The sequence below is a fragment of the Pseudomonas sp. R3-56 genome, from assembly GCF_051132075.1.
GTDB lineage: Bacteria > Pseudomonadota > Gammaproteobacteria > Pseudomonadales > Pseudomonadaceae > Aquipseudomonas.
In genome coordinates this window covers 5,228,668-5,286,338 of sequence record NZ_CP071657.1, presented here as the reverse complement: position 1 = coordinate 5,286,338, position 57,671 = coordinate 5,228,668, and the positions used below count along the sequence as shown (strand labels likewise).

The 57,671-nt window shown below is 61.2% G+C and carries 46 protein-coding genes and 1 pseudogene (2 of these 47 only partly in view); 24 read left to right on the top strand and 23 right to left on the bottom strand.

Translation table 11 applies throughout. The features are described 5' to 3' along the window. On the bottom strand, positions 1 to 454 hold the 5' portion of the coding sequence (locus J3P96_RS24070; RefSeq protein WP_434658321.1) for a hypothetical protein. Its footprint begins 92 nt before the window's first position; 454 of the gene's 546 nt are visible here — the first part of the coding sequence; the start codon lies at positions 452 to 454; its stop codon lies beyond the left edge, outside the window. A 299-nt stretch (positions 455 to 753) separates the two neighbouring features. Between J3P96_RS24070 and J3P96_RS24065 the strand changes: the two genes are divergently transcribed. After that, positions 754 to 1,059: a DUF6388 family protein gene (locus J3P96_RS24065; protein ID WP_434602788.1), complete on the top strand. Its 306-nt coding sequence runs from the start codon at positions 754 to 756 to the stop codon at positions 1,057 to 1,059. Between the two features lie 39 nt (positions 1,060 to 1,098). Here the strand turns inward: J3P96_RS24065 and nadC are convergent, their stop codons facing one another. Further along, a complete protein-coding gene (gene nadC / locus J3P96_RS24060) occupies positions 1,099 to 1,947 on the bottom strand; it encodes a carboxylating nicotinate-nucleotide diphosphorylase (protein ID WP_434602789.1) in 849 nt (282 codons plus the stop codon). Positions 1,948 to 2,214: 267 nt separating this feature from the next. Here nadC and J3P96_RS24055 point away from each other — a divergent pair, with 267 nt between their 5' ends. From J3P96_RS24055 to J3P96_RS24030, 6 genes and pseudogenes are all read left to right on the top strand, one after another. After that, a complete protein-coding gene (locus J3P96_RS24055) occupies positions 2,215 to 4,425 on the top strand; it encodes a DUF1631 domain-containing protein (RefSeq protein WP_434653706.1) in 2,211 nt (736 codons plus the stop codon). Positions 4,426 to 4,489: 64 nt separating this feature from the next. Beyond that, positions 4,490 to 5,050 (top strand): 1,6-anhydro-N-acetylmuramyl-L-alanine amidase AmpD, encoded by a 561-nt coding sequence (ampD, locus tag J3P96_RS24050; RefSeq protein ID WP_434653705.1) that lies wholly within the window; start codon positions 4,490 to 4,492, stop codon positions 5,048 to 5,050. Beyond that, the gene (ampE, locus tag J3P96_RS24045) at positions 5,047 to 5,883 is read left to right on the top strand and encodes a regulatory signaling modulator protein AmpE (RefSeq protein ID WP_434653704.1); all 837 of its coding nucleotides are present in this window, start codon (positions 5,047 to 5,049) and stop codon (positions 5,881 to 5,883) included. Before ampD ends, ampE begins: the two co-directional genes overlap by 4 nt. Before the next feature lie 293 nt (positions 5,884 to 6,176). Continuing rightward, complete coding sequence (locus J3P96_RS24040; RefSeq protein WP_434653703.1) at positions 6,177 to 6,545, top strand: hypothetical protein; 369 nt, start codon at positions 6,177 to 6,179, stop codon at positions 6,543 to 6,545. Continuing rightward, positions 6,502 to 7,299, top strand: a pseudogene (locus J3P96_RS24035) (methyl-accepting chemotaxis protein); the annotation flags it as partial. The gene J3P96_RS24040 and the pseudogene J3P96_RS24035, both read left to right, overlap by 44 nt. Then, positions 7,276 to 8,205, top strand: coding sequence for a methyl-accepting chemotaxis protein (locus J3P96_RS24030; protein ID WP_434631500.1), 930 nt, complete (start codon positions 7,276 to 7,278; stop codon positions 8,203 to 8,205). The pseudogene J3P96_RS24035 and the gene J3P96_RS24030, both read left to right, overlap by 24 nt. A 114-nt stretch (positions 8,206 to 8,319) precedes the next feature. Here the strand turns inward: J3P96_RS24030 and J3P96_RS24025 are convergent, their stop codons facing one another. Both J3P96_RS24025 and cra read right to left on the bottom strand, forming a co-directional pair. Next, positions 8,320 to 9,096, bottom strand: coding sequence for a TatD family hydrolase (locus J3P96_RS24025; RefSeq protein WP_434653702.1), 777 nt, complete (start codon positions 9,094 to 9,096; stop codon positions 8,320 to 8,322). A gap of 20 nt (positions 9,097 to 9,116) precedes the next feature. Continuing rightward, on the bottom strand, positions 9,117 to 10,112 hold the full coding sequence (cra, locus tag J3P96_RS24020; protein ID WP_434653701.1) for a catabolite repressor/activator: 996 nt from the start codon (positions 10,110 to 10,112) through the stop codon (positions 9,117 to 9,119). Positions 10,113 to 10,400: 288 nt separating this feature from the next. Between cra and ptsP the strand changes: the two genes are divergently transcribed. The 4 genes from ptsP (at position 10,401) to J3P96_RS24000 (ending at position 17,698) form a co-directional block, all read left to right on the top strand. Continuing rightward, complete coding sequence (gene ptsP, locus J3P96_RS24015) at positions 10,401 to 13,265, top strand: phosphoenolpyruvate--protein phosphotransferase (RefSeq protein WP_434653700.1); 2,865 nt, start codon at positions 10,401 to 10,403, stop codon at positions 13,263 to 13,265. After that, entirely contained in the window at positions 13,265 to 14,206 is a 942-nt protein-coding gene (gene pfkB, locus J3P96_RS24010) for a 1-phosphofructokinase (RefSeq protein ID WP_305496880.1), read from the top strand. Before ptsP ends, pfkB begins: the two co-directional genes overlap by 1 nt. Positions 14,207 to 14,219: 13 nt before the next feature. After that, positions 14,220 to 15,965 (top strand): PTS fructose-like transporter subunit IIB, encoded by a 1,746-nt coding sequence (locus J3P96_RS24005; protein ID WP_434653699.1) that lies wholly within the window; start codon positions 14,220 to 14,222, stop codon positions 15,963 to 15,965. Positions 15,966 to 16,156: 191 nt separating this feature from the next. Further along, positions 16,157 to 17,698: an alkaline phosphatase D family protein gene (locus J3P96_RS24000; protein WP_434653698.1), complete on the top strand. Its 1,542-nt coding sequence runs from the start codon at positions 16,157 to 16,159 to the stop codon at positions 17,696 to 17,698. A 145-nt stretch (positions 17,699 to 17,843) separates the two neighbouring features. Here J3P96_RS24000 and J3P96_RS23995 read toward each other — a convergent pair whose 3' ends face one another. Together J3P96_RS23995 and J3P96_RS23990 are read right to left on the bottom strand one after the other, a co-directional pair. Beyond that, positions 17,844 to 20,369, bottom strand: a complete 2,526-nt coding sequence (locus tag J3P96_RS23995; RefSeq protein WP_434658318.1) for a PepSY domain-containing protein — start codon at positions 20,367 to 20,369, stop codon at positions 17,844 to 17,846. Positions 20,370 to 20,653: 284 nt separating this feature from the next. Further along, complete coding sequence (locus J3P96_RS23990; protein ID WP_434653697.1) at positions 20,654 to 22,972, bottom strand: TonB-dependent receptor; 2,319 nt, start codon at positions 22,970 to 22,972, stop codon at positions 20,654 to 20,656. A 209-nt stretch (positions 22,973 to 23,181) separates the two neighbouring features. Here J3P96_RS23990 and J3P96_RS23985 point away from each other — a divergent pair, with 209 nt between their 5' ends. From J3P96_RS23985 to J3P96_RS23970, 4 genes are all read left to right on the top strand, one after another. Then, complete coding sequence (locus J3P96_RS23985; protein WP_434653696.1) at positions 23,182 to 23,862, top strand: Fe2+-dependent dioxygenase; 681 nt, start codon at positions 23,182 to 23,184, stop codon at positions 23,860 to 23,862. Positions 23,863 to 23,919: 57 nt separating this feature from the next. Next, positions 23,920 to 24,630: a tetratricopeptide repeat protein gene (locus J3P96_RS23980; protein WP_434658314.1), complete on the top strand. Its 711-nt coding sequence runs from the start codon at positions 23,920 to 23,922 to the stop codon at positions 24,628 to 24,630. Positions 24,631 to 24,831: 201 nt separating this feature from the next. Next, positions 24,832 to 26,064, top strand: coding sequence for an alpha-xenorhabdolysin family binary toxin subunit A (locus tag J3P96_RS23975; RefSeq protein ID WP_434653695.1), 1,233 nt, complete (start codon positions 24,832 to 24,834; stop codon positions 26,062 to 26,064). Further along, positions 26,064 to 27,074: an alpha-xenorhabdolysin family binary toxin subunit B gene (locus J3P96_RS23970; RefSeq protein ID WP_434653694.1), complete on the top strand. Its 1,011-nt coding sequence runs from the start codon at positions 26,064 to 26,066 to the stop codon at positions 27,072 to 27,074. The genes J3P96_RS23975 and J3P96_RS23970 overlap by 1 nt, the downstream gene beginning before the upstream one ends. Positions 27,075 to 27,153: 79 nt before the next feature. Here the strand turns inward: J3P96_RS23970 and J3P96_RS23965 are convergent, their stop codons facing one another. The 5 genes from J3P96_RS23965 to J3P96_RS23945 all read right to left on the bottom strand — a co-directional run bounded on the left by J3P96_RS23965 (position 27,154) and on the right by J3P96_RS23945 (position 32,282). After that, positions 27,154 to 28,317: a type III PLP-dependent enzyme gene (locus J3P96_RS23965; RefSeq protein ID WP_305496871.1), complete on the bottom strand. Its 1,164-nt coding sequence runs from the start codon at positions 28,315 to 28,317 to the stop codon at positions 27,154 to 27,156. Between the two features lie 498 nt (positions 28,318 to 28,815). Next, a complete protein-coding gene (locus J3P96_RS23960; RefSeq protein WP_434569839.1) occupies positions 28,816 to 29,973 on the bottom strand; it encodes an osmoprotectant ABC transporter ATP-binding protein OsmV in 1,158 nt (385 codons plus the stop codon). Then, on the bottom strand, positions 29,970 to 30,623 hold the full coding sequence (locus J3P96_RS23955) for an ABC transporter permease (RefSeq protein WP_305496867.1): 654 nt from the start codon (positions 30,621 to 30,623) through the stop codon (positions 29,970 to 29,972). Before J3P96_RS23955 ends, J3P96_RS23960 begins: the two co-directional genes overlap by 4 nt. Positions 30,624 to 30,638: 15 nt before the next feature. Next, positions 30,639 to 31,541, bottom strand: a complete 903-nt coding sequence (locus J3P96_RS23950; RefSeq protein WP_434653693.1) for a glycine betaine ABC transporter substrate-binding protein — start codon at positions 31,539 to 31,541, stop codon at positions 30,639 to 30,641. 24 nt (positions 31,542 to 31,565) lie between these two features. Beyond that, positions 31,566 to 32,282 carry an ABC transporter permease gene (locus J3P96_RS23945; protein WP_186612146.1) on the bottom strand — a complete coding sequence of 239 codons (717 nt, stop codon included), beginning with the start codon at positions 32,280 to 32,282 and terminating at the stop codon, positions 31,566 to 31,568. A 334-nt stretch (positions 32,283 to 32,616) separates the two neighbouring features. Between J3P96_RS23945 and J3P96_RS23940 the strand changes: the two genes are divergently transcribed. Together J3P96_RS23940 and J3P96_RS23935 are read left to right on the top strand one after the other, a co-directional pair. Further along, positions 32,617 to 34,200, top strand: coding sequence for a peptide chain release factor 3 (locus J3P96_RS23940; protein ID WP_434626148.1), 1,584 nt, complete (start codon positions 32,617 to 32,619; stop codon positions 34,198 to 34,200). 555 nt (positions 34,201 to 34,755) lie between these two features. Beyond that, complete coding sequence (locus J3P96_RS23935; protein ID WP_434653692.1) at positions 34,756 to 35,007, top strand: hypothetical protein; 252 nt, start codon at positions 34,756 to 34,758, stop codon at positions 35,005 to 35,007. Positions 35,008 to 35,134: 127 nt separating this feature from the next. Here the strand turns inward: J3P96_RS23935 and J3P96_RS23930 are convergent, their stop codons facing one another. The 9 genes from J3P96_RS23930 to J3P96_RS23890 form a co-directional block, all read right to left on the bottom strand. Further along, positions 35,135 to 36,115: a peptide ABC transporter ATP-binding protein gene (locus J3P96_RS23930; protein ID WP_305496858.1), complete on the bottom strand. Its 981-nt coding sequence runs from the start codon at positions 36,113 to 36,115 to the stop codon at positions 35,135 to 35,137. Continuing rightward, complete coding sequence (locus J3P96_RS23925; RefSeq protein ID WP_434653691.1) at positions 36,115 to 37,083, bottom strand: ABC transporter ATP-binding protein; 969 nt, start codon at positions 37,081 to 37,083, stop codon at positions 36,115 to 36,117. Before J3P96_RS23925 ends, J3P96_RS23930 begins: the two co-directional genes overlap by 1 nt. A gap of 10 nt (positions 37,084 to 37,093) precedes the next feature. After that, positions 37,094 to 38,005, bottom strand: coding sequence for an ABC transporter permease subunit (locus J3P96_RS23920; protein ID WP_186639586.1), 912 nt, complete (start codon positions 38,003 to 38,005; stop codon positions 37,094 to 37,096). Between the two features lie 10 nt (positions 38,006 to 38,015). Then, positions 38,016 to 39,026: an ABC transporter permease subunit gene (locus J3P96_RS23915; protein ID WP_305496852.1), complete on the bottom strand. Its 1,011-nt coding sequence runs from the start codon at positions 39,024 to 39,026 to the stop codon at positions 38,016 to 38,018. A gap of 76 nt (positions 39,027 to 39,102) precedes the next feature. Next, complete coding sequence (locus J3P96_RS23910; protein WP_434653690.1) at positions 39,103 to 40,698, bottom strand: ABC transporter substrate-binding protein; 1,596 nt, start codon at positions 40,696 to 40,698, stop codon at positions 39,103 to 39,105. Positions 40,699 to 40,773: 75 nt separating this feature from the next. Continuing rightward, entirely contained in the window at positions 40,774 to 42,195 is a 1,422-nt protein-coding gene (locus J3P96_RS23905) for an OprD family porin (RefSeq protein ID WP_434653689.1), read from the bottom strand. Between the two features lie 171 nt (positions 42,196 to 42,366). Beyond that, a complete protein-coding gene (locus J3P96_RS23900; protein WP_434626141.1) occupies positions 42,367 to 43,968 on the bottom strand; it encodes an ABC transporter substrate-binding protein in 1,602 nt (533 codons plus the stop codon). A gap of 306 nt (positions 43,969 to 44,274) precedes the next feature. Further along, complete coding sequence (locus tag J3P96_RS23895; protein ID WP_434653688.1) at positions 44,275 to 45,900, bottom strand: ABC transporter substrate-binding protein; 1,626 nt, start codon at positions 45,898 to 45,900, stop codon at positions 44,275 to 44,277. 255 nt (positions 45,901 to 46,155) lie between these two features. Next, positions 46,156 to 47,757, bottom strand: coding sequence for an ABC transporter substrate-binding protein (locus J3P96_RS23890; RefSeq protein WP_434653687.1), 1,602 nt, complete (start codon positions 47,755 to 47,757; stop codon positions 46,156 to 46,158). 742 nt (positions 47,758 to 48,499) lie between these two features. Here J3P96_RS23890 and J3P96_RS23885 point away from each other — a divergent pair. Next, positions 48,500 to 48,883, top strand: coding sequence for a DUF6124 family protein (locus J3P96_RS23885; RefSeq protein ID WP_434653686.1), 384 nt, complete (start codon positions 48,500 to 48,502; stop codon positions 48,881 to 48,883). 184 nt (positions 48,884 to 49,067) lie between these two features. Here the strand turns inward: J3P96_RS23885 and J3P96_RS23880 are convergent, their stop codons facing one another. After that, positions 49,068 to 49,784, bottom strand: a complete 717-nt coding sequence (locus tag J3P96_RS23880) for an SIMPL domain-containing protein (protein ID WP_434653685.1) — start codon at positions 49,782 to 49,784, stop codon at positions 49,068 to 49,070. Positions 49,785 to 50,148: 364 nt separating this feature from the next. On the opposite strand from J3P96_RS23880, the gene J3P96_RS23875 reads away from it, so the two are divergent. The 4 genes from J3P96_RS23875 to J3P96_RS23860 all read left to right on the top strand — a co-directional run bounded on the left by J3P96_RS23875 (position 50,149) and on the right by J3P96_RS23860 (position 54,788). Then, positions 50,149 to 51,411, top strand: a complete 1,263-nt coding sequence (locus J3P96_RS23875) for an ATP-binding protein (protein ID WP_434602815.1) — start codon at positions 50,149 to 50,151, stop codon at positions 51,409 to 51,411. Continuing rightward, positions 51,404 to 51,964, top strand: a complete 561-nt coding sequence (locus J3P96_RS23870) for a response regulator transcription factor (protein ID WP_003177957.1) — start codon at positions 51,404 to 51,406, stop codon at positions 51,962 to 51,964. The genes J3P96_RS23875 and J3P96_RS23870 overlap by 8 nt, the downstream gene beginning before the upstream one ends. 91 nt (positions 51,965 to 52,055) lie before the next feature. Continuing rightward, positions 52,056 to 53,783 (top strand): ABC transporter ATP-binding protein/permease, encoded by a 1,728-nt coding sequence (locus tag J3P96_RS23865; RefSeq protein WP_305496838.1) that lies wholly within the window; start codon positions 52,056 to 52,058, stop codon positions 53,781 to 53,783. A gap of 258 nt (positions 53,784 to 54,041) precedes the next feature. Continuing rightward, positions 54,042 to 54,788, top strand: a complete 747-nt coding sequence (locus tag J3P96_RS23860) for a FadR/GntR family transcriptional regulator (protein WP_434626136.1) — start codon at positions 54,042 to 54,044, stop codon at positions 54,786 to 54,788. A 163-nt stretch (positions 54,789 to 54,951) separates the two neighbouring features. Here the strand turns inward: J3P96_RS23860 and J3P96_RS23855 are convergent, their stop codons facing one another. Both J3P96_RS23855 and J3P96_RS23850 read right to left on the bottom strand, forming a co-directional pair. After that, positions 54,952 to 55,293, bottom strand: a complete 342-nt coding sequence (locus J3P96_RS23855) for a hypothetical protein (protein WP_434653684.1) — start codon at positions 55,291 to 55,293, stop codon at positions 54,952 to 54,954. An 83-nt stretch (positions 55,294 to 55,376) separates the two neighbouring features. Then, positions 55,377 to 55,700 (bottom strand): hypothetical protein, encoded by a 324-nt coding sequence (locus J3P96_RS23850; RefSeq protein WP_434653683.1) that lies wholly within the window; start codon positions 55,698 to 55,700, stop codon positions 55,377 to 55,379. 280 nt (positions 55,701 to 55,980) lie between these two features. On the opposite strand from J3P96_RS23850, the gene kdgD reads away from it, so the two are divergent. Then, complete coding sequence (kdgD, locus tag J3P96_RS23845) at positions 55,981 to 56,892, top strand: 5-dehydro-4-deoxyglucarate dehydratase (protein WP_186613371.1); 912 nt, start codon at positions 55,981 to 55,983, stop codon at positions 56,890 to 56,892. A 91-nt stretch (positions 56,893 to 56,983) separates the two neighbouring features. After that, positions 56,984 to 57,671, top strand: the beginning of a protein-coding gene (locus tag J3P96_RS23840) for an aldehyde dehydrogenase family protein (protein ID WP_434653682.1). Its footprint extends 758 nt past the window's final position; only the first 688 of its 1,446 coding nucleotides appear in the window; the start codon lies at positions 56,984 to 56,986; its stop codon lies beyond the right edge, outside the window.

Here is a 57,671-nt window from a genome sequence, read left to right as displayed (position 1 = left end):
TTTCGCTGCTGCTCGAACTTGAGCTGGAACCGCTGTTGCGCTTGAGTTCTTCCACTTGCTTGCCAAGGTCGTTCAGATCGCGTTCCTGTTCCTTGATGATGCGCTTGAGATCGTCTATCTCCTTGCTGCTGGAGGTGGAGCTGGAGCCACTGTTGCGTTTGAGTTCTTCGATTTGTCGGGCCTGCTCGCCAAGGGTGCGCTTCTGACTGTCCAGCTCGGCGGTGTTGTCCTTGACTGCTTCTGGTAATTTTTCCAGGTCACCCACGTTGATATTGGTCTTGATCAGAACATCCTTGTCGAATGAGTTGCGAAGCAGCGGGATCGTGTCAGACGGCAGAGGGGGGCCGGAGGAAACTTCGACAGCCGCTTGAACGGCACCGATCAAGCTCAGGCTGCCGAGCAGGAGGGACGTGGTAGCAAACCGGGTCGACGAGCGTTTCGCAAGACTGCGCATCATTGGGTTCCTGAAGAAGTGCCGATATGGCACATCGCTACGACTGGTTGCCATGACAAATGTTCCTGGGCACCTTGCCGTCAGGCATGAGATTTTTTCTGCGGTGGATGTAAAGAGCCGTGTAAATCGTTGCCAAAACATCCTATATTCGTCACCTGCATGAGCATCGCCCAGCAGTTTTCAGATGATCCACGAATGGTTCTGAAGGCCAGGAAAACCGAGCTTCCAACGGCTTCCTGCGTCAGAGAGATCCTTGATGATCCAGATCCATCTTCCATTCCCAGATCAGCGAGAACGCCATGACCGCTAAAGAATTGTCCCAAGAAGCCAGGCACGAAGAAGCCCTGGAAAAGTACCTCGAAGAAACGCCGCAGTTGCGCGATGAGATCAAGGACTTGTCCGCCGATGATCAGAAAGACCAGGTCCAGTGGGCGTTCGAGGATGAGGCCGAAGCCCAGGGCCTGCAGCCTTGGGAGCTGACGCTCAAGTACACCAGTACGCCGGAAGAGTTCGAGGCGCAGCGCCTTGTCTTGCACAAGGAGGCGGCCGAGGTGTTGGGTGTGGATTGGGATGAGTACTGCGAGATGAATAATCTGGTGGTCTGAAAAAAACGCCAGCCTCTTCAAGGCTGGCGTTTTTTTTTGTCAGAGGCTCAAGCGCATCGACAGGTCCACGGCTTTGACGTCCTTGGTCATCGCACCGATGGAGATATAGTCCACGCCGGTCTCGGCAATCGGGCGCAACGTGCTTTCGTTGATGCCGCCGCTGGCTTCCAGTTTCGCCTTGCCGCCGTTCAGGCGCACGGCTTCGCGCATGTCGTCCAGGCTCAGCTCGTCGAGCATGATGATGTCGGCATCGGCTGCCAGCGCTTCTTTCAATTCAGCCAGGCTTTCCACTTCGATTTCCACCGGCTTGCCCGGTGCGATCTTGTGGGCGGCGCTGATGGCCTGGGCAATACCACCGCAGGCGGCGATATGGTTTTCCTTGATCAGGAAGGCGTCGTAGAGGCCGATGCGGTGGTTATGGCAGCCGCCGCAGGTGACCGCGTACTTCTGGGCCAGGCGCAGCCCGGGCAGGGTCTTGCGGGTATCCAGCAGCTTGACCTGGGTGTCGGCAACGAAATCCGCCAGGTAGCGGGCCCGGGTGGCAACGCCCGAGAGCATCTGCAGGAAGTTCAGCGCGCTGCGTTCGCCCGTCAGCAGTGAGCGGGCCGGGCCTTCGAGGTGGAACAGGGCCTGGTCGGGGCTTGCCCGGTCGCCGTCGCGCACTTGCCAATGCACCGCGACGCGGGGATCCAGTTGTCTGAACACCGCATCGACCCAGGCCGTGCCGCTGATGGTCGCGGCTTCCCGGGTGATGATGGTGGCCTTGGCCAGGCGTTCGGCGGGGATCAGTTGTGCGGTGATGTCGCCGCTGCCGATGTCTTCGAGCAACGCACGGCGCACGTTGGCTTCGATTTCGGCGGTCAGATCGGCGAGGCGTAGATTCGGCATGACGGGCTCCACAAACAAAGTGGCCGGATTATAGGGCCAGGCCGCAGGCGAACCCAAGGCGCCACTTGCGCGCTGCCGGATGAAACCTGCATTTGGTCGCATGCCCGCAACATTTTCCCGATTGTCCTGTCAGTTGTTCCGAGTATTTCGAGCTGGTTCACAAGTGTCCACTGGTGCGACAGGGTTCTTTTACCCGATAATCCGCCTTTCGATTGACGCCATGACTTTGACGTCGCGAACCGAAGCATGCCCTTTCAGGAGGCCAGGATGCACAACGACGGGAATGTAGTGCCTTTGCACAAGGCGTCTACCGATCAGGCGAGTCGCTCGCCGCTCGCCCGCCTGCCTGTGATTCTGCTTCAGGTTCGCGACAAGGCTGCGCAGCAGTTGCGCCTTGGCTTGCAGGAATTGTTCGATAATGCTGACGATACCTTGTTCGAAATGGCCGATCGGGCGCGGAACGATGTGGAGCAGAACCTCTACTTCGAAGCCATGCGAGACCTGCGGCTGAAACGCAAGAGCATCGAACGTGAATTCCTCGAGCAGTTTTTCGAGGCGTTCGTCAATCTTGCCCAGTACGATCTGACCCAGGCCACCCTCGCGCCCGTATTGGGCGCCATACCGGCCCATCCCAACCATGATGACCTCGAACGCCGGCTGGCGGTGGAAACCATGGTCACCCGGGTGCTCAGTCGCGATGGCCTGTCTCTCGATCAACTCACGGCGCGCCTCGGCGCGTTACTGTCGCGGCCCCTGGCGAACCAGCACAACCCCTTGAGCCCGGCCCTGCTGTGTGAGAATTTTCTCCAGGCCGGGCGTAACCTGGGCGTAGGCATCAAGGTCAAGCTGATCCTGCTCAAGCTCTTCGAGCGGTATGTGCTCAGCGAATGCGACAACCTTTATTCCGAGGCCAATCAGCTATTGGCGGCAACTGGGATCTTGCCGGATCTGAAGGTTTCTCCGTCGCGGCGGGCCTCGGACCGTGTCGAAGAGCCTGTTCGGCCCAGCACTGCCGGGCCTGCCAGGCCAAGGGTCGACGATGTCGATGACAGCGTGCACGAAGTCTTCGCCGCTTTGCAGAAGTTGTTGGTCCAGGTGCGCGGCAGTGTCGCGCCGACCCTTGAGCCCAGTGCACCGGCCCAGCCAATCACGACCCGTGACCTTTTGCGCTTGTTGTCTCATTTGCAGCAATACGTGCCGGCCCCCTCGGTTCAGGATGACTTCGACCTGCGTAGCCAGCTTGAACAGCTGTTGACCCGGGTCAGCGTCAAGAGCGGAAAATCCCGCGTGGTCGAAGGCGCGGACGAAGACGTGATCAACCTTATCGCGATGATGTTCGAATTCATCCTCGATGACCGTAACCTGCCGGATTCCCTAAAGGCCTTGATCGGCCGGCTGCAGATCCCGATGCTCAAGGTCGCGGTGCAGGACAAGAGTTTTTTCAGTCGCAATAATCATCCGGCGCGCCGGTTGCTCAATGAAATCGCCGCGGCGGCGATGGGTTGGGGTGATTGCGATGATCATCAGCGCGACAGCCTCTACCTGCGCATCGAGCAGGTGGTGCAGCGCCTGTTGAACGACTTCGTCGACGATCCGGCGATATTTTCCGAAGTGCTGGCCGATTTCCTGGCGTTCACCAGCGACGAGCGCCGCCGCTGTGAATTGCTTGAGCAGCGCATCCGTGACGCCGAAGAGGGAAGGGCAAAGGCCGACCTGGCTCGACATCGGGTCGAAGGGGCACTGAACCAGGTCATGCTGGGCAAAGTCCTGCCCCAGGCCGTAGTGGATTTTGTACAGCAGGCCTGGAGCCAGGTGCTGCTGCTGACCGGCTTCAAGCATGGCGAGCATTCAGCCGAATGGCGGGCCGACGTGCTGACCCTGGAACAATTGGTCTGGAGTGTCCAGCATCACGAAGAGTCCGATGCGGGCCTGCGTTTGCTGGCGATGGTGCCGGAGCTGCTCAAGGCCCTGCGCGAGGGGCTGAGTCGCTCGGCGTTCGATCCGTTCGCCACCAGCGAATTCTTCAGCGAGCTGGAACTGCTTCATGTCCAGGCCCTGCAGCGGCTGGGCCAGGCAACGGAGGCTGGCGAGCCGGTGGATCTGCCGGTCATGGTCGAAGTGGCGGAACCCATCGTCCTTCGCACTGCGCCACAGACGCCCGCGCAAGAGCCGACCGTGCGCTTGCCGGCTGATGATGCAGGCCTGCGTCAGGTCGATCAATTGCGCCTGGGATGCTGGGTAGAGTTCCAGGAAGACGAAGACAACAGCTTGCGTTGCAAGCTGGCGGCAATCATCCAGGCCACCGGCAAATTCGTTTTCGTCAACCGCACCGGCCTCAAGGTCTTGGAGCACAGCCGCACCAGCCTCGCCCTGGAGTTCCGCCGGGGAGCGGTACGTCTGCTGGACGACACCCTGCTGTTCGACCGGGCATTGGAGTCTGTTCTCGGCAACCTGCGCCAGCTCAATCGCGGCAAGTGATCGCGCAGCCGACGTAGATCGCGGCATACTGGCGGCACTCACCGTCGTCATCGAAGGAACCCGTATGCAGCTGGACCCCGTGAGCGGTTGGTGCGATGGCGTGCGTCATTGCCCTTCGCCCAATTTTAATGCGCGCCCCGAAGGCGAGATCTCCCTGCTGGTGATCCACAACATCAGCCTGCCGCCGGCACAGTTCGCGACTGGCAAGGTGCAGGAATTTTTCCAGAATCGTCTGGATGTCACGGAACATCCCTACTTTGCCGGTATTGCCGACCTGCGTGTCTCTGCGCATTTTCTGATCGAACGTGACGGCGCGGTGACGCAGTTTGTCTCTTGTCTGGAGCGTGCGTGGCACGCGGGAGTTTCGTGCTTCGAAGGGCGGGAGACGTGTAACGATTTTTCCATAGGCATCGAGCTTGAAGGCACCGATGATCTGCCGTTCACCGACGCGCAATATATGGCCCTGGTGGACCTGACCCGGCAGCTGCGCGCGGCGTTTACGGCGATCACGGTGCAGCGCATCTGTGGGCACAGCGACATTGCCCCGGGGCGCAAGACCGATCCGGGACCGGCATTCGACTGGGCGCGCTATCGCGCGGCCCTGACAGAAGGGGAAGGACAATGAGTTTTCTGGTGTTGCTGCTGGCAGTCTGGATCGAGAAATTCTCGGCCCTGCGCCAGCGGGTCCAGCGTGACGGCGGTTGGCTGCGCGAGCTGAACAAGCTCGAAGCGAGCCCACGCTGGGTCAATCGGCCGTGGCTGGTGCTGATGGTGATGGTGCTGTTGCCGGTGGCGCTGCTGGCATTGCTGTTATGGGTGCTGGAGCCGGTGGCCTATGGTCTGCTGGCACTGCCGGTGCACCTGTTGGTGGTGATCTACAGCCTGGGGCGCGGCGATCTGTTGGCTGAGCTCGGGCCGTTTCGCGACGCTTGGCGCCGTGAAGATCTGCAGGCAGCGGATCATGTGGCCAAGCGCGACCTGAACATCGATGCCGATGGCGGCGAGCAGTTGCTGGAACGGGTCCAGGGGCACTTGCTGTGGCAGGCGTACCAGAGTTTTTTTGCGGTCATCTTCTGGTATTTCCTGCTGGGCCCGGTGGCTGCCCTGAGCTATCGATTGCTCGCCTTGGCCGCCGAACACAGCCACAACCCCGGCGTGGCCGAGCGTGCGGCGCAGCTGCGCCACGCGTTCGATTGGGTCCCGGTGCGGTTGTTGGCGGCGAGCTTCGCCCTGGTGGGCAACTTCGTGGCGGTCAGCCGGGTGATGCTGCACGAACTGCTGAACTGGAACATCAGCGCGGCCGACCTGATCAACAAGGTCGGCCTGGTGGCCGGCGAGATCCCGACCCCCGTCGCCGGGCCGGACGGCATCAACAGCCTGGATCGGCTGTGGGAACTGCTGTTGCGCGCGGCGGTACTCTGGTATGCCGGGTTTGCGTTGTGGACGGTGTTGGCCTGATAGAAAGGATCTTGTGGCCAACAGCTTTTGTGGCGAGGGAGCTTGCTCCCGCTCGGCTGCGCAGCAGCCGCAAACCCGGCTAAAGAGATCTGCTTGAAAAAACGCAGGGGCCTGCTTTGCAGGCCAGCGGGAGCAAGCTCCCTCGCCACGGTGGGCTGCGCTCATTCCTCTCGTTAACCTTAAGTTACAAATCTCCCCGCCGATTTAAGCTATACAGAAGCAGCGTCCGCATAGTGGCCTTCTGCTGCCTGCCCGCGCGCCTATAAAAATAAAAATTATCGGGAGACTTCCTTGTGAAGAGTTTGCTCTGGCCCGCCGTCGCCCTGATGAACCGCCTGAGCTTCGGCATGAAGTTCAGCCTGATCAGCGTGTTGTTCCTGCTGCCGATGCTAGTGACCAACTTCTTTCTGGTACGCGATTCCTACCGGGAATTCCAGGGCACCCACGTCGAGTTGCAAAGCCTCGAATTGCTGGGCAGCAGCCTGACTCTACGCCGCGACCTGGAAACCTTGAACAACCTGGTGCAGATCAATGCCAGCCTGGGCCAGTCCGGCAAGGCGGGCGACGTGGAAAGCCGGATCAGCACCCTGGCAACAGATTCTCGCGCGCCTCCAGGGCATGCAGGCGATGGCCGCAGAGCCCGAGCACGTCAGCGCCTTTGATGCCAAGCGCGACGAAATGATTGCCGCCTTCAAGGCCCAGCAGGCCGAAAGCTCACTGCAAAGCAAAAGCGCGTTGATCGGCAGGTTGCTCAACAATGCGCAAATATTTGGCCAGGTCATCGCCAGCCAGGCGGGCCTGAGCCGCGACAACCAGGGCGACATCCGCCAACTCAGCGACCTGATGGTCGGCGTGACCCCCAAGGTCACCCAGATCCTGGGCGAAGGGCGTGCGCTGGGGGCTTCGTCGTTGGGCTTGGGGTTCCTCAATTCTGCTTCGAGCACCCGGTTTGACGAGTTGCTGGTACAGGTCGAAAAACTCCAGGGTGAATATGATCTGAAATTGCAGGACGCCCTTGGCTCCAGCAAGGCGGCCGGGCAGGCGCTTGCCGAGCAGGCTGGCGCCAGCAGGAATTCTCTCAAGCAGGCCGCCGAACTGATCGAGGAACAGGTGGTGATGGCTGATACGCTCGACGCCCCCTGGTCGGCGTTTTACCAGCAGGTCAGCGGCCTGATGGAACAGACCTATCGGCTGAACGAAGTGACACTGGGCTTTCTCGGTGTCCAGTTGCAGCACCGCCTGGAGCAGAACCGCAGCCACATGGTGCTGCAAGCGTTGGCATTGGCGGTGGTGTTCCTGTTGATTTTTTACCTGTACGCCGGTTTTTATGCCTCGACTCGCACCACGCTCAAGCATTTGGGCGCAATGATGGACAAGGTCGCGGCCGGCGACATGACGGTCAATTTCGTGGCTCGCAGCAAGGATGAGTTGGGCGAGCTGGGTGAAGTGTTCAACGGCACCGTGGCGAAAATCCATGACTTGATCGAGCAGGTCGGTCGCACGGTTGCCGAGGTCGAGCGCCAGGCCGGTCAGGTGCAAGCCGTGTCTGCCCAGAGCAACCAGGCCGTGGCCGGGCAGCGCAGCCAGATCGAGCTGGTCGCCACGGCGATGAACCAGATGTCGGCCACCGCCCAGGAAGTTGCCAGCAGTGCCGCCGCGGCGGTCAGCAGCGCCCATAGCGTGAACGATGAAACCCTCAGCGGGCGCGGCCTGGTTGAGTCACAGCAAAGCAGCATCGCCCGGCTGGCCAGTGAAATCGATCAGTCGGTGCAAGTGATCAATCAACTGGCCACCGACAGCCAGGCCATCAGCCGTGTACTGGATGTGATCAAGAGCATCGCCGAGCAGACCAACCTGCTGGCGCTCAATGCCGCGATCGAAGCGGCCCGGGCCGGCGAGCAGGGGCGTGGGTTCGCGGTGGTGGCCGATGAGGTCCGTACCCTCGCCAAGCGAACCCAGCAATCGACCGAGGAAATCGAAGCGATGATCAGCCGGCTGCACAGCGGCGTGGGCGCCGCCGTCAAGGCCATGGGCAGCAGTCATGAAATGGCCAGCGGCACCGTCGGCCAATCGGAAAGGGTTCAGCAGGCCCTGGAAAATATCCTCGGCGCCGTTGGCATGATCGTCGACCAGAACCAGCAGATCGCCGCTGCCGCAGAGCAACAGACGGCGGTCGCCCATGACATCGACCAGAACATCGTCGAGATCAACCGCGCCGGCGAACGCACCGCCGAAGGCGCGCACCAGACCGAAGACGCCAGCCGCGAGCTGTCCGCGCAGGTGGTGCAGCTCAAGCAATTAATCAATGCGTTTCGGGTGTAGCTATAAAACCGAAAATTCATTGTGGGAGCGGGCTTGCTCGCGAATGCGCTGGGTCAGACACCAGTTCACTGATTGATACACCGCATTCGCGAGCAAGCCCGCTCCCACAGGTTGTCACCAATCGAACAGTTGGCGGGCGTTGGCCGTGCTGGCCTCGGCCAGTCGCTCCGGGCTGATTCCCATGATCTGCGCCAACGCCGCGCAAATCGCCGGCAAATGCGCCGGGCTGTTGCGCTGGCCGGGGAACATCGCAGGGGCCATGTCCGGTGAATCGGTCTCCAGCACCACCGCGTCCAGCGGCAGTTTTGGCAGCACCCGGTGCATGCGCAAAGCCTGCGGCCATGTCGCAGCGCCGCCGAGGCCGAGCTTGTAACCGAGCCTGATGTATTCGCGGGCCTCTTCGAAGCTGCCGGCGAAGGCGTGGATTATGCCGGTGCGGGTGGGGCGGATACGCTTCAGGGTCGCGATCACCGCGGCGTGGCTGCGGCGCACATGGATCAGTGCCGGCAGTTCGAACTCCACGGCCAGGCCCAGTTGTGCCTCGAACAATGCCCGCTGGCGATCACGGTCCAGGGTCTCGATGTAATAGTCCAGGCCGATTTCCCCCACCGCACACAACTGCCGATGCCCGGCCAGGCGGGCCAGCCAGTCACGCAATTGCTGAAGATCTTCGCCACGATGCCGGTCGAGGTACACCGGGTGCAGGCCCAGCGCGGCATGCAGGTCGGGGTCGCTTTGCACGAGGTCCCAGACCCGTTGCCAGTTGTCCCGAGATACCCCCAGCAAGACCATTTGCCGAACGCCCAGGGCGCGGCTTTCGGCCAGCAGCGCCGAGCGATCCGCGTCGAAATCCGGGAAGTCCAGGTGGGTGTGGGTGTCGATCAACTCCATGGTTCGATCCGGGAAAATCCTCAGCCTTGGTGGATACGCTGTTTGAACGTGCGGGCAATCGCCTGGACACCAGGCTGGTAGTCATCGTTCTCGATGGCCGCCAGCGCCAGTTCCAGCGCCTTGGCGGCGATCAGTTGATGCTGTTGGGACATGGCATTGACCGGCAGCGGCAGGAAATCCAGCAGTTGCGTGTCACCAAACGTGCCCAGGCGCAGCGGCCGCGACTTGAGCGGAAAATCATGCAGGGCGTCGAACACGCCTTGCAGCAGTACATAGGACGTAGTGATCAGCGCATCGGGCAAATGCCCCAGGCGCGCGAGCATCTCGTCCATCAGTTGGCGACCGCATTCACGGCTGAACGACTCGCCGTGTTCGATAAACACCTGGCCGTCGAACCCGGCCAGCGCCTCGCGGAACCCCGCGGCCCGCTCCTGGCTGATGCTCAGTTCGGGACGGGCACTGATCAGCGCGATTTGCCGCGGGTGGGTGTCCAGCAGGCTGCGGGTCAGTTGCAGGCTGGCCTGGCGGTCATCGCTGATCACCGAGCAGAAGTGCGCCGGCTCCATCACCCGGTCGATGGCGATGATCGGAATACCCTTGGCCTGGAGCTGACGGTAACTGTCATCCTCGGCCGGCAGGCAACTGGCGACGATCAGCGCATCGCAGCGCCGGGCGCGGAACAGTTGCAGCAATTGGCGCTCGCTGTCGGGCGCGTCGTCGGAACTGGCGATCAACAGTTGATAGCCCCGGGCGCGGGCGCCTTGCTCCAGGAGCTTGGCAATACGGGCATAGCTGGGGTTTTCCAGGTCCGGCAGGATGAAACCCAACGTCCGCGTGTGCCGGCTGCGCAGCCCGGCGGCCTGGGGGTTAGGCGTGAAGCCATGTTCTTCGACCACCGCCCGCACCCGTTCGACGGTCGCGTTGCTGATGCGTTGCTGTTCGGCCTTGCCGTTGATGACGTAGCTGGCGGTGGTGACGGACACACCGGCAAGCTGGGCGATATCACTGAGTTTCAACCCGGTTTTCCTTGTTTTTTCGAGTGTGCCGCGACATTGAAGGCCCATCCTACCCGATTCGGCACGATGGTCACCCCCGAGGCGCTTTCGACAAGTTGCACTTCAAGGATGAGAGATTATCGAGTAACGTGCCAATCTTTCTAGATTAAACGTTTCAGCAAGCGTATTTTCAGGCTCTCGGGATTTTCTGGCCGCACTGCCGCGATACCGCCGGAAGCTGTCCCACACGCTAAGCTGATTCATTCAAAACAATACCTGGCGCCCACCGGACGCCAAAAAGGAGAAAGCATGCTCGAGCTCACTCTAGAGCAGATATCCATGGCCCAGGTGGCTGTGGATAAAGACGCCGCGCTGCAATTGCTCGCCGACAAACTGGTGGCCGATGGCCTGGTCGCCGAAGGTTACCTCGCCGGTTTACAGGCCCGCGAGGCCCAGGGCTCGACCTTTCTTGGCCAAGGTATTGCCATTCCCCACGGTACCCCGCAGACCCGCGACCTGGTGTATGCCACCGGCGTGCGCTTGCTGCAATTCCCGGACGGCGTGGATTGGGGCGATGGCCAGATCGTTTACCTGGCTATTGGCATCGCGGCCAAATCCGACGAGCACCTGCGCCTGTTGCAACTGCTGACCCGCGCCCTCGGCGAGACGGACCTGGGTCAGGCCCTGCGCCGCGCCGGGTCTGCCGAGGCGCTGTTGAAACTGCTGCAAGGCGCGCCGCAGGAACTGGCGCTGGATGCGCAGATGATTGGCCTCGGCGTGTCGGCCGACGATTTCGAAGAACTGGTGTGGCGCGGCGCTCGTCTGTTGCGCCAGGCCGACTGCGTGAGCAACGGCTTCGCCGGTGTGTTGCAGCAGGTCGAGGCGCTGCCGTTGGGCGACGGCCTGTGGTGGCTGCACAGTGAACAGACCGTCAAGCGCCCTGGCCTGGCTTTCGTCACGCCGGACAAGCCCATCCGTTACCTCGGCCAGCCCCTGAGCGGACTGTTCTGCCTGGCCAGCCTCGGCGAGGCCCATCAGGCCTTGCTGGAAAGACTCTGCGCGCTGCTGATCGAAGGTCGCGGCCACGAACTGGGCCGCGCCACCAGCAGTCGCAAGGTCCTCGAAGTGCTGGGCGGCGAGCTGCCCGCCGACTGGCCCAGCGCCCGCATCGGCCTCGCCAATGCCCACGGCCTGCATGCACGCCCGGCGAAAATCCTCGCGCAATTGGCGAAAAACTTCGACGGCGAAATCCGCGTGCGCATCGTCGACGGCCAGGACAGCGCCGTGTCGGCCAAGAGCCTGAGCAAACTGTTGAGCCTGGGTGCCCGTCGCGGCCAGGTCCTGGAGTTCATCGCCGAGCCGAGCATTGCCGCCGATGCGCTGCCGGCCTTGCTGGCCGCCGTCGAAGAGGGGCTCGGCGAAGAGGTCGAACCGCTGCCGCCACCGAGCGCGCCACGGGAAACCACCATCGCCGAAGTCGCCAGCGTGATGCTGGCGCCCGAATCCGGCAGCCTGCTCCAGGCGGTCGCCGCCGCACCGGGCATCGCCATCGGCCCGGCGCATGTTCAAGTGCTGCAAGACATCGACTATCCGTTGCGCGGCGAGTCACCGGCCATCGAGCGCGAGCGCCTGCAAAAGGCGTTGAGCCAGGTGCGCCGGGACATCGAAGGCTTGATCGAGCGCGCGAAGGCCAAGGCCATCCGCGAAATTTTCATCACTCATCAGGAAATGCTCGACGACCCGGAGCTGACCGACGAGGTCGACACCCGCTTGAAGCTGGGCGAGAGCGCGCAAGCGGCGTGGATGGGCGTGATCGAAGCCGCCGCGAAAGAACAGGAAGCTCTGCAGGATGCCTTGCTTGCCGAACGTGCCGCCGACTTGCGGGACGTCGGCCGTCGGGTGCTGGCGCAGCTGTGTGGCGTGGAAACGCCGGCTGAGCCGGATCAACCCTACATTCTAGTGATGGACGAAGTCGGCCCCTCCGACGTGGCCCGCCTGGATCCGGCTCGGGTGGCGGGGATCCTGACCGCCCGGGGCGGCGCCACCGCCCACAGCGCGATTGTTGCCCGTGCCCTGGGCATTCCCGCCCTGGTCGGTGCCGGGGCAGCGGTGTTGCTGCTGGCGCCGGGCACCTCCTTGCTGCTGGACGGCCAGCGCGGTCGGCTGCATGTCGACCCGGACGCCGCCACACTGCAACGCGCCGCCGAAGAACGCGACACCCGCGAGCAGCGCCTCAAGGCCGCCGCCGAGCAGCGTCACCAACCGGCGCTGACCCGCGACGGTCACGCCGTGGAAGTGTTCGCCAACATCGGCGAAAGCGCCGGCGTCACCAGCGCGGTGGAGCAGGGCGCGGAAGGCATCGGCCTGCTGCGCACCGAATTGATTTTCATGGCTCACAACGAGGCCCCGGACGAAGCGACCCAGGAAACCGAATACCGCAAGGTGCTTGATGGCCTGGCCGGTCGGCCGCTGGTGGTGCGCACCCTTGATGTGGGCGGCGACAAACCGCTGCCGTACTGGCCGATCGCGAAGGAAGAAAACCCCTTCCTCGGGGTGCGCGGCATCCGCCTGACCTTGCAGCGTCCGCAGGTCATGGAAGCGCAGTTGCGCGCCTTGTTGCGCTCGGCGGACAACCGTCCGCTGCGGATCATGTTCCCCATGGTTGGCAGCGTCGATGAGTGGCGCCAGGCCCGCGACATGACCGAGCGCCTGCGCCGGGAAATCCCGGTGGCGGACCTGCAACTGGGAATCATGATCGAAGTGCCGTCCGCCGCGCTGCTCGCGCCGGTGCTCGCCAAGGAGGTCGACTTCTTCAGCGTCGGCACCAATGACCTGACCCAATACACCCTGGCGATCGACCGGGGCCACCCGACTCTGTCGGCCCAGGCCGATGGCCTGCATCCAGCGGTGTTGCAACTGATCGACATCACCGTGCGCGCGGCCCATGCCCATGGCAAATGGGTCGGCGTGTGCGGCGAGCTGGCGGCTGATCCGCTGGCGGTGCCGGTGCTGGTGGGCCTGGGCGTCGACGAATTGAGCGTTTCGGCCCGCAGCATCGCCGAGGTCAAGGCGCGGGTTCGCGAATTGAGCCTGGCGCAAGTACAAACCCTGGCCCAAGAGGCCTTGGCCGTGGGCAGCGCCGACGACGTGCGCGCATTAGTGGAGGCGCTGTAATGGCGAAGATTCTTACCCTGACCCTCAACCCGGCGCTCGACCTCACGGTGGAGTTGGCGCGCCTGGAACCGGGCCAGGTCAACCGCAGCGATGCCATGCACGCCCACGCCGCCGGTAAAGGCGTGAACGTCGCCCAGGTGTTGGCCGATCTCGGCCATACGCTGACGGTCAGTGGATTTCTCGGCGAGGACAACGCCCAGGTGTTCGAGACGCTGTTCGCTCAGCGTGGCTTCGTCGACGCGTTCATCCGCGTTCCGGGCGAAACCCGCAGCAACATCAAGCTGGCCGAGCAGGACGGCCGCATCACCGATCTCAACGGCCCGGGCCCAATGGTCGACGAAGCCGCGCAGCAGGCGTTGCTGGCGCGCCTTGAGCAAATCGCCCCGGGCCATGATGTGGTGGTCGTGGCGGGCAGCTTGCCCCGTGGCGTCAGTGCGCAATGGCTGCAGGCGCTGATCACGCGCCTGAAACAACTTGGCCTGAACGTGGCCCTCGACACCAGCGGCGAAGCCTTGCGCGTCGCCCTGGCGGCGGGGCCGTGGCTGATCAAGCCGAACACCGAGGAGCTGGCCGATGCGCTGGGCTGCGCCGTGGTCAGCGAATTGGCCCAGGCGCAAGCGGCGCAGCGCCTGCACGCCGAGGGTATCGAGCACGTGGTGATTTCCCATGGCGCCGACGGCGTGAACTGGTTCAGCGTCGGTTCGGCGCTGCATGCTTCGCCGCCCAAGGTGACGGTTGCCAGTACCGTGGGTGCCGGTGATTCGCTGCTGGCCGGCATGCTGCACGGCTTGCTCGGTGCGCACACGCCGGAGCAGACCCTGCGCAGCGCCACGGCCATCGCCGCGATGGCGGTCACGCAGATCGGTTTTGGCATCCACGACACCGCGTTGCTGGCGTCGCTTGAACAGGGCGTGCGCGTGCGCCCCCTGACAGAACAATAAGAGGGTTCGCAAGATGAAATTAGCCATTGTGACGGCCTGCCCGAACGGCATGGTCACCAGTGTGTTGTGCGCCCGTCTGCTGGACGCGGCGGCCCAGCGCCAGGGCTGGAGCACCAGCGTTGAAGTGCATGACCCGGCGCACCCCGAGCGCCAGCTGTCGGCCGCCACGCTTGAGGCGGCCGAGTGGGTACTGCTGGTTGCCAGCGGCCCGGTGGACCTGTCGCGATTTGTCGGCAAGCGGGTATTTCGCAGCACCCCGGCCCAGGCCCTGCAAGACGTTGATACGGTGCTGCGGCGTGGCGCCGAGGAAGCCGCGGTGCTGGCCGAGGCCGACGTGCTCGCCGAAGCACCACAGGCCTCCACCGAGCGCGCCCCGCGCCTGGTGGCCATCACCGCGTGCCCGACCGGCGTTGCCCACACCTTCATGGCCGCCGAAGCCTTGCAGCAGGCAGCGGCGCGCTTGGGCTACGACTTGCAGATCGAAACCCAGGGCTCGGTGGGCGCGCGTAATCCGCTGAGTCCCGAAGCGATTGCCGAGGCCGACGTGGTGCTGCTGGCGACCGACATTGAAGTCGCCACCGAGCGTTTCGCCGGCAAGAAAATCTACCGCTGCGGCACCGGCATCGCGTTGAAGCAGGCCGAAGCCACGCTGAACAAAGCCTTGGCCGAAGGTCGGCAGGAAAGCGTCACCAGCGAGGCTTCCGGCGGTCCGGCGAAGGCGGAAAAGAGCGGCGTCTACAAACACTTGCTGACCGGTGTTTCGTTCATGCTGCCGATGGTGGTGGCGGGTGGCTTGATGATTGCCTTGTCGTTCGTGTTCGGCATCGAGGCCTTCAAGGAGCCTGGCACCCTGGCGGCGGCACTGATGCAGATCGGCGGCGATACCGCATTCAAATTGATGGTGCCGCTGCTGGCGGGCTACATCGCTTATTCCATCGCCGACCGGCCGGGCCTGGCGCCAGGCATGATCGGCGGGATGCTGGCGAGCACCTTGGGCGCCGGGTTCATCGGCGGGATCATTGCCGGCTTCCTGGCCGGCTATGCCGCCAAGGCGATCAACCGCTACGCGCGGCTGCCCCAGAGCCTGGAAGCGCTCAAGCCGATCCTGATCATTCCGCTGTTGGCGAGCCTGTTCACCGGCCTGGTGATGATCTACATCGTCGGCAAACCAGTGGCGGGCATGCTCGAAGGCCTGACGCATTTCCTCGACAGCATGGGCACCACCAATGCGCTGCTGCTGGGCGTGCTGCTGGGGGCGATGATGTGCGTCGACCTCGGTGGGCCGATCAACAAGGCCGCCTATGCGTTTTCGGTGGGGCTGCTGGCTTCGCAGAGTTATGCACCCATGGCCGCGACCATGGCCGCCGGCATGGTCCCGCCGATTGGCCTGGGCATCGCCACGTTCATCGCCCGGCGCAAATTCGCCAAGACCGAGCGCGAGGCGGGTAAAGCGGCATTGGTGCTGGGGCTGTGCTTCATTTCCGAAGGCGCGATCCCATTCGCGGCCAAGGATCCGCTGCGGGTGATCCCGTCAAGTGTTGCCGGTGGTGCGCTGACCGGTGCGCTGTCGATGTATTTCGGCTGCAAACTCATGGCGCCTCACGGCGGCCTGTTCGTGATGCTGATCCCCAACGCCATCAATCATGCGCTGCTGTACCTGCTGGCAATCGTCGCGGGCAGCCTGCTGACGGCGGTGACCTATGCGCTGCTCAAGCGGCCTGAGGCGGTGGAGATGGCGCTGGAGCCGGCGAAGGCCTGACCCAACCCTGTTGTTTCCTGTGGGAGCGAGCTTGCTCGCGATAGCGGTGTATCAGTCGACATTTTAGTTGCCTGACACCCTGCCATCGCGAGCAAGCTCGCTCCCACAGTTGATCTTGGGGCGTCCTGAGTCTCTGTCACACCCACTTCACACAGCCATGCTTAAGTTTTCCCATTTCAAGGGAGAACACCATGAGCGAATTCGACCTGGGCCGTCGCCGTGTAATGCAAGCCGTTGGTGCCGGTTTGTTGCTGCCGGGGCTGGCGCCGGCGGTGATTGCTTCGGTCAAGGATCGGCCGGTGCTGACCGAAGGCGTGCAGTCGGGCGACTTGCAGGGCGACCGGGCGATGATCTGGAGTCGCAGCGACCGTCCGGCGCGGATGGTGGTGGAGTGGGACACCCGCAGCCAGTTCTCCAACCCTCGGCGCTTTGTCTCGGCGCTGGCCGACAGCCGCAGCGATTTCACCGCCCGGGTCGAACTCACCGGCCTGCCGCCCGACCAGGCGATTTTCTACCGCGTGCATTTCGAAGACGCCCGCAGCGGTGTCGCCAGCGAGCCGTGGCTCGGCCATTTGCGCAGCGTGCCGCAGTTCAAGCGCAACATCCGCTTTGTCTGGAGCGGCGATACCGTCGGCCAGGGCTTCGGCATCAACCCGGACATTGGCGGCATGCGCATCTACGAAGCCATGCGCCTGCGCCTGCCGGACTTTTTTATCCACAGCGGCGACACCATCTACGCCGACGGCCCGGTGCCGGCGCAGGTCACCACCGAGGGCGGGCGCATCTGGCGCAACCTGACCACCGAAGCCAAGAGCAAGGTTGCCGAGACCCTGGACGAATATCGCGGCAACTACCGCTACAACCTGATGGATGAAAACGTCCGTCGTTTCAACGCCGAGGTGCCGCAGATCTGGCAATGGGACGACCACGAGGTGGTCAACAACTGGTCGCCGGGCAAGCAACTGGACGAGCGCTACCAGACCAAGGATATCCACAGCCTGGTAGGCCGTGCGCGACAGGCCTGGCTGGAATATGCGCCGATGCGCCTGCAGATGGCCGACCATGGTGGCAGGATCTATCGCAAGCTCGGCTACGGGCCGATGCTCGATGTGTTCGTGCTGGACATGCGCAGCTACCGCGAAGCCAATGACGCCAACCTCGGCGCGGCGAAACCGTTCCTGGGGCGTGAGCAGTTGAATTGGCTCAAGCGCGAGCTGAAGCAATCCCGGGCGCAATGGAAGGCCATTGCCGCCGACATGCCCATTGGCCTCGGCGTGCCCGACGGCGAAGTCAGCCCCGGTGTGCCGCGCTGGGAAGCGGTCGCCAACGGTGACCCGGGCGAGGCCCAGGGGCGGGAAGTGGAAATTGCCGAACTGCTCGGTTATCTGCGCAAGCATCAGGTGCGCAACTACGTCTGGCTGACTGCCGATGTGCACTATTGCGCCGCCCACCATTACCATCCTGAACAGGCCGCGTTCCAGGATTTCGAACCGTTCTGGGAGTTTGTTGCCGGGCCGCTGAACGCCGGCAGCTTCGGGCCCAATGCCCTGGACAAGACCTTCGGTCCGGAAGTGGTATTCCAGAAAGCGCCCCCCGTGCAGAACACTTCGCCGTTTGCCGGGTATCAATTCTTTGGCGAGGTGAACATCGACGGGCAGAGCGGCGAGATGAGCGTGGTGTTGCGCGATCTTGAAGGGGTGGCGGTGTTCGAGAAGAAGTTGCAGCCGGTTTGAATTCAAGGCCCACCACAAAAATCAATGTGGGAGCGAGCTTGCTCGCGATGGCGGTATGTCTGTCAATAAATGCTGACTGACAATCCGCTATCGCGAGCAAGCTCGCTCCCACAGGGTTTTAGGGTGGATTCAAAATAGGCGTTCGTCAGTAAACATCCCGCCGATACCGGCCCTGCTCGATCAGCTTTTCCACTTCCTCGCGGCCCAGCACCAGATTGAGCACGTGGTCCACGCCTGACGCCATCCCCTGCAAGCTGCCGCAGACATAGATCACCGCGCCGTCGGCCAGCCATTGCTTGAGCAAAGCGGCCGATTCCAGCAGGCGGTCCTGGACGTAGATTTTCTTTTCCTGATCCCGGGAGAACGCCAGGTCCAGGCGTTCCAGGTCGCCGGAGGTCACCCATTCCTGCAGTTCGTCGCGGCAATGGAAATCATGCTCGCGGTTGCGCTCGCCAAACAGCAGCCAGTTGCGCTGCATGCCCTGGGCAACGCGGGCCTTGAGCAAACTGCGCAAGCCGGCCAGGCCGGTGCCATTGCCCAGCAGAATCATCGGCAGGCCCTGGGGCGGCAGATGGAAGCTGCTGTTGCGACGGACGCGCAGGCTGATGGGACTGCCCAGCGGCGCATGCTCGGTCAGCCAGCCGGAACCGATGCCCAGGCTGCCATCGGCGTGACGTTCCTGGCGTACGATCAGTTCCAGTACACCGTCGGCGGGGATCGAGGCGATGGAATATTCACGCATCCCCAGCGGTGCCAACGCCTCCACCAGCGCCTGGGCGTGCAGACCCACCAGGTGGGCGCGGTTTTCCGGCAGCTGACGCGTGGCGAGGGCTTGTTCGAGCGTCTGCTGCAAGCCATCGACCTGCACCCGAGCGATACCGGCGATACCCAGGCCATCGAGGAAGTGTTCGATAGCCCACGGGTCATTGCGCGGCAGGATTTCCACCAGGTCACCGGCCAGCCAACTGCTCGGACCGGGGGCGCTGAGGCCGAGCAGGTACACGCCCGAACCGCTGCTGTCGGGGTTGAGCAGGGTGCGCTGGCTCAAGGTCCAGTGTTCAAAGCTCGGCGCTTGCCACGCATCCGCCGGAGGCTGGCCGGTCAGCTCGGCCAGTTGCTGTTGCCAGTGCCGCAAGGCGTACGGGTCGCCGCTGTCCACTTCCACCGGCGCGAACAGCGTCTTGCCGCCGTGCTCCGCCAGCCAGGCGTGCAGACGGCGAGCGAAACCGCAGAAATTGTCATATTGCCGGTCACCGAGGCCGAGGACCGAGTATTGCAGGCTTTCCAGGCTCATGGCCCGGCCGAGCACCTTGCGCTCGAAACCGCGAGCGCTGTCCGGTCCTTCACCGTCGCCAAAGGTGCTGACGACAAACAAGGCGCGGGTGGCGCTGTTCAAATCCTTTTCGCTGACGCCGGCCAACGGCTGGACCTTCACCGGTAGCCCGGCGGCCTGGAGCTGGCCGGCGGTCTGCCAGGCCAGTTGCTCGGCAAAACCGCTCTGGCTGGCAAAGCCGATCAGCCACGCCGGGGCATCGCCAGGGTTGCCGGCAAGCGCCTGGCGAGCCTGGCGGACCTGACGTTTTTTGCGTCGGCGGTCCAGGTAGAGCAGCCAGCCGGTGATGAAAAACAGCGGCATCGCCAATGCGGCGGCGGTCACCAGGATCCGCCCGACCAGGCCGAAGTAACTGCCGACATGCAGGGCATAGATGCTGGTGAGCAATTGCGCCTTGAGGCTCTTGTCGGTGTAGCGGCTGTGACGGCTGATGACGCCGGTGCTCGGGTCGAGCATGAGTTGGTTCAGGGCGCGGTCATGGGGGGCGTCCTTGAGCAGGTAGAACACCGTCGCCGGTTGCCCGGCCACCGGTGGCATGCGCACGTTGTAGGCGGACAGGCCGGGGCCGGCGGCGCTGTAGATGCTGCTCCACATGGCCCGGTAATCGGCGATCGGCGCCGGGCCGCTCGGTGCCGGGCCACGGGTGCGCACGCGCTCATCCTTGGGCGAATCGGAAAGCAGGCGGGTCAGGCCTTTGTTGTACCACTCATAGGACCAGGTCAACCCGGTCAGGGCGGCCAACAGATAGAACAGCAGGCACCAGGTGCCCGCAACGGAGTGCAGGTCCCAGTTGAAGCTGCGGCCCTTTTTCGCCCAGTCGAGGGTCAGCCAGGCGCGCCAGTTTTTCCACTGGCGTGGCCAGCGCAGGTAGAGGCCGGACAAGCAGAAGAACACCAGGATCAGCGTGCAGGCGCCGGTGATCTGCCGGCCCACGTCGTCCAGGGTCAGGACGCGGTGCAGCCTGAGCATCAGGCCGAAGAAATCCTGGCCCACCACATCGCCGAGAAACTGCGCGTTGTAGGGATTGAAGTAGCGCATCGGCCCGCGTTTCTCTCCGGGCGGGGCGGTGAAGATCGCCCGCGCGGCGTTGCCACTGTCGGTCTCGACCCAGAGCATGGCGACGGTCTTGCCGGAGGCGGCTTCGATCTGTTCCACCAGTTCGGCGGGAGGCAGGACGCCGGCCGGTTGTTTTTCAACCGTCAGCACCTCGGGGTTCAATGCCCGCAGGATCTCGTCCTGGAAAGACACCACCGCACCGGTAACGCCCATCAACGCCAGGACCAGTCCGGCACTGATGCCGAAAAACCAGTGCAACTGGAACAGGGTTTTCTTCAACACGTCGCCCGCCTTGTTCATTCAATACTGTTTGTCACGGCGTGCATTATGCCGTGTGTTATCGAGAAGCATTCATAAACACACATAAAAGCCCCATTCATTTGCATGAACGGGGCTTTGCCCGGTGCCGGTCAGTAATGGGCGGTGGTTAGATCCTGTGGGAGCGAGCCTGCTCGCGAAGACGTCGTGTCAGTCACGCATTTATCAACTGACACTCCGCTTTCGCGAGCAGGCTCGCTCCCACAGGTTCATTGCCTGGCCACTCGGCGTCGGGTTCTTTCAACCGGTCAGAAGTGGAAATTGGTACTCAACAACGCCGTGCGCCCGGCCGCTTGGTTGGCGAAGTGGGTCGAGAATGCCTTGTCGTAGTAAGTCTCGTCGGTCAGGTTCTGCACGTTGAGTTGCAGGTCCAGGTGCTTGCTGACCTTATAGCTGGCCATGGCGTCATAACGCACGTAGGAGTCGACCATGGTGGTGTTCGCCACGCTGCCGAACACATCATCCACATAGAAGGCCCCGCCACCGATGGTCAGCTTTGGCGTGAGCGCGTAGGTGGTCCAGACGCTGGCGCTGTTTTTCGGCGTGTTCGGCAACTCGTTGCCATCGCTGGTGCTCATCGGCCCGCCATCGACCTGCTCACTGTCCAGGTAGCTGTAGCCGGCGAACACCTGCCATTTCTCGGTGAGCTTGCCGCTGGCCGACAGCTCCAGGCCGTCGACGCGAGTCTTGCCGGCGTTTTCATAGGTCGTGGTGTCGACCTGCACCCGGGCGTTTTCCTTCTCGGTGCGGAAAATCGCCGCGGTCAGCGAAAGCCGGCTGTCGAGCAAGTCCCACTTGGTGCCGATCTCGTAGTTCTTGGTGGTTTCCGGCTCCATGTCACTGGCGAGCAGGTTGCCACTGCGGTCTGGCGTCCCACCGAGCGGATTGCCCTCGATGCCTTCGCCAACCATGCTGCCGGGCGGCGTGGCCGAGGTCGCATAGGACGCATAGATGCTGCCGTTGTCGGCTGGTTTCCAGACCAGGCCGAACTGGCCGGTGACGAACTCGCTGGTGTCGTCACCCTTGGACGTGGTGGTACCGGCGGCGTCGTAAGTCTTGTATTTCGTGTCGAAGTGGTCGTAGCGCAAGCCCATGTTCACCAGCCACTGCGGTGACAGTTCCAGCGTGTCGAACACGTAGAGCGCGCGGGTGACGCTGGTGGTGTCGGTGCCGGCATAGTTGCGGGAAATCGCGCCGTTCCAGGGATCGTTCGGGTTCGGGTTGGACAGCGACGTGCAGTTGTAGCCGCTCGGCGCGCCGACCAGGGCCGGCGTGCAGTTGGTGTTCGCGGCGGTGGTGCCCGGTACGGTGTCGGTGTTGACGTTGTACGAAGTCTTCTCGCCGGTCTCGCGGCTCAGCTCGATGCCGGTGGAGAAACTGTTCTTGAAGCCGGCCACATAAAAGTCACCGAACAGATCAGTCTGGTTGGTGGTGGTGTCGACGTTGCTGACGCGGCTGTTGACGCGGCGCCAGACTGTACCGTTGTTGACGTTGCCCTTGCTGTCGTCGGGTTGGGTGAGGATGTAGTCCTGCATGCTGGAGCCGTGGCGCAGGGTGTTCTTGACGGTCAGCGCATCGCTCAGGTCATGCTCGATGGCGATGGTCGCGGTGTCGACGCGGGTCTTGCGGAAGTCGCGGTCGCTGAGTCCATAGAAGTTGCTGCTGTCGCCGCCGGCATCGGGCTTGTCCGGGTTGGCTTTGGTGCGGTCGGCGGTGCGGCCCGAGGCGGGAACGCTGTAGGGAATGCCCGAATCCGGCAGATCGTTGCTTTCCAGGTGGTAGTAGTCGAGGTTGACCCGGGTGTCGGTGCCCAGGCCGAACGCCAGCGACGGCGCGACGCCCCAGCGATCGTAGTTGACCTGGTCACGACCGGCGACGTTGCTTTCGTGGCTCATCAGGTTGAGCCGGCCGGCGGCGCTGTCGCTGAACTGGTAATTGCCGTCGAGGGTGTAGCGCTGGGTCTGGTCCGAACCCCAGGTGAAGCCGCCGTCGAACGAGTCGCCCAAGTGGGCTTTCTTGCTCACCAGGTTAATGGTACCGCCAGCGGCGCCGCGGCCGCCGATGGCCGAGTTCGGGCCCTTGCTGACCTCGATGGATTCGACCGCAAAGATCTCCCGGCTTTGCGAACCGGTATCACGCACGTTATCCAGATAGGTGTCGCCCTGGGCATCGAAGCCTCGGATGAAAGGTCGGTCGCCCTGGGGGTTGCCGCCTTCGCCGGCGCCAAAAGTGATGCCCGGCACGGTACGCAGGGCGTCCTGCATGTTGAGGGCGCCGGTGTCCTTGAGTACCTGCTGGGGAATGACCGTCACCGAGCGCGGCGTGTCGACCAGCGGCGCGGTGTATTTCGAGGACGAGGCTTTTTCGACCTGGTAGGACGTCGCGTCCTGGGCCTCGCCCGTAATGCTGGTAGCGTCCAGGGAGATGGCGTTGCGCGGGGCTTTTTCGTCGATCTTTTCCGCCGCTTGGGCCATCTGTGCGATTGACGTCGCACCGAGGGCGACGCCGATGGCGGAGGCCAGCAGACGAGGTGAATTAACCGGTAATTGTGATTGTTGACGCGACATGAACAGTGCCTTCCCCAAGGTTGAGGCGGCGGAATATAGGGTAAACAGTTTTATGTATCAATTGCGAAATATTGCTATTTGGGAGGAATTTACATTCTTTACATTTTGCCTTTACGGTTTCTGCCCAATGGTGCGTCGGCGGGGGTTGTACACAGTCAATAAGAATCACTACCATTAGCGCCCCGCGTTATCCACAGGTCTTGAATGCCATGTTGCTGCACATTCCCGGTGTGTTTTCTCCTGAAGAAGTGCAGCGTATCCGCGAGGCCCTGGAGCAGGCCGAATGGGCAGATGGCAAGGTCACGGCCGGTTATCAATCGGCCAAGGCCAAGCACAACTTGCAACTGCCCGAGGGGCACCCCCTGGCCAAGGAAATCGGCGCGGCCATGCTGGATCGGTTGTGGAAAAACCCCTTGTTCATGTCGGCGGCGCTTCCACACAAAGTCTTCCCGCCGCTGGTGAACTGCTACACCGCCGGCGGCAGTTTCGATTTCCATATCGACAATGCCGTGCGCCAGCCCAAGGGCAGTGCCGAGCGGGTGCGCACCGACCTGTCGGCCACGCTGTTCTTCAGCGACCCGGAGGACTATGACGGCGGCGAGTTGGAAGTCCAGGACACCTACGGCACCCAACGGGTCAAATTGCCGGCCGGGGACATGGTGTTGTATCCGGGCACCAGCCTGCACAAGGTCAACCCGGTTACCCGTGGCGCACGCTATGCCTCGTTCTTCTGGACCCAGAGCCTGGTGCGCGAAGACAGCCAGCGCGCGCTGCTGTTCGAGATGGACGGTGCGATCCAGCAACTGACCCGGGACGTGCCCGAGCATCCGTCGTTGATTCGCCTGACCGGCACCTACCACAACCTGTTGCGTCGCTGGGTCGAGGTGTAGGTGGCGGATTTTCGTCTGCGCCGCGAGGAAGTGCTCGACGGCGAGGCCCTCGAGGCCATGCTCGCGGACAGCCCGGCGCGGGCGGCCCAGGCGATCCTGATCGCAGCTGGCGAAGGGCTGCTTGAGGCCCAGGCGCTGCTCGGGCAGATCCTGCTCGACGGGCGCGGTATCGAACAGGACAGAACCCTGGCCCGGCGCTGGTTCGAGATCGCCGCCCAACGCGGGCACCTGATGGCGCGCAACATGCTGGGGCGATGCCATGAGCATGGCTGGGGTTGTGTCGCCGACCCTTCGGTCGCGGCCGGACATTATCGCCAGGCAGCCGAGGCAGGACTGGATTGGGCGATGTACAACCTGGCCAACCTGCTGGCGACTGGGCGCGGCGTTGCTGAGAATCAGCCGCAAGCGCTGGCTCTTTATCGTCGAGCCGCGGAGTTGGGGCACGCCAAATCAATGAATCTGTTGGGGCGTTATCTTGAGGATGGACGTTGTTGTCCAGCGGATCCGCAGGCGGCCGCTTTGTGGTACAGGCGCTCGGCTGAAGGTGGGGATTTTCGTGGGCAGTTCAGTTATGCGGCGATGCTGGCGCAGGAAGACCGCATTGACGAATCCCTGGCTTGGCTGCGCAAGGCGCTGGATGGCGGGAATGCAAGTTTCCTGCGGGTAAGCAGTGAAACGCTGATGGATGCCAACCACCCTGAATTACGTGCCATGGGTCATGCCTACCGTCGTCGACTTTCTCAGTTGATCGGGGCTGTAGCAACTTAAGCTGATGCAAGCTTGTGGCCAATACAAAAGTTGGTAACTTTTGTGCAGGAAAAAATCGCCTGATTTTTTTGTTAATACTTGAACTGTTGTGGCTTGTCTTGAAAGTACTCTAGAGTCTTTTCGCGCGATCACCCTTCATTGGCTGGTGTTTCTGACGAGGTGGTCGGCACAATGAAGAGATAACTTGAGGGCAGGAAGCCTATGTTCGATTTCAAGCTGGATGAAAAGGTAGTCGAGACTGCCGCATTAGCACCCAAGGTGTTTGTAGAAGCCTCGCTTGGTGAGGGAGGGGAATACAAACGAGAGCCAGGGATACAGTTAACCAAGGAACAGATCCTCAGTTTGAGGCGGTATGAATTGCTCGGCTTGTCGCTTCCCTATCGGACAAATGACGTCGCGGCTTATCTGAATTACGGTCCGGGTGAGGTAGGTCAGCCCGGGCTGACGGTCATGGATTTTTTTACCACTTTCAGTGCCGTTTATAATCATGCCCGGCTTTGGTCTCCGCTGCGCGAAAAAATTCAGTTGACGGGCGTTCATCTAAAGACTTTTGCCGGAACCATGATTGAGTATGGGGATGGGATCTTTGAGGTTTATGAAGAACTTAAATCCTCAGGGTATTTAGAAAAACATGACATCACTACTGTCGAAGAGTATTTGCAGCTCCAGAATGAGTTACCCGATCTCCCTGATCTGACGCTCGCGCCCAGCGATGTCCCGGACATAAAATATTTTCTCAATGTCATGCTGGAGGAGGTGCGGCTCTGTCATGCGAAGGCAGAAGAGGTCCGGCAGGGGCTGGACAGCTTCGGTGCCGATATGCGTGAGCGGATATTGCCGCAAATCAAGTTGCGATTGCTAGCTGTCACCGGCAACAGTTATGAAGAGGACGTTCTAGGTATTCAAAATGATATCGATCAGCGTGCCGATGAACTCGATGACCTGAATAAGCAGTACCACCAGATGGTGAGAGAGTCGATTGAGTCAGCGGCGGGCCTGAATTTTGGCGGGTTGATCATGAGCATCTACGTGGGCGTAGAGGCAGAAAAGTTGCGTACACAATACAATGAGTTGAAAACTGCTCAGGACATGGATAATCGGCAACTGGCCAGCAAAAGCCAGACATTAAATTCGTTGAATAGGGTGCGGGGCCATCTGCAGGTCCTGAGTGCTGTAACAATTGAGGCCGAGGTGGCGACTCAGAACCTCATGCTGGTCTGGAACGCACTGAGCCAATTTTTAACGGATTCTGTCCGTGCGCTCGACCAAGTGCGGGATGCTGTCAGGTTGAGGCATTTTATCAGGCATCTCAAATTGGTGGTTTCACCTTGGAAGCAGAACATAGAACCGAGCTCTCGTGCACTCCTCAAGGTTTTCGAAGAGGCGCAGAAAGAAATTGACACCTCTCATTCAAGCCAAGGAAGGACGCTCTAATGTACTTAATGTCGAATGTATCGGACTATCCAACCGTGGATGTCGCGGCGCTGTTTGCCCATAACGGCAACGTACAGAACGCCAGCACTCAAACGCAGCTGCTTGCGCAACAGTACGATTATTTGCCGGATGTGGTGAGTAGAATGACGGCGGTGGCAGCCATTGTTAATGGTCAGGTGTTCGGTCTGCGCAACCGTGCTCAAACAACTATTATTAATTTGAATAAAACAAGGGAGATCGTTAAAAGATGTCAGCAGGAAATTGAAGGTGTTGAAGACGAGGGTGATAAGGAGGATTTGCGCCTGGAGATGGAAACTGAGCTTCAACGAACCTTCAGTGCAGTTACCGAGCAAGCCAACGAGCTGAAGCAAATTCAACTCAACCTCAGTACTCCCTATGACAGGAGCGCATCGGCACGATGGATTCTTGCGCTGGAACAGGATCAGGTCTTTGTAGAGGAGCAAAAAAACCGAGCCGAGGCCAAACGGGGAGAAATACTTGAGCAGATGGAGCTGCTCTCCGAAGCTATTGACTTGATCGGAAGCAATCGCGCTGGAAGGTGGGATCGCAAAGCCCAACTGACGGAGGAAAGCATGGTTGCGATGGGGCTGGCGCCTCCTCAAGTTCAAGTTGCTCTGTTGGCCATCGACGCCTTGAAAAAAATGGTCATTGGCATTGGCGAAACCATTTCTTATCTGGCTATGGTTGATGGTTATAACCGCCTCAAGGAAAGGGCTGGTCAATTTAAAATTTCAGTTGCAGAAAAAAACAAGGCGATTTGCGCCACTCAAGGGAAAATCACGTTGGTCGGAAGCTTGGATAAGCTGGACGATTATCGCTGGGACTACGTCAAGGAATTCGCTTCGGTCGTTGACGCCTTTGAAAAAATCTCATGCGCGCTCGAACGTGAGAGTTCGCTGCCCATCGAAGTACATGCCAGCAATGTGCTCGAGATCATTCCCGGCATTATTTTCCATCTGCGACCCATTCAACAGACGGAACCGGCGTGAGCCGCTTGGCCTGTTGATTTCGAGATCGGGGCTGAAAAAAAGGCCCATGATCCCATGGGCCTTTCTTTGCCAGGCGGCGTTACACGTAGAAGGATTTCAGCGGCGGAAAGCCATTGAACTCCACAGCGCTGTAGCTGGTGGTGTAGGCACCGGTCGACAGCCAGTACAAACGATCGCCAATCGCCAGGTTCAGCGGCAAACCGTATTTGTAGTTTTCGTACATGATGTCGGCGCTATCGCAGGTCGGGCCGGCGATGACCACTTCTTCCATCTCGCCTTTCTTCTCGGTCCAGATCGGGAACTTGATGGCTTCGTCCATGGTTTCGATCAGGCCGGAGAATTTGCCCACGTCGGTGTACACCCAACGCTCGACGGCGGTACGCGACTTGCGCGCCACCAGCACCACTTCGCTGACCAGGATGCCGGCGTTGGCGATCAACGAACGGCCCGGCTCCAGGATGATTTCCGGCAGTTCGTCGCCGAAGTCTTCCTTGAGGAAGCGGATGATTTCCTCGGCGTAGGTTTCCAGGCTGTTGGTGCGGGTGATGTAGTTGGCCGGGAAACCACCGCCCATGTTGATCAGCTTCAAGACGATGCCGTCTTCTTCTTTCAAACGCTCGAAGATCACCTTGACCTTGGCGATGGCCGCGTCCCAGACGCTGATGTCGCGCTGTTGCGAGCCGACGTGGAACGAGATGCCGTACGGCACCAGGCCCAGGTCGCGGGCGAGGATCAGCAGGTCCATGGCCATGTCGGTCTGGCAGCCGAACTTGCGCGACAGTGGCCAATCAGCCGTGGTCGAACCTTCGGTGAGGATGCGCACATAGACTTTCGAACCCGGCGCGGCCTTGGCGATGTTGCGCAGGTCGGCTTCGGAGTCAGTGGCGTAGAGGCGCACGCCCTTCTCGTAGAAGTAGCGGATGTCCTTGGATTTCTTGATGGTGTTGCCGTAGCTGATCTGGTCCGGGCCGACGCCACGGCTCATCACCTTGTCCAACTCATAGATCGAGGCGATGTCGAAGTTCGAGCCTTTATCCTTGAGCAGGTCGATGATTTCCACCGCCGGGTTGGCCTTGACGGCGTAGTAGACCTTGGCGAATTCGAAACCGGCGCGCAGGTCGTCATAGGCCTTGGCGATCATCGCGGTGTCGATCACCACGAACGGGGTTTCCTGCTTGTCGGCGAACGCCTTCATTTTCTGAAAGGTTTCGCGCGCAAAATAATCTTCGACCTGGATCGACATACTTGGGACTCCTACTGGCAAACATCAGGATCAATGGGTTTGAGGGCAGCAACCCCCGCGAACGTCCTCCGTATCCCCACTTTGGTTCGCCTACTTCCCAAGGCATGTCGCCGAAAGCAAAAAGGCCACGGGATGCGTGATTCCCTTGGCCTTGCTGTCTCGTCGTCAGTACTTGAGCCGGATGGATCGTTTCCAGCATGGACGTTCGGCGCGAACTTTAGGGCGTGAGGGGCCTGAGATCAACTAAAAATGTCGCGTTTTTGCACGTCTCCGTCGTGCAGTGCGCGACAGCTCATGATGTAACCGACCGGTGTGACAGGTTGATGTTCCCTCGGATCGGTTTTCGAGCCTGTTGGATGTCACGTTTGCACTTGTGGCGAGGGAGCTTGCTCCCGCTTGGGTGCGAAGCGCCCATCGCTTTTTTTGGGCCGCTTCGCGACCCAGCGGGAGCAAGCTCCCTCGCCACAAAAGCCAGCTACAAAGGCACTCTTTCCCCGCCTAGATGGACGCGGTCTCGGCCGGCGAGACGATACTGGTCTTGCCGCCACGGGACTTGCCGGAGCTCAGGTATTCGGCAATCGATTCCTGGGTCACTTCCCCGAGAAAGACCCGCTCGGCATCCATCACCGGCAGCCACGAACGGTTGAACTCATACATACGCGACAACAGGATCCGCAGATGTTCGTCGTAGGCCGCGGTGGCGTTGAATTCCCGCAGGAACTGCCCGCAGGTGCCGGTCTGGCGGTACAGGTCGCGACGGCGCACATACCCCAGCGCCTTGTTCTCGGCGCAGGTGACCACCACGTAGCGACGGTCGTGTTCGTCCATCAACTCCAGCGCCTCGGCCACCGGTGTTTCGGGGCTGACCGACGGGGCGTTGTCGGCGGCGTCTTCGGCCTTGACCAGCAACAGGCGCTTGAGCGTGCTGTCCTGGCCGACGAAATTGCTGACGAATTCATCGGCCGGGTGGGCGAGGAGCGTGTCCGGGTGATCGCACTGGACCAGCTTGCCGGCGCGGAAGATCGCGATCTTGTCGCCCAGCTTGATGGCTTCGTCGATGTCGTGGCTGACCATGATCACGGTCTTGTTCAGCGCCCGTTGCATCTCGAAGAACTCGTTCTGGATCATCTCGCGGTTGATCGGGTCGACCGCGCCGAAAGGTTCGTCCATCAGCAGCAACGGCGCATCGGCGGCCAGGGCGCGGATCACGCCGATCCGCTGCTGCTGGCCGCCCGACAGTTCACGGGGGTAGCGATGCAGGTACTGCTTGGGTTCGAGCTTGATCATGCTCATCAGCTCGCGGGCGCGGTCGTGGCATTTCTGCTTGTCCCAGCCAAGCAGGCGCGGGACCACGGTGATGTTCTCCTCGATGGTCATGTTCGGGAACAGGCCGATCTGCTGGATCACGTAGCCGATGTTGCGGCGCAGGGTCACCTCGTCGAGGCCGGTGGTGTCTTCGCCGTTGATCAAGACCTTGCCCGAGGTCGGCGGGATCAAGCGGTTGATCATCTTCAGCGTGGTGCTTTTGCCACAGCCCGACGGCCCGAGGAACACGCAGATCTCGCCTTCGTTGACGGTCAGGTTCACCGAGTCCACGGCTTTTACATCCTTGCCGTTGCTCTTGAAGGTTTTGCTGAGGTTTTGAAGTTCGATCATTTTAATAGTCCTTTCGGGGTCAGCGAGCGTTGCAGCCATTGCAGAAGCAGGTCGGCGAAGATGGCCAGGAGGCTGACCAGCACGGCGCCGACGATCAGCATCGACATGTCGCTGCGGCTGATGGAAGCGAGTATGAGCACGCCCAGGCCACCGGCGCCGATGGTGGCGGCGATGGTCATGACGCCGATGTTCATGACCACGGCGGTGCGTACGCCGGCGAGGATCACCGGCACGGCAATCGGCAGTTCGACCATGCGCAGGCGCTGGCCGAAGGTCATGCCAATGCCACGGGCGGCTTCACGAATGCCCGGTTCGACGCCGGTCAAGGCCAGGTACGTGTTGCGCATGATCGGCAGCAGCGAATAAAGGAACACCGCGGTGATCGCCGGCATCGGACCGAGGCCCTGGCCGAACTTGGAATAGAACGGCAGCAGCAGGCCGAACAGGGCAATCGACGGAATGGTCAACAGTACCGTGGCGCTGGCTTGCAACGGGCCAGCGAGCGCCGGGAAGCGGGTCATGAAAATGCCCAGCGGCACGCCGACGATTATCGCCAGGGTCACGGCGATGCCCACCAGGGTGATGTGCTGCCAGGTCAGGTGCAGCACCAGCGGCCAGTCCAGATGGGAAAAGGCGTCAAGAAAATCCATGGCTTTTCCTCCAGGTCATTGGGTTGAGAGCAGGGAATGCTGGCGCAGGAAGTCGGCGGCAACGGCGGAAGGGCTTTCATGATCGACATCCACACGGGCGTTGAGCTGGCGCATGGTTTCGTCGTCGAACAATTCGGCCAGTGGCTTGAGCTGCGCGGCCAGTTGCGGATGGGCGTCGAGGAAGGCCTGGCGCACCACTGGCGCGGCGGTGTAGTCGGGGAAATAGTGCTTGTCGTCTTCCAGCAGCTTCAGCTTGAACGCGTTCAGTCGGCCGTCGGTGGTGTACACCAGTCCGGCGAACACCTGGCTGTTGCGCAGCGCGGTGTAGACCAGGCCGGCGTCCATCTGCCGGATATTCTTGCGGGTCAGGTTCATGCCGTAGCGCTCGACCATGCCGGCCAGGCCGTCGGAACGGTTGGCGAACTCGGTGTCCAGCGCGACCAGGTGATTTTCCTCGGCCTCGGCCTGCAGCACCGTATTCAGTTGGCTGACGGAATTGATCTGCGGGTACTTCTTCGCGACTTTCTCCGGCAGGGCCAAGGCGTAGGTGTTGCTGAATTTCGACGGCGCGAGCCAGACCAGGCCTTTTTTCGCGTCGAGTTCTTTCACCCGGGCGTAGGACTGGGCGCTGTCGAGTTTTTCCGTGACATGGTTGTAGGAAACCAGCGACACGCCGGTGTATTCCCAGAGTAAATCCAGTTGCCCGGTTTCATGGGCGCTGCGGGCCAGGTTGCTGCCCAGCCCGCCAGTGACCTGAGCGTCGTAGCCCTTGTCGCGCAGGTATTGCGCGGTGATCTCGGCCAGCAGGGTCTGCTCGGTGAACACCCGGGCACCGAGGCGGATCAGCGGTTTTTCAGCGGCTTGGGCGAATCCCGCGAACAGCAGCAGGCAGCCCAGGATCAAGCTCAACTTCTTCATAACGATTCCTTTATCCAGCCAAGCTCAAGACGGTCGCAGACCGCGTTCCAGCCAGAGGCGGCTGGCCAGGGTTACCAGGCCGTCGAGCAGCAGCGCCAGCAAGGCGGTGCAGGCCGCGCCGAGCAGCAATTGCGGCTGATTGTTCAAGGCGATGCCGGGGAAGATCAGGCTGCCAAGGCTGTTGGCGCCGATCAGGAACGCCAGCGGTGCGGTGCCGACGTTGATCGCCAGGGCTACGCGCACGCCACCGACGATGATCGGCACGGCGTTGGGCAGCTCGACTTTCCACAGCACCTGGCGCGGGGTCATGCCGATGCCGACGGCAGCTTCCTTGAGCGAGCCCTGGACATTTTTCAGGCCTTCATAGGTGTTGCGCACGATGGGCAACAGCGAGGCGAGGAACAGGGCGAAGATCGCCGGCCCGCTGCCGATGCCCAGGATACCCAGGGCAATGGCCAGCACGGCCAGGGGCGGCACGGTATTGCCGATGTTGAACACTTGCATGAAGCGTTCGGCGCGCCCGACCATGCCGGGGCGGCTGAGGGCGATGCCGGCGGGAATGCCGACGATCAGGGCCGCCAACATGGAAGCCAGTACAAGCATCAGGTGCGCTTGCAGGTAGAACAGCAGGTCGTCGCGGTAACGGTGGATCGTATCGATGCCGATCCAGTGGACCAACAGGGCCAGGAGGGCGACGACGACCGCCCCCCCGATAAGCCCTTTGCCATAGCGGATAGCCACAGGCGGACTCCTTTGTCTTTTTTTGTCGGCGCACGCTTTCCTGGGCGGCGGGCCTTCATCGGTTGCCGGGAAAACGTTCGCGAGAAGCAGCTCTTTTCGATGCCGTCAAAACGGCTGTCGAAGCGAGCCATGAGCGCAGCCTCGTCAGGCTAACTTGCTGATTTTTCAGACCCTGACGGTTGCTCGTATCAGGGTGGTGGACGCCTCCACGCGGCAAAAGGTTCCCATGTGCGGCAGCATCTGGCCACCCTTGATGTGCTCAACGGTTCGGTTCCCGGCACAAGTTGAGCTATAATCGCCGCCCTTTTTTGAATCACCTGCCAGGCGATTTCCCATGACCAAACAGGCCGCCGAAGTCGCGAAACGCCGCACTTTCGCCATTATTTCCCACCCCGATGCCGGTAAGACCACCATCACCGAAAAGCTCTTGCTGATGGGCAAGGCGATTGCGGTGGCCGGCACGGTGAAATCCCGCAAATCCGACCGCCATGCCACCTCCGACTGGATGGAGATGGAAAAGCAGCGGGGTATCTCCATTACCACGTCGGTCATGCAGTTCCCGTATCGCGAGCACATGATCAACCTGCTCGACACCCCGGGCCACGAAGACTTCTCCGAAGACACCTACCGCACGCTGACCGCAGTGGACTCGGCCTTGATGGTCCTCGACGGCGGTAAGGGCGTCGAGCCACGGACCATCGCGCTGATGGACGTCTGCCGTCTGCGGGACACGCCGATCGTCAGCTTCATCAACAAGCTCGACCGCGACATTCGCGACCCGATCGAACTGCTCGACGAAATCGAAGCGGTCCTGAAAATCAAGGCCGCGCCGATCACCTGGCCGATCGGTTGCTACCGCGACTTCAAGGGCGTTTACCACCTGGCCGACGACTACATCATCGTCTACACCGCCGGCCACGGTCATGAGCGCACCGAAACCAAGATCATCGAAAAGCTCGACTCCGACGAGGCCCGCGCGCACCTGGGCGACGAGTACGAGCGCTTTGTCGAGCAACTGGAACTGGTGCAGGGCGCCTGCCATGAATTCAACCAGCAGGAATTCCTCGACGGCCAACTGACTCCGGTGTTCTTCGGGACCGCCCTGGGCAACTTCGGCGTCGACCATGTGCTCGACGCCGTCGTCGATTGGGCTCCGCGCCCGCTGCCACGCGTTGCCAACGAGCGCACCGTGGAGCCGGTGGAAGAGAAATTCGCAGGCTTCGTGTTCAAGATCCAGGCGAACATGGACCCCAAGCACCGCGACCGTATCGCCTTCATGCGCATTTGCTCCGGCAAGTACGAGAAGGGCATGAAGATGCGCCACGTGCGCACCGGCAAGGACGTGCGCATCGGCGACGCCTTGACCTTCTTCTCCTCGGAACGCGAGCAACTGGAAGAGGCCTTCGCCGGTGACATCATCGGGTTGCACAACCACGGCACCATCCAGATCGGCGACACCTTCACCGAAGGCGAAGCCCTGGGTTTTACCGGCATCCCGCATTTCGCCCCGGAACTGTTCCGCCGGGTACGGCTGAAGGATCCGCTCAAGTCCAAGCAACTGCGCCAGGGCCTCCAGCAGTTGGCCGAAGAGGGCGCCACCCAGGTGTTCTTCCCGGAGCGCAGCAACGACATCATCCTCGGCGCCGTCGGTGTGCTGCAGTTCGACGTCGTCGCCAGTCGCCTGAAAGAGGAATACAAAGTCGAGTGCTCCTACGAGCCGATCACCGTGTATTCCGCCCGCTGGATTGAATGCGACGACAAGAAAAAACTTGAGGAATTTTCCAACAAGGCCGTGGAAAACCTCGCGCTGGACGGCGGCGGCCACCTGACCTACCTGGCGCCAACACGGGTCAATCTCGCGCTGATGGAAGAGCGCTGGCCAGATGTGAAATTCCGCGCGACGCGCGAGCATCACTAAGCCCCAAGCGTCTAAACCGAAAACCTGTGGGAGCGAGCCTGCTCGCGAAAGCGGAGTGTCAGCCATATCCATTTTTGGATATGCCGCCGTCATCGCGAGCAAGCTCGCTCCCACATTGGTCCTATGCAGGTCGCCAATCTCCCAGTCATCCACAACCCCTGTGGGAGCGAGCCTGCTCGCGAAAGCGGTGGGTCAGCCTGCCTGGATGCCGGATGTGCGGGCCTCTTCGCGAGCAGGCTCGCTCCCACATTAGTCCTGCGCTAGTTTTCCAATCCCCGGCCACCCATAATCCCTGTGGGGCGAGCTTGCTCGCGATGGCGGTGGGTCAGCTTGCCTGGATGCTGGATGTGCTGGCCTCTTCGCGAGCAGGCTCGCTCCCACATTGGACCTTTTGGTGTTATTGGGTTTAGGAATAAACCTTATTCGAAACCGATCTTTAGACGAGCGGCATTTCTGGCTGTTCCGTGGCGTCCTATCTGATGAACCGGTCTGTTCGGAACAGTATTTCCTGAGCACCGTCGGCCCCGGCTTTATCCGGTAAAGAAGGAATTGGCTATGAATAAGCTGCTGCGCATGATGTTTTTTCTAAAGGTGTTGGTGATGCTGTCCCTCGGTTCCACCGCTGCGTGGGCCGAATGCGATGAGCACGAGAAGCACGCGTCGAATGGCTCGGTGGTTCAAGGCGAGTTGATGCTTGCCGCGACCGATGCGGACGCAGGCGATCCGGACGATGGCGAGGATGACGATGGTTCGCCAATCGACACACCGGATGGCGATGAGGATGAAGAGGGCGATAGCCAGACGTAGATGCCCTGCATAAAAAACCCTCCAGTCCGAGTTGGTCTGGAGGGTTTTTTTATTTCCTGTGGCGAGGGAGCTTGCTCCCTCGCCACAAAGGCTTTTCTTGCCTTAAGTGTTTTGCTGCTTTTTAGCCTTACGCCGCGCCGTCAAGGAACCGCTCGGCGTAGTGACACGCCACCAACCGGTTATCGAGTGGGCGAAGCGCCGGTTCTTCGGTCTTGCAACGCTCAGTCGCATACGGGCAGCGCTTGTGGAAGGCGCAGCCGGACGGTGGGTTGAGCGGGTTGGGCAGTTCGCCGACGATCTTGATCTTCGGCTTGTTCGGGTCCGGATGGATGGTCGGCGTGGCCGACAGCAGCGCCTGGGTGTAGGGGTGTAGCGGGCGGCTGTAGATGGACTCGTTGGGGCCCATTTCTACCGGGCGGCCGAGGTACATCACCATCACGTCGTCGGCGACATGCTGCACCACCGCCAGGTTATGGGAGATGAACACGTAGGCGGTGTTGAACTCCTGTTGCAGATCCATGAACAGGTTCAGCACCTGGGCCTGGATCGACACGTCCAGCGCCGAGGTCGGTTCGTCCGCCACCAGCACCTTGGGTTGCAGCATCATGGCGCGGGCCAGGGCGATGCGCTGGCGCTGGCCGCCAGAGAACATATGCGGATAGCGCTGGTAATGCTCGGGGCGCAGGCCCACCTGCTTCATCATCGCCTGGACTTTGTCGCGACGCTCGGTGGCCGAGAGGTTGGTGTTGATGAGCAACGGCTCGGCCAGTTGATCGCCGATTTTCTGCCGCGGGTTGAGGGACGCATAAGGACTCTGGAAGACCATCTGCACGTCTTTGCGCAGTTGCTTGCGCTCGGCCTTGTTGGCGCCGGCCACTTCCTGGCCGGCGATTTTCAAGGAACCGGCGGACGGCTCTTCGATCAGCGTCAGGGCCCGGGCGAGGGTGGATTTGCCGCAACCGGATTCACCCACCACGGCCAGGGTCTTGCCGGCTTCAAGTTCAAACGACACACCGTTGAGGGCGCGCACGGTCGCATGGCCCTTGAACATGCCACGGGACACTTCGTAATGACGGGTCAGGTCACGGGCGGTAAGTACGACGGCCATCACGCCACCTCCTGGTTCAACGGGTAGAAGCAGCGGGCGAGGCTGTTGGATTTCGGATCGAGCGCAGGGCGCTCCTGGCGGCAGTTGTCGCGCACGTACGGGCAGCGCGGCGACAGCAGGCAGCCTTGCGGGCGGTCGTAGCGACCGGGCACGATCCCCGGCAACGTCGCCAGGCGCTCGGCGCCCATGCTGTGCTCCGGAATCGCCGCCAGCAGCGCTTCGCTGTACGGGTGGGCCGGGATGTCGAACAGCTGCGGCACCTGGCCCACTTCCACGGCCTGGCCGGCGTACATCACGCACACGCGCTGGGCGGTTTCAGCCACGACGGCGAGGTCATGGGTGATCAGCACCAGGCCCATGTCCTGCTCTTTCTGCAGGGCCAGCAGCAGGTCCATGATCTGCGCCTGGATGGTCACGTCCAGAGCGGTGGTCGGTTCGTCGGCGATCAGCAGTTTCGGCTCGCCGGCAATCGCCATGGCAATCGCCACGCGCTGGCTCATGCCGCCGGACAGTTGATGCGGGTAGGCATCCATGCGGCTGGCGGCGCCCGGGATCTCGACTTTTTCCAGCAGTTCGATGGCGCGCTTGCGGGCGGCCTTGCCGGACAGCTTCAGATGCAGGCGCAGTACTTCTTCGATCTGGAAACCCACGGTGTAGCTGGGGTTGAGCGCAGTCATCGGGTCCTGGAAAACCATCGCCAGGTCCTTGCCGACGATCTGCCGGCGCTGGCGGTTGCTCAGCTTGAGCATGTTCTTGCCGTCGAAGTTCAGCGCATCGGCGGTAACGATGCCGGGGTGCTCGATCAGGCCCATCAGCGCCATCATGGTCACGGATTTACCCGAGCCCGATTCACCGACGATCGCCAGCACCTCGCCTTTATCCACGCTCAGGTCCAGGCCGTCGACCACCGGCACGGCGGTGGCGTCGCCGAAGCGGACGTTGAGATTCTTGATTTCTAGCAGTGACATGGGAATCTCCTCAGGCGGCATTCTTGAGTTTCGGGTCCAGCGCATCGCGCAGACCGTCGCCCATCAGGTTGATTGCCAGCACGCTGAGCAAAATGGTCAAGCCAGGCAGGCTCACAACCCACCAGGCGCGTTCGATGTAGTCGCGGGCGGAGGCCAGCATGGTGCCCCATTCAGGGGTCGGCGGTTGCACGCCGAGGCCGAGGAAGCCCAGGGCGGCGGCGTCAAGGATCGCCGAGGAGAAGCTCAGGGTCGCCTGGACGATCAGCGGTGCCATGCAGTTGGGCAGCACGGTGATGAACATCAGGCGCGGCAGGCCGGCACCGGCCAGGCGGGCGGCGGTCACGTAGTCGCGGTTCAGCTCGCCCATCACGGCGGCGCGGGTCAGGCGCACGTAGGACGGCAACGAGACGATGGCGATGGCGATCACGGTGTTGATCAGGCCAGGGCCGAGGATGGCGACGATCGCCACGGCCAGCAGCAGCGAGGGCAGGGCGAGCATGATGTCCATCAGGCGCATGATGGTCGGGCCGAGGATGCGCGGGAAGAACCCGGCGAACAGCCCCAGCAGGATGCCCGGGATCAGCGACATCACCACCGACGACAAGCCGATCAGCAGCGACAGCCGCGAACCCTGGATCAGGCGCGAGAGCAAATCACGGCCCAGTTCGTCGGTGCCCAGCAGGAACTGCATCTGCCCGCCTTCGAGCCACGCCGGCGGCGTCAGCAGAAAGTCGCGGTATTGCTCGCTCGGGTCGTGCGGCGCGACCCACGGGGCGAAGAGTGCGCAGAACACGATCAGGATCATGAACATCAGCCCGGCGACGGCGCCCTTGTTGCGGGAAAACGCCTGCCAGAATTCTTTGTATGGGGACGGGTACAGCAGGCTTTGATCGACTGCTACCGCGGTAGTTGGAGTACTCATGGTCTTGATCTCAGCGCTGGTGACGGATACGTGGGTTGGCAAAGCCGTAGAGAATGTCCACGACGAAGTTGACCAGAATCACCAGGCAGGCGATTAACAGGATGCCGTTCTGCACCACGGGATAGTCCCGGGCGCCGATGGCTTCGATCAGCCACTTGCCGATGCCCGGCCAGGAGAAGATCGTTTCGGTCAGGACCGCGCCGGCCAGCAGCGTGCCGACTTGCAGGCCGACCACGGTCAGCACCGGGATCAGGGCGTTGCGCAGGCCGTGCACGAACACCACGCGCGACGGCGACAGGCCCTTGGCCTTGGCCGTGCGGATGTAGTCCTCGCGCAGCACTTCGAGCATCGAGGAGCGGGTCATGCGGGCGATCACCGCCAGCGGAATGGTGCCCAGCACGATGGCCGGCAGGATCAGGTGATGCAACGCGTCGAGGAACGCGCCCGGCTCATCGGCCAGCAGCGTATCGATCAGCATGAAGCCGGTTTTCGGCTCGATGTCGTAGAGCAGGTCGATCCGTCCCGACACCGGTGTCCAGCCCAGGGACACCGAGAAGAACATGATCAGGATCAGGCCCCACCAGAAGATCGGCATCGAATACCCCGCCAGGGAGATGCCCATCACCCCATGGTCGAAAAGGGATCCTCGCTTGAGCGCCGCGATCACCCCGGCCAGCAGGCCGAGGATACCGGCGAACAGCAGCGCGGCCAGGGACAGTTCCAGGGTCGCGGGAAACAGCGAGCTGAACTCGGTCCATACGCTTTCACGGGTACGCAGCGATTCGCCAAGATCGCCCTGGGCCAGTTTGCCGATGTAGTCCAGGTACTGGGCATACAGCGGTTTGTTCAGGCCAAGGCGTTCCATTGCCTGAGCATGCATTTCGGGATCGACCCGACGTTCGCCCATCATCACTTCCACGGGGTCGCCGGGGATCATGCGAATCAACGCGAAGGTCAGCAAGGTGATGCCGAAGAACGTGGGAATCAGTAATCCCAGTCGGCGGGCAATAAAACTAAACATCTTCAGGTGTACCTCATCAGCCGGTTAGGCGTGCCCTTCGACGCTTGGGGTCAAGTGTCGAAGGGCGTTTTCTTATCTACTTCACCTGGGTGGTGGCGAAGTTGTTGGTGGTGAGCGGGCTAATTACATAACCCTCTACGTTCTTGCGCATTGCCGTGAACATGCGGGTGTGGGCCATGCTGATCCATGGCTGGTCCTGGTTGAAAATCACCTGGGCCCGCTCATAGAGCCTGGCACGCTCCTCGGGGTTCACTGTGGCGCGTGCCTGGTCGAGCAGCGCCTGGAATTTCTCGTTGCACCAGCGCGCGTAGTTTTCGCCGTTCTTGGCGGCTTCGCAACTGAGCATAGGCGTCAGGAAATTATCCGGGTCGCCGTTATCGCCCGCCCATCCGGCGGAAACCATATCGTGCTCGCCGTTTTTCGCGCGTTTGAGCATTTCGCCCCATTCCATCACGCGGATATCGACCTTGATCCCGACTTTCGCCAGGTCGGCCTGCATCATTTGCGCGCCGAGCATCGGGTTGGGGTTGGTCGGACCGCCGCCGTTGCGGGTGAACAGGGTAAACACGGTGCCTTCCGGCACGCCGGCTTCCTTGAGCAACTGGCGCGCCTTGTCGAGGTCGCGGGTCGGGTTCTTCAGGTCGTGGTTGTAACCCAGCAGCGTCGGCGGGTACGGATTGACCGCGGCGGTGGCGTTGCCCTTGCCGAACAGCGCGTTGACGTAGGCTTCCTTGTCGAAGGCCAGGTCGATGGCTTTGCGCACCCGCACGTCGCTCATGTATTTGTGGCTGGTGTTCAGGGCGGTGTAGGAAACGGTCATCGCATCCAGCTCGGTGACCTTCAGGTTGGGGTCTTTCTTGATGCTGGGGATATCGTCCGGTTTCGGGTACAGCGCAATCTGGCACTCATTGGTCTTGAGTTTTTGCATGCGCACATTGTTATCGGTGGCGATCGCCAGCACCAGCGCATCGGCCGGCGGCTTGCCCCGGAAGTAGTCCGGGTTGGCCTTGAAGCGGACCTGGGCGTCTTTGTTGTAGCGCTGGAAGATGAACGGCCCGGTGCCGATCGGCTTGTTGTTCAGCTCGCCGGCCTTGCCTGCCTTGAGCAACTGGTCGGCGTATTCGGCCGGGTAGATCGAGGAGAACGCCATGGCGATGTCGGCCAGGAACGGTGCTTCGCGGCGGGTCAGGGTGAACTTGACCGTGTGCTCGTCGACTTTTTCGACGTTCTTGAGCAGTTCCTTGAAACCCATGCTTTCAAAATACGGGAAACCCACGCTCGACAGTTTGTGCCACGGGTGATTCGGGTCCAGCTGGCGCTGGAAGCTCCAGACCACGTCGTCGGCGTTCATGTCGCGGGTCGGCTTGAAGTAATCGGTGGTGTGGAACTTGACGCCTTTGCGCAGGTGGAAGGTGTACGTCAGGCCGTCGTCGCTGATGTCCCAGGACTCGGCCAGGGCCGGAATCACTTCGGTGGTGCCGGGCTTGAAGTCGGCCAGGCGGTTGAAGATCGTTTCGGCCACGGCGTCGGCGGTGACTGCAGTCGTGTACTGGACCATGTCGAAGCCTTCCGGACTGGCTTCTGTGCAAACCACCAGGGGTTTGGCCGTGGCGCCAACGGCAACACTCAGCAGTGCGGCGGCAATGGCGGCGCGTAGGGGGTTCATGTTCATCGTCAATCCTCTGCAATCGGTTGAACGGCAAAAAACCGAACGGTCAACCTTGTGGGTCGACCGTCGGTGGAAAGGTTAGAGAATGTTGAACGGGATGGTGGTGACCAGGCGGAATTCGTTGATGTTGCCATCAGCCTGGTTTTCGCTGGCGCGGTGCGTGGTGTAGGTCGCGCGAATCGCGGTGGCCTTGAGCGGGCCGCTCTGCACGGCGTAGGAGGCGCCGACGCCATATTCGTAGTGAGTTTCGCCGTCCATCAGGCTCAGGTCGCCGCGCTGGGCGCCTGGGGAGGTGTAGGCCGTGCCTCGGTAATGCGTGCCGTCGATGCCCCAGCCACGTGCCTGGTAGATGTTGAACTTCAGGCCTGGAACGCCATACTCGGCCATGTTCAGGCCGTAGGCGATCTGGAACGATTTCTCGTTCGGGCTGTTGAAGTCCGACAGCAGGGAGTTGGCCAGGTAGATGCCGTTGGTTTCGTGCAGGTAGTCGAAGTACTCGTCGCCGTTCACTTCCTGGTAGGAGAACGTCAGGCTGTGGGCCTGGTGAGCAAGGCCGAGCGACAGGGAGTAGGTATCATTGTCGATATTCCCCATCAGTTTTTTGCCTTCGTCGACGGTTTTGTAGTAATTCAGGCTGGTGGTCAGGCTGAGTACCTGGCTATCACCCAGCTCGTGGGTAGCGCCGAAGTAGTACTGGTTCCAGAAGTCCTCAACCTTGGCACCATACAGGCTGGTTTTCAGGCTCTTGAACGGCTGGTAGTTCACACCGGCGGTGTAGACCTTGTCGGTTTCCACGCCAGTGGCGGAATACTCGGTACGAAATTTCGACAAGCTCTGCTCGGTCCGTGGCGAAACGCGGTCGAAGCCGGCCAGATCGAACGACAGGTTGTTGAATTCTTCACTGTGCAGGCTGATACCCTCGAAGCTCGAAGGCAATGCACGGTTGCCGATGACGTCGATGATCGGCGTACTGAAATTCTGGCGACCCGCGGTCAGAGTGGTGTTCGATACACGGAACTTGGCGTTGGCCAGGCCCAGTTTGCTCCACTGGTCCACGGCATCGCCGTTGGAGTCCGCCAGGGTGCGGTTGGAGCCACCGGCGATGTGCTTGCGATCCCGGTCCAGCACGATAGCGTTGTAGGCGGCGACTTCGGTGCTGACGCCGACGGTGCCCTGGGTAAAGCCCGAGGTGTAGTTGACGATGGTGCCCTGGACCCAGTTGATACGACGAGCGATCGGCGTCGCTGGCACGGTAGGGTCATTTTTTACGCTATTTGGCTTGTAGCTGAATCGGTCGTCGCGGCGTTTCAACTCGTTGGAGTACCAGTTACGCGTCGTGCCCCCCAGGCTTTGGCCGTCGATGAAACCTTTTGCTTCGCTTTGGGCGCTGCTGTCGGCCAGCGCGGTAGGAACGAATTCCTGACTGACAGATTCAGCGTAAGCCGTGGCCGTAACGCTGCTGATGGCCAGGGCCAGTATCGCGGTGCTGCTCAGTTTCATGGGTAACGCTCCTTTTTCTTTCTTTTTTATGCCGTTCTTTTTCGGTGATACGGCTATTGGTTTACAACTCATTTACAGCTTGCAAACGTTTGCCAGGCGCTTGATCGGCGAATTAAGGCAAAACGCTGGCGGAGGGCTTCCAAAGGAAGCCCTCGCTGCATGGCTAAACGGTTATGGGTTCAGGCTGACGCCCGAGAAGACGTTGCGACCGAAGGGGCTGACCTTGAACCCTTCGACTTTGGCACTCAGCGGCTGGTTGACCGTCGAGTGGGCGATAGGCGTGATCGGCACTTGCTGCTTGAGCAACTGCTGGGCCTGTTTATAGAGCACGGTGCGCTGCTCGCGGTCGGTGACGATCTTGGCCTGCTTGATCAGCTTGTCGTAGTCCTGGTCACACCATTGGGAGTAGTTGTTGCCACCAATGGCGTCGCAGCTGTACAGCGTACCCATCCAGTTGTCCGGGTCCCCGTTGTCGCCGGTCCAGCCGATCAGGTTGATGTCGTGCTCACCGTTCTTGGTGCGCTTGATGTATTCGCCCCATTCGTAGGTGACGATCTTCACCTTCAAGCCGATCTTCGCCCAGTCGGACTGGAGCATCTCGGCCATCAGCTTGGCGTTGGGGTTGTACGGGCGTTGCACGGGCATGGCCCAGAGGGTGATTTCGGTGCCTTCCTTGACCCCGGCGGCCTTGAGCAGCTCCTTGGCTTTTTCCGGGTCGTAGGGAGCGTCCTTGATCGTGTCGTCGTAGGACCATTGGGTGGGTGGCATCGAGTTTTGCGCCAACTGCCCCGCGCCCTGGTACACGGCGTTGAGAATGCCCTGCTTGTTCACCGCCATGTCCAGCGCCCGGCGCACTTCGACCTGGTCGAAGGGTTTGTGGCGGGTGTTATAGGCGATGTAGCCGAGGTTGAAGCCGGGTTTCTCGATCAGTTGCAGCTTGGGATCGTTCTTCAGCGCCGGCACATCGGCCGGACGTGGATGCAGGGTGATCTGGCATTCGTTGGCCTTGAGCTTCTGCACCCGTACCGACGCATCGGTGTTGATCGAGAAGATCAGGTTGTCCAGCTTGACCCGCTCAGGCGCCCAGTACTGCTTGTTGGCGACGTAGCGGATGTTGGAGTCTTTCTGGTAGCTCTTGAACTCGAAAGCCCCGGTGCCGATCGGCTTCTGGTTGATGTCGCTCGGCTTGCCGCTAGTGAGCAGCTTGTCGGCGTACTCGGCCGAAAGGATCGAGGCGAAGCTCATGGCGATGTTCTGGATGAACGCGGCGTCCACGCTGTTGAGCGTCATGACCACCGTCAACGGCCCCGTCGCTTCGACCTTGGCGATGTTCTTGTTCAGGCTCATGCCGTTGAAGTACGGGAACTCGGTGGGGTAGGCCTTGCGGAACGGATGCTGCGGATCGAGCATGCGGTTGAAGGTGAACAGCACGTCGTCGGCGTTGAAATCCCGGGTCGGCGTGAAGTAGTCGGTGGTGTGGAATTTCACCCCTTCGCGCAGGTGGAAGGTGTATTTCAGGCCGTCTTCGGAAATGTCCCAGCTCGTCGCCAGGCCCGGCACGACATTGGTCGCGCCTTTTTCAAATTCGGCCAGGCGGTTGTACAGCGGTTCGGCGGCATCGTTGTCGGTCGCGGTGGTGTATTGCGCGGTGTCGAAACCGGCAGGGCTGCCTTCGGAACAGAACACCAAGCTGCCGCCGGCAGCCTGGGCCGCGGATGTAGCGGCCAGCAGGCCGGTGCCCAGCAATGCGGATAAAACCAAGGTATGGCGCATGACGCTCCCTCTCTCGTTCGGGGTGTTTGACAGTGAACCGGTGTCCTTCCAGGGACGGGGCCGGGGCACTGGGCTCATTCCAATGCGTGAACAGCGCTGCCGCAGGACTGGCAAATCGTCCGGCCCCGACGGTATGGGTCGTGGGCCAGGCGGTATATGCGTAATGCCTGAAAGACTTGTGGAAAAGGCGACACGTCCTAAACCAACTGCTGTGGTACGCAGTGCTTTTGGATGTAGGCAATTTCCAAGTCTTTGTCTCGGCAGATAAAGCAACGGCGACGTTGGAAACGCCGCCGTTGATTACCTTTATTTGCTGACGCTAACGCCGTAGAAGGAGTTCAAGCCAAAGGGGCTGATCTTGAAGTCCTGCACGTTGGCGCGCATGGGTTGATACACCGTCGAGTGAGCGATAGGTGTCATCGGCACGGCGTCCTTGAGGACGTGTTGCGCCTGTTTGTAGAGGTCGGTGCGCTTGGCCTGGTCGGTGGTGCGCTTGGCTTCCTTGACGAGGCCGTCGAACTTCTTGTCGCACCATTTGGAGAAGTTGTTGCCTTGCAGCGAGTCGCAGCCAAACAACACGTTGAGCCAGTTGTCCGGGTCACCGTTGTCGCCGCTCCAGCCAATGATCATGGCCTGGTTCTCGCCGCCCTTGGAGCGCTTGATGTACTCGCCCCACTCATAGCTGGTGATCTTGACCTTCAGGCCGATCTTGGACCAGTCATTCTGCAGCATTTCCGCCATCAGTTTGGCGTTCGGGTTGTACGGACGCTGAACCGGCATGGCCCACAGAACGATCTCTGTGCCTTCCTTGACGCCGGCTTCCTTGAGCAGAGCCTTGGCTTTTTCAGGGTCGTATTTGGCATCTTTGATGGTGGTGTCGTAGGACCATTGGGTCGGAGGCATGGCGTTGACTGCCAGTTGTCCCGCACCTTGGTACACCGAGTCGATGATCTGTTGCTTGTTTACAGCCATGTCCAAGGCTTGACGAACGCGCAGGTCAGCCAACGGGTTGGGCTTGTCGTCGCCTTTGACTTTTTCCATCACGTTGTAAGCTACATAGCCCAGGTTGAAACCCGCCTGGTCAGGCATCTTCAGCGCTTTGTCGTCCTTGAGGGCCTTGAGGTCGGCCGGGCGTGGGAAGAGGGTGATCTGGCACTCGTTCTTCTTCAGCTTCTGGATACGCACCGACGGGTCGGTGGTGATGGCGAAGATCAGGTTGTCGATCTTCACGTCTTCAGGCTTCCAGTAGTCCTTGTTGCCGGTGTAACGGATGTTGGAGTCTTTCTGGTAGCTCTTGAACACGAACGGGCCGGTGCCGATCGGCTTCTGGTTGATGTCGGGGGCCTTGCCATCCTTGAGCAGCTGGGCGGCGTACTCGGCGGACTGGATCGAGGCGAAGCTCATGGCCAGGTTCTGGATGAACGCGGCGTCGACATCCTTGAGGGTGAACTTGACGGTGTGGTCGTCGACTTTATCGACCTTGGTGATGTTGGTGTCCATCCCCATGTCGGTGAAGTACGGGAATTCGGTTGGGTACGCCTTACGGAACGGATCGTCCTTGTTGATCATGCGGTTGAACGTGAAGAGCACGTCATCGGCATTAAATTCACGGGTCGGCTTGAAATACGGGGTGGTGTGGAACTTGACGCCGTCACGCAGATGGAACGTGTAGGTCAGGCCGTCTTCGGAAATGTCCCACTTGGTGGCCAGGCCAGGAATCACGGCGGTACCGCCGCGCTCAAACTGGGTCAGGCGGTTGAACATGGTTTCTGCAGAGGCATCGAAGTCGGTTCCGGTGGTGTACTGACCAGGGTCAAAACCGGCCGGGCTGCCTTCGGAGCAGAACACCAGGTTAGTCGCGGCGGAAGCGAAAGGAGCGCTGGCTAACAAGCCTGCGCCGACTAAAAACGGAATGACCGCGTGTTTAAGCATGTTGGCCTCATGATTTGTTGTCATTTTTGGATTTGAGGGCGACCTCGTGAGTCGTCCTGCGGATACTTATGCAGGCCCCATACCCAATGCAAGATCCAGAGCGGTTTCAAGTCTGAAACAGTGGCACGTACGTACCTTAATGTCGCATCTTTATAACTTTTGACGCATTTGAACGTTTGCGCAGGTTTTTTTGGGGCAAGCGGCGCTCCGTACCGGTGCGCTGCGAGGCTGCAACGCACCGGCCTGGGGCGGGTTTTACTTGTTCAAACCCACGCCGTAGAAGGGTGTAAGCCCGAACGGGCTGAGCTTGAAATCGACCACTTCCTTGCGTATCGGCTGGAACACCGTCGAGTTGGCGATGGGCGTGATGGGCACCTGCTGCTTGAGGATTTTCTGCGCCTGGCGGTACAGGTCGATGCGTTGCTGGCGGTCGGTCGAGACCTTGGCCTGCTGGACCAGCCGGTCGTAGGTCGGGTCGCACCACTTGGCGTAGTTGCTGCCCTTGACCGCCGCGCAGCTGTACAGCACGCCGAGCCAATTGTCCGGATCGCCGTTGTCGCCGGTCCAGCCGTAGATCATCGCGTCATGCTCACCATTCTTGGCGCGCTTGATGTACTCGCCCCATTCGTAGCTGACGATGTTGGCCTTTATGCCAACTTTGGCCCAGTCCTGCTGGATCATTTGCGCAGACATTCGCGCATTGGGGTTGGAGGCGCGCTGCACCGTCATTGCCCATAAATCAATGGTTGTACCGGGCGCAACCCCGGCTTCCTTGAGGAGCGCCTTGGCCTTGGTCACGTCATGGGGCGCATCCTGGATCGCCGGGTCGAACGACCATTGGGCCGGGGGCAAGGCGTTCTGCGCCAACTGCCCGGCGCCCTGATACACGGCCTTGATGATCGCCGGCTTGTCGATGGCCATGTCCAGCGCCTGACGGACCTTGAGCTGGTCCAGCGGCGGATGCGTCACGTTATAGGCGAGGAAACCCAGGTTGAAACCGGGCTGCCTGAGCACGCGCAGGTTCGGGTCCTGCTCCATCACTTCGATGTCGGCCGGACGCGGATAACCGCTGACCTGGCATTCGCCGCGCTTGAGCTTTTGCAGGCGCACGGCGGCGTCCGGGGTGATGGAAAAAATCAGGTTGTCGAGCTTAACGTCCTCGGGTTTCCAGTACGCCGTGTTGGCGGCGTAGCGGATCTGCGAATCCTTCTGATAGCGCTTGAACACAAACGGCCCGGTGCCGATGGGCTTCTGGTTGAGGTCGCCGGCCTTGCCTTCCTTCAATAGCTGCGCTGCGTACTCGGCGGACTGCACGGAGGCAAAACTCATCGCCAGGTTCTGCACGAATGCGGCGTCGACGTTGTTCAGGCTGAAGCGCACGGTGTGCTCATCGATTTTTTCGACGCTTTTGATCGTGGTGTTCAGGCCCATGTCGGTGAAGTACGGCGACTCGGTGGGGTAGGCCTGACGGAACGGATGTTGCGGATCGAGCAGGCGCTGGAACGTGAACAGCACGTCGTCGGCGTTGAAGTCGCGGCTCGGGGTGAAATAGTCGGTGGTATGAAACTTCACACCCTCGCGCAGGTGGAAGGTGTAGGCCAGGCCATCGGCGGATACGTCCCAGCTTGACGCCAACCCGGGCTCGACTTCGGTGCCGCCGCGCTTGAACTGGGTGAGGCGGTTGAAGACGGTTTCGGCCGAGGCATCGAAGTCGGTGCCGCTGGTGTATTGGCTGGGATCGAAGCCGGCGGGGCTGGCTTCGGAGCAATAGACCAGGGTGGTCGCGGCCTGGGCCAGTGGGGCGCCGCTCAGCAGGGCAAGCGTAAGCAAGAGGGGTTTGAAGGTGGTTCTGTCCATGAAATCCCTTAGATCTTGATGACGGTTTTTCTGAAGGGTAGCGGGTGGGGCGGGCGCGTAGGAAATATCTAAAAGTGAGGGTGACCGTTGGGTTTGGGTATAGCGCTTGGACGAGCCGGCTCGACATCCCACCTGTTTTTGCGCTGGTATTGCAACCCCATTGTGGGAGCGAGCCTGCTCGCGAAGGCGTTCTAAAGGCCGCCATAAATCGCTGGCCGACCACTTTCCCCGTGGTGAGGGAGCTTGCTCCCGCAGGGGCGCGAAGCGGCCCAATAACAGCGACTCTGTACATCTGACACACCGAGGTGTCTGGTTTTGGGACTGCTGCGCCCGAAGCGTCGGACCGGCCCAGCGGGAGCAAGCTCCCTCGCCACGGAGGTTGTGTCGGGTTGTTAGGTGGCATGCGTCCTTCGAAAGCTTAGGAACATTCGGCCTTACAAAAGGAAATGTCCGACGTGTTTTTAGGGTTGCCGGTCGGAAGTGCGGTCTCTAGTCTTTTGGTTGTCGCTGCCACTCAGCGGCCGGGCGTGAGAAACCCGAATAATAGGCATCCAGCCTCGATACCTGCATAATTGCAGCCAGCTTATCCGCTGCCTGTAGATGCGTTATGGCGGCTGTGTGCGGGCAGACCTCGGTCTGGCCGAGTACCTATTCTCGGATTTCTCACCCCTGCACACAGCTGCCACCCATTTGCCGAGTGAGAAACGGTAAGTGATGGCTCTCATCACTAATAGGTAAAAAAATGGATAAGCCAGTCCCCGACCCACCCTTCAACAAACTCAACCCGCTTGCCGGCTTCGATTCCATCGAAGAACTGCTGAAAGACCGCGCAGCCGCCGAGCGAGTCCTCGATCATTACCTCAACCCGAAACCACCTGAAAAAAGTACCGATCCACGCATTGACAGTCTGTTCTCCGTCACGGCGGATGCCGACGCCGACACGCTGCTGAGCAGTACCTCGGAAACCCTGGCCTCGATCAAAGCCATGGCCGAGGATCTGGCCTTTGAAGTGGAGGGCACGCGGCGCAGCGTGGCGCTGGGGATTCATCAGTTGGTGGAGTTGTGCCAGTTGCTGGTGGACAAGGCGCTGGACCAGCTTGAAGCACAGGCCAGCCCGGCACCTTGATCTCCTTGTGGCGAGGGAGCTTGCTCCCGCTGGGCTGCTCAGCAGCCCCAAAACCAGACGCCTCGGAGTGTCGGTCAGCCTGAATCGTTGCTGTTGGGGCCGCTTCGCGCCCCAGCGGGAGCAAGCTCCCTCGCCACGGGGACGCGGTAGTCAGCCGGTGATACTGGCTGGCCACCGCCAATCATTACTGCATCAACACCTCAACCACCCCATCCGCGGTCATGGTCACTTTGCTGGTGCCGGCTTCAACCTCAGGCGTGACCGACTCAGCGTCCATGGATGCCGCTTTCATCATCATTTGCGGGCGCATGTACGGTTGTGGGTAACCGTTGGTGTTGAAGTTCAGGTTGACGATCTTGTAGCCCTTGCCGCCCAGGGCTTCGGTGGCGAGTTGGGCGCGGGCCTTGAAGGCGTTGACGGCATCCTTGAGCAGGGCGTCTTCGCTGGTCTGGCGGGTGGCGGTGGCGATGGCGAAATCCATGCCGGCCATTTTCATGTCGCCCAGCAGATCGCCGGTGAGTTTGGACAGGGCGGCGAAGTCGGCGCTTTCCAGGCGCAGCTCGGCGCGTTCGCGCCAGCCGGTGATTTTCCCGCCTTTGTTGTCATAGACCGGGTAGCTGTTGCGGCTGCCCTGGCGCAGGTTGATGTCCTTGACTTGCTTGGCCTGGCCGATGGCTTTGTTCAGCGTGGTGCTGACGGCGGCGGCGAGTTTGGCCGGGTCGGTGTTCTGTTCCTCGGTGTAGAGGGTGACGATCATCAGGTCGCGGGCCACTTCCTGGCTGGCTTCGGCGTGCAGGGAGATCTGGTTGTAGTGCAGCTCATCGGCGGCCAGGGCCGGCAGGCTGGCGACGGCGCCTAGGCTGAGGGCGAGCAGGGCGGCGGGGCGACTGAACGTGTGCATGAAAGCTCCTTGGGATGATGCGCAGGGGTAGGTTCCGAGCCTGCGTGAACGATAAGACTCTAGCTTTTATGGGCGGGTTCGCACAGTTACAACTTCTATACAGATGATGCCCGGCGAAGGCTTTCTGTGGTGAGGGGATTTATCCCCGTCTGGGCGCGAAGCGCCCCCAAAAGATCAGCCATCACACTGAATCAGGTCATGACACTATCGGGACTGCTGCGCAGTCCAGCGGGGATAAACCCCCTCGCCACAGGAGGCTGCGGCAAGGCGGGAAGCTGTGGCGCTTTGCCGCATCTTCGCCTATGCCCGCCGCGCCTTGGTTATACTCCGTGCGATCCGCCTGGAGCGCTCATCAGGAGAGCTCATGCTCGCCCCTTTGCAAATGACTTCCGCTTCGCGCCAGAACCTCTGGCGTCTGACGTTCATCCGCATTCTGGTCCTCGCGGCCCAGGCTGGCTCCGTGGGGCTTGCCTATTGGTTCGACCTGCTGCCGCTGCCCTGGCTGCAACTGGCGATTACCCTGGTGTGCTCCAGCGTACTCTGCGCATTGACGGCGATTCGCCTGCGCACTTCCTGGCCGGTGACCGAGCTTGAATATGCCGTGCAACTGGCCTGCGACCTGTTTATCCACAGTGCGCTGCTGTATTTCTCCGGCGGGTCGACCAACCCCTTCGTGTCGTATTACCTGGTGCCGCTGACGATTGCTGCGGTTACGCTGCCGTGGCGTTTTTCGCTGATCCTGTCCGGCATCGCCCTGGCGCTGTACACCTTGTTGCTGGCGCGGTTCTATCCGCTGGAAACCTTCCCCATCGCCCGGGAAAACCTGCAGATCTACGGCATGTGGCTGAGTTTTGCCCTGGCCGCCGCGGTCATCACGTTTTTTGCCGCGCGCATGGCCGAAGAGCTGCGTCGCCAGGAAGAGCTGCGGGCGATTCGCCGCGAAGAGGGCCTGCGCGACGAGCAATTGCTGGCCGTGGCGACCCAGGCCGCCGGCGCCGCCCATGAATTGGGCACGCCGCTGGCGACCATGAGCGTGCTGCTCAAGGAAATGCGCCAGGATCATCACGACCCGGCGTTGCAGGAAGACCTCAGCGTGCTGCAGGACCAGGTCCAGCTGTGCAAGGAAACCCTGCAATACCTGGTGCGTGCCGCCGAGGCGAACCGCCGGCTGGCCATCGAAATGCAGGACGTCACCGACTGGCTCGACGAGGCCCTGAATCGCTGGCACCTGATGCGCCCCGAAGCCAGTTATCGCTTCCAGTGCCTGGGCCAGGGCACGGTGCCGCGCATGGCGCCGCCGCCGGACCTGACCCAGGCCTTGCTGAACCTGCTGAATAACGCCGCCGACGCCTGTCCCGAAGGCCTGGAAGTGGTGCTGGACTGGAACGCCTATGAACTGACGATCTGCATTCGCGACCACGGCGCCGGTGTGCCGCTGGCGATTGCCGAGCAGATCGGCAAACCGTTTTACACCACCAAGGGCAAGGGTTTCGGCCTCGGCCTGTTTTTGAGCAAGGCCAGCGTGACACGCGCCGGCGGCTCGGTGAAACTCTACCCCCATGAGGAGGGCGGCACGCTCACCGAGCTGCGCCTGCCCCATGCCGACCGAGGAGACGAATATGAGTGACGAGATCCAAGTCGACGGCGAAGAACTGCCGCACCTGTTGCTGGTGGACGACGATGCCACCTTCACCCGCGTCATGGCCCGGGCCATGTCCCGACGCGGTTTTCGCGTCAGCACCGCCGGCTCCGCCGAAGAGGGCCTGACCATCGCCCAGGCCGACCTGCCGGACTACGCCGCCCTCGACCTGAAGATGGATGGCGACTCCGGGCTGGTGCTGCTGCCCAAGCTGCTGGAACTCGACCCGGAAATGCGCGTGGTGATCCTCACCGGTTATTCAAGCATCGCCACGGCGGTCGAGGCGATCAAGCGCGGCGCCTGCAATTACCTGTGCAAACCGGCCGACGCCGACGACGTGCTGGCCGCGCTGTTGTCCGAGCATGCCGACCTGGACACGCTGGTGCCGGAAAACCCGATGTCGGTGGACCGCCTGCAGTGGGAACACATCCAGCGGGTGCTGACCGAGCACGAAGGCAACATCTCCGCCACCGCCCGCGCCCTGGGCATGCACCGGCGGACCTTGCAACGCAAATTGCAGAAGCGTCCGGTACGTCGCTGAACCTGCGCTGAACGAATGCTGTCCACCCTCGCGACACATCGGGCCGTTGCTTTATGATCGGCCCGAGTTTTCCCCTTATCGAGCCTTAACCATGAATCAGAACGCTGAATATTCCGCGGTCAATGACGCGGTGCGCGGCCAGTTTTTCCGCCGTGTCTGGCAAATGACCACGCCATACTGGCGCAGTGAGGAGAAGGGCAAGGCCTGGACGCTGTTGATCGCCGTAATTGCGCTGTCGCTGTTCAGCGTGGCGATTTCGGTGTGGCTGAACAATTGGTACAAGGATTTTTATAACGCCCTGCAGGAAAAGAACAGCGAGGCGTTCTGGAAGTTGATCCTGTATTTCGGCGGCATCGCCACGGTGGCGATCCTCGGCGCCGTGTATCGTCTGTACCTCACCCAGATGCTCACGATTCGCTGGCGGGCCTGGCTCACCGAGCAGCATTTTGCCCGTTGGCTGAACGACAAGAATTATTACCGGCTGGAGCAGGGCGGCTACACCGACAACCCTGACCAGCGGATTTCCGAAGACCTCAACAGCTTCACTTCCACCACGTTGAGCCTGGGCTTGGGGCTGCTGCGTACCGTGGTCAGCCTGGTGTCGTTCTCGATCATTCTGTGGGGCGTGTCGGGCAGCATCGAAGTGTTCGGCTACACGATCCCAGGCTATATGTTCTGGTGTGCGCTGCTGTATGCGGCAGTGGGCAGCTGGCTGACACATCTGATCGGTCGACGCCTGATCGGGCTGAACAACAACCAGCAGCGCTTCGAAGCCGACCTGCGTTTTTCCATGGTGCGGGTGCGGGAAAACGCCGAGAGCATTGCGCTGTACAACGGCGAACCCAACGAGAACCGCCGCCTGAGCGAGCGTTTCGGCCTGGTGTGGCACAACTTCTGGGACATCATGCGCGTGTCCAAGCGCCTGACGTTCTTTACCTCTGGGTATGGGCAGATCGCGATCATCTTTCCGTTTATCGTCGCTGCGCCGCGTTATTTTTCCGGGAAGATCCAGCTGGGCGAGCTCATGCAGATCAACTCGGCGTTCGGCAATGTGCAGGAGAATTTCAGCTGGTTCATTGATGCTTACGCCTCGCTCGCCGCCTGGCGCGCCACTTGTGACCGTCTGCTGAGTTTCCGCCAGGCCATGAGCGACAACGAAGACCGGGTGCCGGCCATCGATGTGCAGAACCAGGGCAACGAACTGAAAGTCCGCAACCTCGGGCTGGACCTGAGCGACGGTCGTCATTTGCTGACCCGCGCTGAACTGAGTGTCGAACCGGGTGAGCGGGTGATGCTCAGCGGGCGTTCCGGCAGTGGCAAGTCCACCTTGCTGCGGGCGATGGGGCATTTGTGGCCCGCCGGGCACGGCAGCATCCTGTTGCCTTCGGCGCGTTATCTGTTCCTGCCGCAAAAGCCTTACCTGCCGATTGGCAGCCTGCGCGAGGTATTGAGTTATCCACAAGCGGGCGATATCTACCCCAACGAACGTTATGCACAGGTGCTGGAAACCTGTCGCCTGCCGCACCTGATTTCGCGGCTGGACGAAAGCAACCATTGGCAACGCATGCTCTCGCCGGGCGAACAGCAGCGCCTGGCCTTCGCCCGTGCGTTGCTGTATGCGCCGCTATGGCTGTATATGGATGAAGCAACGTCGGCGATGGATGAAGAAGACGAGGCAACGCTGTACCAGGCGTTGCTCGACCAGCTGCCAGGCCTGAGCATCATCAGCGTCGGCCATCGAAGCAGTTTGAAACGTTTCCATGGGCGACATGTGCGCATCGAGAATGGCCAACTGGTGGAGCAGGCCGTAACCGCCTGAAACCCCCAAACCTGATGTGGGAGCGAGCAGGCTCGCGAAGGCGGTGTGTCAGTTGCGGTTGAAGTGTCTGACCCACCGTCTTCGCGAGCAGGCTCGCTCCCACAAGGGGTGCTGGCGAATCGCAGGTTTATGTCTACAGCCGGTCCCCGTGGGAGCCTGCTCGCGATGAAAGCGACTCGGTTTTTGCACCAACGGTGATCGTACAACCACGTTGCGCTATGATGCGTATTCAGCCGCTTGTCAAAATAGAGATACACCATGGAAAACCCGCTCAACGTCCCACGTCTTCCCCGCAAGCGCCGCAGCCTGGCGCAGGAGCTGGTGACGGTGCTGTCCGAGCAGATTCGCGACGGTCTGCTCAAGCGTGGCGATAAATTGCCCACCGAGTCGGCGATCATGGAGGCCCATGGCGTCAGCCGTACCGTGGTGCGCGAGGCGATCTCCCGTTTGCAGGCGGCAGGGCAGGTGGAAACCCGCCACGGCATCGGTACATTCGTGCTCGACACGCCGAGCCCGAGCGGCTTTCGCATCGACCCGGCGACGGTGGTCACCTTGCGTGACGTGCTGGCGATCCTGGAATTGCGCATCAGCCTGGAGGTGGAATCGGCCGGGCTGGCGGCGCAGCGCCGCAGCGACGAACAATTGGCAGCGATGCGCGCGGCGCTCGACGCCCTGAATGAAAGCGCGGCCCACGCCAGCGACGCGGTGGCCTCGGACTTCGCTTTCCATCTGGAAATCGCCTTGTCCACCGGCAACCGCTATTTCACCGACATCATGACCCACCTGGGCACCAGCATCATCCCGCGCACCCGGCTGAACTCGGCGCGCCTGGCCCATGATGACCAGCAGCACTACATGGATCGCCTGAGCCGCGAGCACGAAGAAATCTACGAAGCCATCGCCCGCAGGGACTCCGATGCGGCCCGCGCGGCCATGCGCCTGCACCTGACCAACAGCCGCGAGCGGCTGCGCCAGGCCCATGAAGAGGCGCAAGCACAAGGCTGACCTTCGCTGCTTTTCGTGGCGAGGGAGCTTGCTCCCGCTGGGCTGCGCAGCAGCCCCTCTCTATATGAGTGCTTCGCACTCAAGCGGGAGCAAGCTCCCTCGCCACGGAGGTCCCTGTGTTGGCTTCTGATTCAGCAGATAACCCACCTTACGGGGAGGACGGTTACTTCTCGATCTTCAACTTCACCGGGGCTGAATGGATGTCCTGGCTGGACTCGTTGGCAAACCGGTACTGCAATTCAACTTCCTTTCCGATATACCTTCTCAGCTCTTTCTCGGGCACGGTCACCCGTAATCCCGTCAATTTAATCGGCCCTTGGTCGGGGTCGTCCCATCTGCCCGCAGGCACTTGTTCTCCTTCCCACTCAGGGAGGTCATCGGCGCGAAGCGTCGGAAAAACCCACCAGTCGGCGGAAATCCCGTCGGCATCAGGGATCAAGACATCCAGGGTATTTCCCAAAGCCGACAAACTGATCGACAGGATGGGTGGGTCGAACATAGCCATGATCTAACTCCTTGTAAGCCGCCCACGACTCGGTTGGGGGCGGCTCATGTCAAACGTGTAGTTCATTTGGAAGGGCTCGGTAGCTATTCGACAATCGGTACGTGAAGCTCGTCAGATTTACCATCAAGAGTGGTATAGAAGATCGTCGCTGTTCCTAGGTGGACACCGTAACTGCCGTACCCAACCTCGAACTTGAGTTCAGTCGTGCCTGGGGTCCAGATCTTCGTTTCAGCCCATTTCGTCGTTGTCAAAATATTGAAGTAAGCCGTCACCTCCACGTTATTCCCAGCTAGTCCACTGGTATCCACATGGATATATACGGTTTCGAATTCGCTTTTAACGATCCGGCTGATTGCCGTGCCATTGCGATCCCTCAGGGTTGGTGAGACGGGTTTTTTTGACGACATGATCAGTCTTCCTTTTGCCATGAGGCGCGTGGGTGCGCACGTCAAACCTACGAGCCACTGCACGGAGGCACAACTGTCAGATCTGCTAGTGGTAACGAGCCCTCGGGTATGCCGCGCGCTGTCCAGAACCCCCGGGAAAGAGGATGCGCTCGTCCACAACGCTACCCGCTGACGAAATTCAGTTGACGTTCGGATTTTAAGTTGTACGATGACCTACAACTTCTCACGAAGCTGAACCGCTTTCCTACAACACAACATTTGCGTCCAGGGTGTTCGAATAATGAATCCACAAGAACTGAAGTCCATCCTCTCGTCTGGCCTGCTGTCGTTCCCGGTCACCGATTTCACTGCCAATGGCGATTTCAATCGCGACAGCTACATCAAGCGCCTCGAGTGGCTGGCCCCGTATGGCGCCTCTGCGTTGTTCGCAGCGGGCGGCACCGGTGAATTCTTCTCCCTGGCCGCCAGTGAGTATTCGCAAGTCATCAAGACTGCCGTCGATACCTGCGCCACCAGCGTGCCAATCCTCGCCGGTGTTGGCGGTGCGACCCGCCAGGCCATCGAATACGCTCAGGAAGCCGAGCGTCTGGGTGCCAAGGGCTTGCTGCTGCTGCCACACTACCTGACTGAAGCCAGCCAGGACGGCGTTGCCGCCCACGTTGAAGCCGTGTGCAAATCGGTGAAGATCGGCGTGGTGGTCTACAACCGTAACGTCTGCCGCCTGAACGCCACCCAGCTGGAGCAGTTGGCTGAGCGTTGCCCGAACCTGATCGGCTACAAGGACGGCCTGGGCGATATCGAATTGATGGTGTCGATCCGTCGTCGCCTCGGCGATCGTTTCAGCTACCTGGGCGGCCTGCCGACCGCCGAAGTCTACGCCGCTGCCTACAAGGCGCTGGGCGTACCGGTCTACTCCTCGGCGGTGTTCAACTTCATCCCGAAAACCGCGATGGACTTCTACCACGCCATTGCCCGCGAAGATCACGAAACCGTTGGCAAGATCATCGACGATTTCTTCCTGCCGTACCTGGACATCCGCAACCGCAAGGCCGGTTACGCGGTGAGCATCGTCAAGGCCGGTGCGAAAATCGTCGGCTACGACGCGGGCCCTGTGCGCACGCCGCTGACCGACCTGCTGCCAGAAGAATACGAAGCCCTGGCCGCGCTGATCGACAAGCAAGGCAAGCAGTAACAGACCCGACAAAGCCGCTGAGCAATCAGCGGCTTTTTGCGTACAGGGACGCCCAGCGTTCCTAGACAGGTTTTGTAATAGGAGAAGCTCCGTGGCAGATTCAAAGCGTTTCGATAACTACATCAACGGTCAGTGGGTAGCCGGTGCCGACTATTGCGCCAACATCAACCCGTCTGACTTGTCCGATGTCATCGGTGAATACGCCAAGGCTGACGCCGCTCAAGTCAATGACGCCATCGACGCTGCTCGTGCTGCGTTCCCGGCCTGGTCGACCTCGGGTATCCAGGCCCGCCACGACGCGTTGGATAAAGTTGGCAGCGAAATTCTCGCCCGCCGCGAAGAACTCGGCCAGCTGCTGGCCCGGGAAGAGGGCAAGACCCTGCCCGAAGCCATCGGCGAAGTGACTCGCGCCGGCAACATTTTCAAATTCTTCGCCGGCGAGTGCCTGCGCCTGTCGGGCGATTACGTGCCGTCGGTGCGTCCGGGCGTCAACGTTGAAGTCACCCGTGAAGCCCTTGGTGTGGTTGGCCTGATCACCCCATGGAACTTCCCGATCGCGATCCCCGCGTGGAAAATCGCCCCGGCCCTGGCCTACGGCAACTGCGTGGTGATCAAGCCCGCCGAGCTGGTGCCGGGCTGTGCCTGGGCCTTGGCCGAAATCATTTCCCGCGCCGGTTTCCCGGCCGGTGCGTTCAACCTGGTCATGGGCAGTGGCCGCGTAGTCGGTGAAGTCCTGGTCAACAGCCCGAAAGTCGACGGTATCAGCTTCACCGGTTCCG

Coding starts and splice junctions, on each gene's coding strand:
- J3P96_RS23925 (WP_434653691.1), bottom strand. CDS start 37,083: ATGTCACTGCTAGAAATCAAGAATCTCAACGTCCGCTTCGGCGACGCC.
- ampD (WP_434653705.1), top strand. CDS start 4,490: ATGCAGCTGGACCCCGTGAGCGGTTGGTGCGATGGCGTGCGTCATTGC.
- J3P96_RS23885 (WP_434653686.1), top strand. CDS start 48,500: ATGGATAAGCCAGTCCCCGACCCACCCTTCAACAAACTCAACCCGCTT.
- J3P96_RS24065 (WP_434602788.1), top strand. CDS start 754: ATGACCGCTAAAGAATTGTCCCAAGAAGCCAGGCACGAAGAAGCCCTG.
- J3P96_RS23980 (WP_434658314.1), top strand. CDS start 23,920: ATGCTCGCGGACAGCCCGGCGCGGGCGGCCCAGGCGATCCTGATCGCA.
- J3P96_RS23950 (WP_434653693.1), bottom strand. CDS start 31,541: ATGAAGAAGTTGAGCTTGATCCTGGGCTGCCTGCTGCTGTTCGCGGGA.
- J3P96_RS23960 (WP_434569839.1), bottom strand. CDS start 29,973: ATGATCGAACTTCAAAACCTCAGCAAAACCTTCAAGAGCAACGGCAAG.
- kdgD (WP_186613371.1), top strand. CDS start 55,981: ATGAATCCACAAGAACTGAAGTCCATCCTCTCGTCTGGCCTGCTGTCG.
- J3P96_RS23985 (WP_434653696.1), top strand. CDS start 23,182: ATGTTGCTGCACATTCCCGGTGTGTTTTCTCCTGAAGAAGTGCAGCGT.
- pfkB (WP_305496880.1), top strand. CDS start 13,265: ATGGCGAAGATTCTTACCCTGACCCTCAACCCGGCGCTCGACCTCACG.
- J3P96_RS24005 (WP_434653699.1), top strand. CDS start 14,220: ATGAAATTAGCCATTGTGACGGCCTGCCCGAACGGCATGGTCACCAGT.
- J3P96_RS23915 (WP_305496852.1), bottom strand. CDS start 39,026: ATGTTTAGTTTTATTGCCCGCCGACTGGGATTACTGATTCCCACGTTC.
- J3P96_RS23905 (WP_434653689.1), bottom strand. CDS start 42,195: ATGAAACTGAGCAGCACCGCGATACTGGCCCTGGCCATCAGCAGCGTT.
- J3P96_RS23930 (WP_305496858.1), bottom strand. CDS start 36,115: ATGGCCGTCGTACTTACCGCCCGTGACCTGACCCGTCATTACGAAGTG.
- J3P96_RS23940 (WP_434626148.1), top strand. CDS start 32,617: ATGACCAAACAGGCCGCCGAAGTCGCGAAACGCCGCACTTTCGCCATT.
- J3P96_RS23935 (WP_434653692.1), top strand. CDS start 34,756: ATGAATAAGCTGCTGCGCATGATGTTTTTTCTAAAGGTGTTGGTGATG.
- J3P96_RS24055 (WP_434653706.1), top strand. CDS start 2,215: ATGCACAACGACGGGAATGTAGTGCCTTTGCACAAGGCGTCTACCGAT.
- ptsP (WP_434653700.1), top strand. CDS start 10,401: ATGCTCGAGCTCACTCTAGAGCAGATATCCATGGCCCAGGTGGCTGTG.
- J3P96_RS23955 (WP_305496867.1), bottom strand. CDS start 30,623: ATGGATTTTCTTGACGCCTTTTCCCATCTGGACTGGCCGCTGGTGCTG.
- J3P96_RS23855 (WP_434653684.1), bottom strand. CDS start 55,293: ATGGCTATGTTCGACCCACCCATCCTGTCGATCAGTTTGTCGGCTTTG.
- J3P96_RS23910 (WP_434653690.1), bottom strand. CDS start 40,698: ATGAACATGAACCCCCTACGCGCCGCCATTGCCGCCGCACTGCTGAGT.
- nadC (WP_434602789.1), bottom strand. CDS start 1,947: ATGCCGAATCTACGCCTCGCCGATCTGACCGCCGAAATCGAAGCCAAC.
- J3P96_RS23875 (WP_434602815.1), top strand. CDS start 50,149: ATGCTCGCCCCTTTGCAAATGACTTCCGCTTCGCGCCAGAACCTCTGG.
- ampE (WP_434653704.1), top strand. CDS start 5,047: ATGAGTTTTCTGGTGTTGCTGCTGGCAGTCTGGATCGAGAAATTCTCG.
- J3P96_RS23965 (WP_305496871.1), bottom strand. CDS start 28,317: ATGTCGATCCAGGTCGAAGATTATTTTGCGCGCGAAACCTTTCAGAAA.
- J3P96_RS24025 (WP_434653702.1), bottom strand. CDS start 9,096: ATGGAGTTGATCGACACCCACACCCACCTGGACTTCCCGGATTTCGAC.
- J3P96_RS23895 (WP_434653688.1), bottom strand. CDS start 45,900: ATGCTTAAACACGCGGTCATTCCGTTTTTAGTCGGCGCAGGCTTGTTA.
- J3P96_RS23890 (WP_434653687.1), bottom strand. CDS start 47,757: ATGGACAGAACCACCTTCAAACCCCTCTTGCTTACGCTTGCCCTGCTG.
- J3P96_RS23880 (WP_434653685.1), bottom strand. CDS start 49,784: ATGCACACGTTCAGTCGCCCCGCCGCCCTGCTCGCCCTCAGCCTAGGC.
- J3P96_RS23970 (WP_434653694.1), top strand. CDS start 26,064: ATGTACTTAATGTCGAATGTATCGGACTATCCAACCGTGGATGTCGCG.
- J3P96_RS24000 (WP_434653698.1), top strand. CDS start 16,157: ATGAGCGAATTCGACCTGGGCCGTCGCCGTGTAATGCAAGCCGTTGGT.
- J3P96_RS23900 (WP_434626141.1), bottom strand. CDS start 43,968: ATGCGCCATACCTTGGTTTTATCCGCATTGCTGGGCACCGGCCTGCTG.
- J3P96_RS23870 (WP_003177957.1), top strand. CDS start 51,404: ATGAGTGACGAGATCCAAGTCGACGGCGAAGAACTGCCGCACCTGTTG.
- J3P96_RS24030 (WP_434631500.1), top strand. CDS start 7,276: ATGACGGTCAATTTCGTGGCTCGCAGCAAGGATGAGTTGGGCGAGCTG.
- J3P96_RS23920 (WP_186639586.1), bottom strand. CDS start 38,005: ATGAGTACTCCAACTACCGCGGTAGCAGTCGATCAAAGCCTGCTGTAC.
- J3P96_RS23865 (WP_305496838.1), top strand. CDS start 52,056: ATGAATCAGAACGCTGAATATTCCGCGGTCAATGACGCGGTGCGCGGC.
- J3P96_RS23850 (WP_434653683.1), bottom strand. CDS start 55,700: ATGTCGTCAAAAAAACCCGTCTCACCAACCCTGAGGGATCGCAATGGC.
- J3P96_RS23975 (WP_434653695.1), top strand. CDS start 24,832: ATGTTCGATTTCAAGCTGGATGAAAAGGTAGTCGAGACTGCCGCATTA.
- J3P96_RS23990 (WP_434653697.1), bottom strand. CDS start 22,972: ATGTCGCGTCAACAATCACAATTACCGGTTAATTCACCTCGTCTGCTG.
- J3P96_RS23860 (WP_434626136.1), top strand. CDS start 54,042: ATGGAAAACCCGCTCAACGTCCCACGTCTTCCCCGCAAGCGCCGCAGC.